The organism is Streptomyces sp. MI02-7b (assembly GCF_033793585.1).
In the GTDB taxonomy this organism is placed as follows: Bacteria; Actinomycetota; Actinomycetes; order Streptomycetales; family Streptomycetaceae; genus Actinacidiphila.
Window position 1 is genome coordinate 457725 of the sequence record NZ_JARAWX010000004.1, and the last position, 50185, is coordinate 507909.

Consider the following 50185-nt stretch of genomic DNA (forward strand, 5'->3'; position numbering starts at 1 on the left):
TGGTGGAGCGCGTCCGCGGGGGGCCGGCCCCGGAGGACGAGGACGGCCATGCCCGACCGCCGCGCCGGCAGGCATCGCAGCCGCAGTCCGGCTGCGGCGCGGCCGACCGCCTGGACGAAGGCGTCGTCGGCCGCCCGGCCCTCCCACTGGACGACGGCCGGATAGTGCGGGCCGTGCAGGTCGTGCCCGATCGCGGCGGCGCGGGCGTACGCGCTCTCGTCGTCGGTCCCCGCGACCAGGTCGTCCACGAGCTCGCGGCGCAGCCGCAGCTCCACCTCGGCGAGGCTGTGCAGGTGGGCCAGTTCCAGGGAGAGCGCGGTGCACGCGTGGTCGAGGGTGAACTCGTCCTGTTCGTCGCGGCGGTCCTCCGCGGCGACCAGGGCCATGGCCCCCAGGACCTCGCCGCGGTGCTGGACCACGGCGATGAGACGGTCGCCGACGCGCAGCGGCCGCAGCCTGCGGGCGGCCTCCTGCAGCAGCAGCTCGCGCCGGGCGGCGTCGGGCTTGGGGTACGGATCGGGGCGGCCAGGACCGGCCCAGGCCCGCAGGTTGCCGAAGCGGTCCTCGATGGCCACGGGGCAGCCGGTGAGCCGGTGGACGGCCGCGGCGATGCCCGCCACGCCGCTGCCGCTCGCCGTCGCCTCGCTGAGCACCTCGTGGACGGTCCGCTGGTAGGTGAGCTCGGCGACGGACGCGGCGAGCTGTGCGTTCACGCTCTCCCGTTCCTCGTTGAGCCGCCGCAGCTCCTCGGCGTGCTCGCGTTCGCGGCGCCGGGCCGCGGCGTTCGCCAGGGCGGCCGAGGTCTGCTGGGCGAGCACGTGGATCAGGAAGCGCTCGTCGTCGGTGGGCGTCGTGGGCGCGCTGACCACGAGGTGCCCGATGCCGCCGCCCCGGGTGTGCAGGGCGAAGGCCCATCCCCAGGCACGCCCGGGCACGAGGACGGGCCCTTCCCTGCCGTCCAGCTGCCGCAGGCGGTCGCCGAGTCCCGGCAGGGCGCGCCGGCCGGCCGAGGGGACGTCGGCGCCGGACCCGTCGGCGGTGAGGTGGCCGGCCTCCGCGCGGCAGGGGCCGAGTGCCGCGACGGACGTCAGGGCCAGCCGCATGATGTCGGCCTCGTCCCGGCCGTCGTTCATGATCATCGAGAGGACGAAGAGACTGTAGAGATTCGCCAGGTGCTCCTGGTCCCAGTTCCTGGCGCGGGCCGTGCGGGCCGTACCGGCCGTGCGGACCCGGTCGGCCTCGCTCATGGAAGCGCTCATGGTGAGCCGGCTCCTCTTCGACGAACCACTCCTCCACGCCCCATCACCGCTCCTGGCCGAGTCATGCACGATTTGCCCATTTCCGTACCTAATCGACACCTTGTGCTGCCAGGACGAGAAACACCGCGGATTTGGTCCCGGCAGGCGCAGGCAGCCGACCGGTTCCGGCCGGGACGCTGGAGCCGATGCCGGCGCCGGGGCCCTCCATCGCGCCGCCTTGTGCCTACAGGTCTCCCGCAGGGCGGCCACCGGCCCCCGGTGCCGGTTCGCAGCGCAGCGCAGCGCGCGGACGGGCGGGAAGCCCTCGACGTGAAGGAGCACCCCATGGCCAAGGCAGTCGGGATCGACCTCGGGACCACCAACTCGGTGATCGCCGCTTGGGAGGGCGGGGAGGCGACGGTGATCCCCAACTCCGAGGGCAACCGCACGACCCCGTCGGTGGTCGCGTTCACCGACACCGGTGAACGCCTGGTCGGCCAGCTCGCCCGGCGGCAGGCGATCCTCAACCCCAAGGGCACCATCTACTCGGCCAAGCGCTTCATCGGCCGCCGCTACGACGAGATCCCGGAGGAGGCGAAGGCCGTCGGCTTCGACGTCGTGCCCGACGAGCACGGCAACGCGCGCTTCAAGATCCGCGACAAGCTCTACGCGCCGGAGGAGATCAGCGCCCTGGTGCTGCGCAAGCTCGCCGACGACGCCGGGAAGCAGTTGGGAGAGCGCGTGACGGAGGCGGTCATCACGGTGCCCGCCTACTTCAACGACGCCCAGCGCACCGCCACCAAGGACGCCGGCCGCATCGCGGGTCTGGAGGTCCTGCGCATCATCAACGAGCCGACCGCGGCGGCGCTCGCCTACGGCCTGGACAAGAAGGAGCACGAGACGGTGCTCGTGTTCGACCTGGGCGGCGGCACCTTCGACGTGAGCCTGCTCGACGTCGGGGACGGCGTGGTCGAGGTGCGGTCCACCGCGGGCGACAGCCATCTGGGCGGCGACGACTTCGACCGCCGCCTGGTGGACTACCTCGCGGACCGGTTCCAGAAGGAGAACGGCATCGACCTGCGCAAGGACCCGCAGGCACTGCAGCGCCTCTTCGAGGCCGCGGAGAAGGCCAAGACGGAGCTGAGCTCGGTGACGCAGACGCAGGTGAGCCTGCCGTTCATCACCGCCGACGCGTCCGGCCCCAAGCACCTGACCGAGACGGTCATGCGCTCCACCTTCGAGCAGATCACCGCGGACCTCGTCGAACGCACCATGGGGCCGGTCAAGCAGGCGATGGCCGACGCCAAGATCGGCGAGAACGACATCGACGAGGTCATCCTCGTCGGCGGCTCCACGCGCATCCCCGCCGTCCAGCAGCTGGTCCGCCGGCTGACCGGCGGCAAGGAACCCAACATGAGCGTCAACCCCGACGAGGTCGTGGCCCTGGGCGCCGCGATCCAGGCCGGCGTGCTCAAGGGCGAGGTCAAGGACGTCCTGCTGCTGGACGTGACCCCGCTCTCGCTCGGCGTGGAGACCCGCGGTGGCGTGATGACCAAGATCATCGACCGGAACACCACGGTCCCGGTGCGCCGCGCCGAGACGTTCTCGACCGCGGAGGACAACCAGCCGGCGGTGGACGTGGTGGTGCTGCAGGGCGAGCGCGAGTCCGCGGCCGACAACCGCGTGCTCGGCCGCTTCCAGCTCAAGGACATCCGGCCCGCACCGCGTGGGGAGCCGCAGGTCGAGGTCACCTTCGACGTCGACGCCAACGGCATCCTGAACGTCACCGCCCGCGACAAGGACACCGGCGCCGAGCAGGGCATCACCATCAGCGAGGGGTCCAACCTCGAACAGGGCGAGATCGAGCGGATGGTGCGGGAGGCCGAGCAGCACCGCGGCGAGGACAAGGCGCTGCGCGAGGGCGTGGACGCCCGCAACGAGCTGGACGCGGTCGCCTACCAGGTGGAGCGCCGGCTCGACGAACTGGGCGAGGCCGCCCCGGCGCACGAGAAGGCGCGGGCGGAGATGCTCGTGGCCGACGCCAGGGAAGCCGTCAAGCAGGAGGCGGCGCTGGACCGCGTCCGGTCGCTGACCTCGGACCTCCAGCAGATCCACGCCTCACTGGCCGCGGCCCGGCCCTCCGCGGGCCCCGGGGCGCAGGAGCCGGCCGCCGGGGCCGGCACGGGGCAGGAGAGCCACGTCGGCGGCGCGGGCGCGGACGACGACGTGATCGACGCCGAGTTCGACAAGGGCTGATGTGCGCTCATGTCCACCGAACAGGAACCGACGACGCCCCGGCCCGAACCCGTCGACGTGCCGGCCGAGGTCCCCGGGCAGGCCCCGCAGGAGGTGACGGGGGCGGCCGCCGCGGGGGCCGCCCCCGGGCCGGACGAACACGCCGCCGCGCTCGAGGAGTTGCAGGACCGCTGGCGTCGTGCCCTCGCCGACCTGGACAACGTCCGCAAGCGCCAGGCCAGGGAGCTGGAGCGCGAACGGCTCACCGAACGCACCCGTACGGCGGCCGCCTGGCTGCCGGTGCTCGACAACCTCGAACTGGCCCTCGTCCACGCCGGGTCGGAGGACGCCTCCGCCGTGCTGGAGGGCGTCAAGGCGGTGCGCGACCAGGCCGTTGAGGTGCTGCGCGGTCTCGGGTATCCCCGCCACGAGGAGACCGCGGTGCCCTTCGACCCGGCCCGCCACGAGGTCGTCGGAGTGGTCGACGACCCGGCGGCGGAGCCGAACTCCGTGGTCCAGGTGGTGCGTCCCGGCTACGGCGAGGACGGGTCGCAACTGCGCCCGGCATCCGTCGTGGTCGCCAGGCGTCAGGAGTGACGTGCGATGGCACGGGACTACTACCAGGTGCTCGGGGTGGCGCGTGACGCGACCTCCGAGGAGATCCAGCAGGCGTTCCGCTCCCAGGCCCGCAAGTTCCACCCCGACATCAACAAGGACCCGGGGGCGGAGGAGCGCTTCAAGGAGCTCAACGACGCGTACGGCGTGCTGTCCGACCCCGCCACGCGGCGCCGCTACGACCGCTTCGGCGAGGATTTCCGCCGCGTTCCCGAGGACTACGACGAACGCGTGGCCGCCGGTGCCGGGGCGCGGGCCCGCGCGGGCGGTGGCCGGCCCGGATGGCCCGGCGGAGGCGGAGGCGGAGGCGGAGTCGACGGCGGCCGGGTCCGCTTCGTCTCGGACTCCGCCGAGGGGTTCGAAGGGGTGGACTTCGAGGACCTGTTCGGCGGGATGTTCGGCCGCGGCGCCACCCGCGGCCCGGTGCCCGGCGCCGACCAGGAGGCCGAGATCCGGCTCAGCGTCGAGGAGGCCTTCCACGGCGGGAAGCGCGGCATCACCCTCGGCGGGCCTGCCGGGCAGCGCACGTACGACGTCACGATCCCCCGCGGGGTGACCGACGGGCAGCGCATCCGGCTGGCCGGCCAGGGCGGTCGCGGCAGCCGCGACGCGCCGCCGGGCGATCTGTACCTGCGCGTGCGGCTCCGGCCCGATCCGCGGTTCCGCCTGGAGGGCCGGGACATCCACGTCGTCCTGCCGGTCACGCCCTCGGAGGCGGCGCTCGGCGCGACGGTGCCGGTCCCCACGCCCGGGGGCACCGCCAAGGTGACCGTCCCGGGCGGCTCGTCCAGCGGGCGCAGGCTCCGTCTGCGCGGCGAGGGCATGCCCAATCCCCGCGGCGCCGCGGGCGATCTGTACGCGGAGGTCCGGGTCATGGTGCCGACCGATGTCACCGACCGGGAGCGCCGGCTCTACGAGGAGCTGGCCGACGTCTCGTCCTTCGACCCGAGGAAGCAAGGATGACCAGCGATCCGCGGCCCCGAGCCGCCGTCCGGCAACCGGCCCCTGGCGTCCGGGAGGGCGCCCCCGCGCACCGGCAGGGCCTGAACGTCGTCGTCCGCGGAACGGCCATGGTGCCGGTCCGCCGGCTCGACCTGGAGCTCGTCGCGCGGCGTTCCGGCCTCCACCCCGATCTCGTGCGCAGGTTCGTCGCTCTCGGGCTGGTCGACGCGGACCGGGACGCAGAGGGCCGGCTGTGGTTCGCGCCGACCGTCCCGGCGAAGCTGGCCCGCGTCCAGCGGCTGCGGGCCGGACTGCCGCTCAACTACGCCTCGTTGGGCGTGGTGCTCGATCTGCTCGACCGGATCGCCGAACTCGAGGCCGCCCTGAGGAGGGCGAACGCCGGCTCCAGGAGTGATGAATCGTGGATATGAACCGGCTCACCCAGAAGTCCCAGGAGGCGCTGCAGGAGGCCCAGACGGTCGCCGGCCGGCTGCACCAGACCGAGGTCGACGGCGAGCACCTGCTGCTCGCCCTCCTCGACCAGCCGGACGGTCTCGTACCCCGGCTGTTCGAGCAGAGCGGTGCGCAGGTCGGGGCGCTGCGCAAGGAGCTGTCCGAGGAACTCGCACGCCGGCCCAAGGTGACCGGCCCGGGCGCCACTCCGGGCCAGGTGTACATCACCCAGCGGCTGGCCGGGCTGCTGGACACCGCGGAGCAGGAGGCAAGGCGGCTCAAGGACGAGTACGTCTCCGTGGAGCACCTGGTGCTGGCGCTGGCCGACGAGGGCTCCCGCACCGCCTCGGGCCGGCTGCTCAAGGAGAACGGCGTCACCAAGGACGGGTTCCTCACGGCGCTGACCCGGATCCGCGGCAACCAGCGGGTCACCTCGGCCACCCCCGAGGCCTCCTACGAGGCGCTGGAGAAGTACGGCCGCGACCTGGTCGCCGAGGCGCGCGGCGGCAGGATGGACCCGGTCATCGGCAGGGACGCGGAGATCCGCAGGGTCATCCAGATCCTCAGCCGCAAGACGAAGAACAACCCCGTCCTGATCGGTGATCCCGGTGTGGGCAAGACGGCCATCGTGGAGGGGCTGGCGCAGCGGATCGTCCGCGGTGACGTCCCCGACGGCCTGCGCGACAAGACGATCTTCTCGCTCGACATGAGCCTGCTGGTGGCGGGCGCCAAGTACCGCGGCGAGTTCGAGGAGCGGCTGCAGGCCGTGCTGAGCGAGGTCAAGGGCGGCGAGGGCCGCATCCTGCTGTTCGTCGACGAACTGCACACGGTGGTGGGCGCGGGCGGCGGGTCCGAGGGCGCCATGGACGCCGGGAACATGCTCAAGCCGATGCTGGCGCGCGGCGAACTGCACATGATCGGCGCCACCACGCTGGAGGAGTACCGCAAGTACGTCGAGTCCGACGCGGCCCTGGAACGCCGGTTCCAGCAGGTGGTCGTGGACGAGCCGAGCGTGGAGGACACCGTGTCCATCCTGCGCGGGCTGCGCGAGCGCCTGGAGGTCTTCCACGGCGTGAAGATCCAGGACACCGCGCTGGTCGCGGCGGCGACGCTGAGCCACCGCTACATCTCCGACCGATTCCTGCCGGACAAGGCCATCGACCTGGTCGACGAGGCGTGCGCGCGGCTGCGGACCGAGATCGACTCCATGCCGGCCGAACTGGACGAGATCACACGGCGGGTGACGCGTCTGGAGATCGAGGACGCGGCCCTCGGCAAGGAGACCGACCCGGCCAGTGCCAAGCGCCTGGAGGAACTGCGCCGCGAACTGTCCGACCTGCGCGCCCAGGCGGACGCGATGCAGGCCCAGTGGGAGGCCGAGCGCCAGGCCATCCGGCGGGTGCAGCAGCTGCGGCAGGAGCTGGAGCAGGTCCGCCAGGAGGCCGAGGAGGCCGAACGCGCCTACGACCTCAACCGCGCGGCGGAACTGCGCTACGGCAGGCTCACCGATCTCGAACGGCGGCTGGCCGCCGAGGAGGAGGCGCTCGCCGCCAAGCAGGGCGAGAACCGGCTGCTGCACGAGGTCGTCACCGAGGACGAGATCGCCGAGATCGTCGCCGCCTGGACCGGCATCCCGGTGGCCCGGCTCCAGGAGGGCGAGCGGGAGAAGCTGCTGCGCCTGGACGAGATCCTCACCGAGCGCGTGATCGGTCAGGACGAGGCCGTCCGGCTGGTCACCGACGCCATCATCCGGGCCCGGTCCGGCATCCGCGACCCGCGGCGCCCCATCGGCTCGTTCATCTTCCTCGGCCCCACGGGCGTCGGGAAGACCGAGCTGGCCAAGGCGCTGGCCGCGACACTCTTCGACACCGAGGAGAACATCGTCCGGCTCGACATGAGCGAGTACCAGGAGCGGCACACCGTCAGCCGGCTGGTCGGCGCCCCTCCGGGGTACGTCGGTTACGAGGAGGGCGGCCAGCTCACCGAGGCCGTGCGCCGCAAGCCGTACTCGGTGGTCCTCTTCGACGAGATCGAGAAGGCCCACCCCGATGTGTTCAACACCCTGCTCCAGGTGCTCGACGACGGCCGGATCACCGACGCGCAGGGCCGCACCGTCGACTTCCGCAACACGATCGTCATCATGACCTCCAACATCGGCTCGGCCCACCTGCTCGACGGCGTCACCCCTGACGGCGAGGTCAAGCCCGATGCCCGGGCCCTGGTGATGGGCGAGCTGCAGAGCCACTTCCGGCCCGAGTTCCTCAACCGCGTCGACGACATCGTGCTGTTCAAGCCGCTCGGCCTGAAGCAGATCGAGCGCATCGTCGAGCTGCAGATCGACGACCTTCGCCGGCGGCTGGCGGAGCGGCAGATCGGCGTCGAACTCAGCGACGCCGCCCGCGAGCTGATCGCCGAGCAGGGCTTCGACCCCGTCTACGGCGCCCGGCCGCTGCGCCGGTACATCTCCCACGAGGTGGAGACGCTGGTGGGCCGGGCCCTGATCCGCGGCGATGTGCAGGACGGCGCGACGATCGGGGTGGACGCCCGCGACGGCGAACTGGTGGTGACCTACGGCGACCGGGCGCGGACGACCGCCCAGGACCGGCTGGCCTCGTGAGCGGGAGGCGGGAGCGACCATGTCCGTGGCGTCCGTGAACCGGAGCACCACCATCGCCTGCGGCACCTGCGGGCGCACGAACCGCGTGCCGGTGGCGGCGCGGGGGCGGCCCCGCTGCGGCGACTGCCGAGCCGCGCTGCCGTGGATCGTCGACGCGGGCGACGACGACTTCGCCGGGATCACCGGGATCACCGGGAGCACCGGGGAGACCGCCCCGGTGGTGCTGGTGGACCTGTGGGCCACCTGGTGCGGTCCCTGCCGCGTGGTGAGCCCCGCGCTGGAACGGGTCGCCCGGCAGCTCGCCGGAAGGCTCAAGCTCGTCAAGGTCGACATCGACCGTGCTCCGGCGATCGCGCAGCGCTTCCAGGTCATGGCGGTGCCGACACTGGTCCTGCTCGGCCAGGGCAAGGAGATCGCCCGGCGGGCGGGCGCGGCACCCGACCACGAACTGCGCCGGTGGGTGGAGGAGAGCATCGCGGACCGCGGCTGACGCCGCCCGTGGGCACCCCTCGGGCGCGGCCCGCTGCTGCTGGAGACGACCCTGCCCGGGGTGTTCGCCGCCGGGGACGTCCGCAGCGGCTCCGTCAAGAGGATGGCCGCCGCGGCCGGCGAGGGGGCGATGGCGATCCGCCTCGCGCACGAGCACCGCGCCCAGGAGGGCAATCTCGTCCGCTCCACGGGCCACGGGGAAGGGCAGCCGGTGCCGGGCCCGCCGGCGTCCTGGCGCTGACACCCCCCGGCTCCGGCCCGCCGGCGACGGGCTCGCGCCCACCTCCCGGACGTCCTGCCATAAGGTGCCGGTCATGAGCCATCCGACCCCGTGGGAACCCAAGAGCCCCTTGGAGCAGCGGGCCTCGCACGAGGACCGCGACCGGATATCCGACGTCCTGCGGGTCGCCGCCGGTGACGGCCGGCTGAGCCTCGAGGAACTGGAGGAGCGGCTGGAGGCCTGCTACGCGGCCCGCACCTACGCCGACCTCGCCCCGCTGGTCGCCGACCTCCCCGGCCAGGACCTGGTGCGGCAGCCGCCGCGGCCGCCCCGGCCGAAGGACGTCGTGCGGACCAGGCGGGTGGGCGGGAACCTCCGCTGCGAGGGGGCCTGGCTGGTGCCGAAGAGGCTGGAGGCGGAGGTGCGCGGCGGCAATGTGGTCCTCGACTTCACCTCCGCCACGGTCACCGAACCGGTCACCGAGGTCGACGTGGCGCTGCGCGGCGGCAATCTGCGGCTGATCGTCCCGGCGGGCCACGAGGTGGATGCCGCCGGGGTCGAGATCCGCGGCGGCTCCGTCGTCCACCGCCGCGCGGGCGACCGGGACCAGGATGCCCCGGTCGTGCACCGGATCATGGTCACCGGCCGCATCGTGGGCGGCAGCGTGGTGATCGTCCCGCCCCGCCCCCCGCGCCGTCCGGGCCGCTTCCGCAGGATGCTGGGCCGCGCCTAGCCAGGAGCCCGCACCGCCGCCCTCTCCGGATCGCCGGCCGCGGCACCCGCCCCTGGCAGCGACGCGGATCTCGTCTGCTGCACGTGCAGCTTCGTCGTTCCGCTCGGGGCGGTGTCTCCCGCGCGCCGCTCGCCGGAACGACCTGGTGAGCGGCCCCTCGCTCCCGGCCACGCCGACAGCGTCCGGGCCCGCGCGACGCCGGCGCTGCGGCCCCGCCCGCGACCCCGCCGTACGGCTGCCCAGGGCCCTGGGCTCCGTCCACCCCGCCGACCTGACCGTCGGCGACGCGGCGGTGCCCGCACGGCCCTCCCCCGCCCGGGAGGCCATGGCAGCCATTCACCGCGAAGCAGGCGCACCGCCCGGTGACAGACGCGCTGCCCCGCCGCGCTGCCGATACCCGGGCGCCTGCCCGAGGCGGATCCCGCCCGACAGCGGTCCGCCCGCCGCGCCGCACCTGTTCGGCCTCCCTCGAAACGCGCCCTGCGCGTGATCCGGGGGTTCCTGACGGGGATGGGGCCCCGGTGACCGCCCGCGATCGTTCCGGCGGCCGGGGAGCGTTCGGGCGTACATTCGACATATGCGACAGCCAACCTCCGGCGCGCGACTGCCGGCCCGAGAAGCGGGGCTCCGGGTCCTCTGACGCCATGGGACCGCGATGAGCAGCACCTTCTGGCGCCGTTTCCGGTGGCACCCGCCGCAGGGGACCTCTTCACCGGGCCCGCCGACCGCGAGGTCCTGGTGGATGATGCTGGCACACGGCCCCGGGCCGCTCGTGGTGGCACTGGTGATGATCGCGGGCATCCTCATAGCCGGTTTCGTCGTCCCGACCTCGCAGCATCTCGCCTCGCTGATGGCCGTCGTCCCCGCGACGACGGCGGCGCTGGCGGGACCCCGGCTGACCACGGTGATCGCGGCACTGTCCTGTGTCGCGGCCTTCGCGCTGGACGCCCACGACGACCTCCTGCACACCTCGATCCCCGCCGTCCACCTTGCGGAGATCGGCCTGATCTCCGCGTTCGTCATCGCCTCGCGCAGCATCCGCGACCGCAGCGTGCGGGAGCTGACCGAGGTGCGGATCGTCTCCGACACCATCCAGCGGGTGCTGCTGCGGCCGCTGCCCCCGCACCTGGGGCATCTGCGGATCCGCGCCACGTACCACGCCTCGCACCCGCACGCGCAGATCGGCGGCGACCTCTACGCGGTGTCCAAGTGCGCGGCCGGGGTGCGCCTCCTCATCGGCGACGTCAGGGGCAAGGGCCTGCCGGCGGTCGAGGACGCGGAGGCGCTGCTGGGCGCCTTCCGTGCCGGCGCCCGCAGGATCCGGTCGCTGCAGGAGCTGATGGCCGAGCTGGAGTTCAGCGTGCGCAGTCACTTCGAGGAGGCGGGCCTGTCGGACGCCGACGCGGTGGAGCGCTTCATCACCGCCCTGATCATGGAGGTGCCGGACGAGGGCGACACGGTCCATGTGGTCAACTGCGGCCATCCGCCGCCCTACCTGGCCCTCGGGCCGGACACCCTGCTGCTGGCGCCCACGGCGCCGTCTCCCCCACTGGGCCTGGGCAGCCTGAGCCCCGGCGACTACCCGGTGGACAGGTTCCCGTTCTCCCGCCGGGCGACGCTGCTGCTCTACACCGACGGCGCGATCGAGGCCCGCAACTCCGACGGCCAGTTCTACGACCTCGGGGCGCATGTCGCCACCTGGCCGCGCTCCCAGCCGGAGGACCTGCTCCGGCACGTACTGGACGGCCTCTCCCGCCACGTCGGCGGCGGCCCCATGGACCTCGACGACGACATCGCGCTGATCGCCGTCCAGTACGGCGACGACCTGCCCGCCCCCGCGGCGGCGCCGGTCGCCGAGGCCCTGTCCGAGGGCCGCGCGTCCTTCAGCCGTCCTGACGCCCGGGCGGTTCCTCGGCGGGGAACAGGACCGGGCTGATCAGGTGCCGGGTCCGGCCCGGGGCCGGGCCGTGTCCCAGGCGCGGGAGGAGGACGGCACGCATCTCCTCGATCATCGCGGCGCGTTCGTCCTCGGTGAGCCAGACGGCGTGCTGGCGGTACCCGACCGCGTCGGCGGCCGGGTCGGCGCCGTTCCGGTCGAGGTAGGCGTTGAACTCGGCGAGCAAAGTCGCCATGGCCACCGCGAAGATCCGCCGGTGGTCGTCACGGCCGACGGACGCGGCCGTTCTCGCGTCCACCACTGCGCGGGCGCGGTGCAGCCGGTAACGGCGCTCGACGGCGCCGCGCACTCGCTGCTCGCCCTCGACCTCCAGCAGGCCGCCGTCGGCCAGGAGGCCCACATGCCGGTAGACGGTGGCCTTGGAGACGTCCGGGAGCAGACCGCACAACTGGGTCGTGGTGAGCGTCCGGCCGCCCGACAGGGCGTGCACGATGCGGAGCCGCACCGGGTGCAGGAGCAGATCGACCGGTTCCATGGACACACGATCTCACGTCCGATACCTTTCTCAAAGTTGAGAATGACGGTGAGGGCAACGGGGAGGGAGACAACCCGCATGGCACAACGAGCGCACGGGACGGCGGCCGGCCCGAAGGAACCGGCCGGTCCTGAGACCGCCGTCGTCCGGCAGCCGCCGCTGGGACGGTTCCACGAGGTCGCCGGACGCCGGCTGCTGCTGCACCGCTCCGGCAGCGGAGGCCCGGCCGTGGTGCTGCTGGCCGGCGCCGGCATGGTCGGCCTGGACTACCTCAACCTCCACGACCGCGTCGCCGAGTCGACCACATGCGTCCTCTACGACCGAGCGGGCACGGGATGGAGCGCGCCCGTCCCCCTGCCCCGCACGGCGACCGAGGTCTCCGGCGAACTGCACGACCTGCTGCGGACGGCGGGGGTGCCGGGCCCCTACCTGCTGGTCGGCCACTCCCTCGGAGCCGCGTACGCACGCCGTTTCGCGCAGCGGTTCCCCGGCGAGACGGCGGGCCTGCTCCTGCTGGACCCGTTCCACGAGGACATGTACGCAAAGGCGCCGCCCGAGGTCCGCGAGAAGCTGGAGCGCATGAAGGGGGCGGAGCTGCCGGAGGCGACGCAGGAACAGATCGACCGCTCGCGCGAGGTACTCGCCCGGCACTTCGCGGCCTGGCCGCCGGGTGTCCGTGGAGCCCTCGCCGAGTACCACCTCACCGCGTGGCGGACCGGGTGGGTGGAGGACGGGAATCTGCACACCGTGGTCGCCGACGAGCTCCGGCGGGCGCAGGAACTCCCCGACGTTCCGCTGACCGTCCTCTCGGCCATGGGCGTCGACCCGACGCAAGCGGCCCTGTGGTCCGAGCAGACGGTGCGGGACATGAACGCCGCCAAGCTCGGCCTGCACGCGGGGCTCGCCGCGTCGGTGCCGCGCGGCACCCATCGTGTCGTCGACGACGCGGGGCACGGATGGCTCCACGAGGAACGCCCGGACGCCGTGCTCGACGCCCTCGGGGAGCTCCTGCGCCACGCCTCCGGCTGAGCCCGCACGGCCGCCCGCGTCACCCTCGGTCGCACGCGGCAGCTGCGGGCGCCCGGGCAGCCGCTCGCCGGGACCGTTCCGGGCGTAGCGCGAACCGTCCTGGCCGGAAGGACGGGCCGCAGCCCCCGGCACGTGCCAGGATGACCGCGTGAGTGCCTTCTCGTCCCTGCGGGCATCGGGGCAGACACCGCGCAGTCCGGGCACGTCCGCGCCGCTGCTGCGGTTCCTGCGGACCGAGACGGCCAGCGCGGCCTATCTGCTCGCCGCCACGATCCTCGCCCTGGTGTGGGCGAACGCGGCGCCCGGGAACTACGCCTCGGTCTGGCACACCCATCTGTCGCTGACCTTGGGGTCCCACGGGGTGTCCCTTGACCTGCGGGAGTGGGTCAACAGCGGCCTGATGACGCTGTTCTTCTTCATCGTGGGCCTGGAGGCCCGGCGCGAGTTCGACCTCGGCGAGTTCCGCGAACGCATGCGGATCACGCTGCCGACGGCGGCGGGGCTGGCCGGGATGCTGGTACCGCTCGCCATCTACCTCGCCTTCACGCACGGCACGTACGGCGCGGGCGGCTGGGGCACCGTGATCTCCACGGACACCGCCTTCGCCCTGGGGATGTACGCCCTGGTGGGACGGCGGCTGCCGGTCGCGACACGGGCCTTCGTGCTGACCACCTCCGTGGTCGACGACTTCGTCGCGCTCGCCGTCATCGCGGTCGCCTACACCAGCGGGGTGTCCTGGCCGGCGCTGTTCGCCGCGATCGGCCTCTTCGTCGCGGGCACCCTGATCGGCAACTACGTGGTGCGCGTCTGCGGCGAGTGGCGCGGCGTCGGATACGCGCTGACCGGCGTCGCCGTCTGGTTCGCGATGCTGGAGTCGGGTGTGGACCCGGTCGTGACCGGCCTGGCGCTCGGCCTCATGGCGTGCGACTACCCGGCCCGCGGCGACGACCTGCGCCGGGCCAGCCTGCTCTACCTGCGCTTCCGCGAGCAGCCGACGCCGGACCTGGAACGCTCGGCGCGCCGCGGTCTGGCGATGTCGGTGTCACTCAACGCGCGGCTTCAGGAGCTCTTCCACCCCTGGACCAGCTACGTGATCGTCCCGGTGTTCGCCCTGGCCAACGCGGGCATCACCGTGAACTCCGCCCAGCTGTCCGCGGCCTTCACCTCCACCATCACCGTGGGCATCGTCGTCGCCTATGTGCTCGGCAAACCGCTCGGCATGGTGGGCGGTTCCGCGCTGACGACGTGGCTGAGCCGGGGACGGCTGCGCCCCCCGGTCGGCTGGGGCGCGGTGACGGTCGGCGGGACCATCTCCGGCATCGGCTTCACGATCGCGCTGCTCATCGCCAACCGGGCCTTCGAAGGTCGGCAGCTGGCCGAGGCAAAGATCGGCATCCTCTGCGCCGTGCTCCTCGCCTTCGTCCTGACCTGGCTCGTCACCCTCGTACTGGCCCGGCTGCCCCGGGCCCGGCGGCGACGGGCGCTGCTCGGCAAGGCGGAGCAGCTGGAGGACCTGGCCGAACCCGTGGACCCCGAGCGGGACCACATCCGCGGTCCCCATGACGCCCTGGTCACCGTCGTCGAGTACGGGGACTTCGAATGCCCCTACTGCGGGGAGGCGGAGCCGGTCATCCGCGACCTGCTCGCGGACTTCGGCGACGTCCGGTACGTCTGGCGCCATCTGCCGCTCTCCGACGTGCACCCGAACGCCGTGCTGGCCGCGCGCGCCACGGAGGCAGCCGCGGTCCAGGAGCGCTTCTGGGAGATGCACGACCAGCTCTTCGCCCACCCCCAGTCCCTGGACGGCCAGGGCCTGGTCCGTCTCGCCGGCGCGATCGAACTCGACATGGAGCGCTTCCGCCGCGACCTGGACGCGCGCGCCGTCGCACTGCGGGTCGCGGAGGACGCCGAGTCAGCCGACCTCAGCAACGTCTCGGGGACGCCCACGTTCTTCATCAACGGCCGCCGCCACTACGGCGCGTACGACATCGAGACGCTGTCGGCCGCGGTGCACACCGCCCTGGAGCGCGCCAAGACGCTCCGGCACTACTGAGGCCGTCCGGGACCGGTCCCCGGGTGGTCCGCCTCGAACGGGTCGGCGGGCGCACCCTTGGGGGCCTCCGCCTCCAGTTCCCGCCTGGCGGCGCGCAGTTCCTCGCGGACCTCGGCGCCGACCGTCGGGTACTGCGGGTCGATCTCCATCAGCGTGTGCGCGAGCACGGCCGCCGCGCAGATCCGCGCGAACCACTTGCGGTCCGCGGGCACGACGTACCAGGGCGCCCAGGTGGTGCTGGTGGCCGACAGCATCTCGGAGAACGCCCCCTGGTACTCGTCCCAGTGGCGCCGCTCCCTGACGTCGGCCGCGGAGAACTTCCAGTTCTTCTCCGGCAGGTCGATCCGCTTCAGGAAACGGGCGCGCTGCTCCTCCTTGGAGAGGTTCAGGAAGACCTTGACCACCTTGAAGCCGTTGTCGGTGAGATAGCGCTCCCAGTCGTTGATCTCCCGGTAGCGGCGCTTCCACAGCGCCTTTCCGTGCGGGGCGCCGGGCAGCCGCTGGCGGTCGAGGACCTGCGGGTGCACCCGGACGACGAGGACCTCCTCGTAGTGCGAGCGGTTGAAGATCGCGATGTCCCCGCGGGCGGGCAGCCTGCGGGCGTAGCGCCACAGGTAGTCGTGGTCCAGTTCCTCGGCGGAGGGCACCTTGAAGCTGCTGACCTTCACCCCCTGCGGATTGACGCCGCTCATGACGTGGCGGATCGTCCCGTCCTTGCCGCCGGCGTCCAGCGCCTGGAGGCACAGCAGGACGCCGTAGGTGTCCTGGGCGGCCAGCCGTGCCTGGTACTCGGCGAGCAGTGCGACGCCCGTCTTCAGCAGTTCCACGCCCTCCGGTTTGGTCAGGTGGGCCTTGTAGCGCGGGTCGAAGTCCTCGGCCAGGTCCACCGCCGACCCCGGCTTCACGCGCAGCGGCTCGATGAACTCCGCAATGCGCCGGGCACTCCTGTCGGCCATCGCGGCCACCCTTCCCTTTCCGCTGTCTTCCGCTCCCTGTCACCCCTGTCACCCTGTCCCGTGTTCCCCCTGTCGACAGGTTGCCCACGGCGGGCGCGGCGGGCGTCACGGGGAGTACCGCCACGCTCCGCCGGTGCACCGGCCGCGTCAACCGCACCACGGCCGTTCGCCTGACCCGCCCGGCTCCGGTCAGACGGCCGGTGCCGGGCGTACGGCAGCGGTCCCGGGCGCGGTGCGGGTCTCCGCCCAGGAGCGCAGCGCGACGCTGCTGGCGTGGTCCCGGTGCCGCAGCCCCGTCAGGTCCAGCTCGACCGGACGGTGCGCGGGCAGTGCCTCCAAGGCGTCGAGCATCTTCGGCAGGCGCAGGAAGGTGGCGTTCCCGGTGAGCCGCACGGTGATGGCGCCCTGGCCGCGATCGGTGACGGCCACGTGCACCTGTGAGATCTCCCACGCCGTCTTGGCGACGGCGAGCCCCAGGCCGATGAGGACGCCCTCGAACATGTTGACCGTCACGATGGCCGTGACCGTCACCGCAAGGACGACGGCCTCGCCCCGGTGCGCGGGCCACAGCGCCCTCAACTGGGCGACCGGCAGCAGCTTGACGCCCGCGTGCACCAGGACACCGGCCAGAGCGGCGAGCGGGATGTACCCCAGGACGGCCGGCAGCAGGGCGGCGAACAGCAGCAGCCACACCCCGTGCAGCACGCGGGAGGCCTTCGTGCGGGCCCCGGCGTGCACATTGGCCGAGCTGCGCACGATGACGGCCGTCATAGGGAGCGCCCCCAGCAGCCCGCACACGGTGTTGCCCGCGCCCTGGGCCATGAGCTCCTTGTTGTAGCGGGTGCGCGGACCGTCGTGCAGCCGGTCCACCGCGGCCGCGCTGAACAGGCTCTCCGCGGAGGCGATCAGCGTGAACGCCACGACGGTGCCGAGCACTTCGAGCGAGGCGAGGCCGCCGAGCGTCTCGGCGCCCGGCAGCCGCAGCGCGTCCAGCACTCCCCGCACCTGGACGGTCTTCAGCGGCAGGTGCAGCAGCGCCCCGGCCGCCGTGGCGCCGGCGACCGCCACGAGCGCCCCCGGCACCACTCGGGCCCTGGCCGGCAGCCGCTGCCACAGCACGATGACCGCGATCGTCCCCACCCCCACGGCCAGGGCCGACAGCGCCCGCGGTTCGGTCACCACGTGGGCGACCAGGCCGGGCAGACCGGTGACCTTGCCGGGGCCGGAGCCGGGCGCCTCGTGGTCGGCCATCGCGTACAGCTGACCGAGGATGATGATCAGGCCGATGCCGCCGAGCATCCCCTCGACCACCGACACCGAGATGGCCCGGAACCACCGGCCCAGGCCCGCCGCGCCCAGGACGAGTTGCAGCACGCCGGTGGCGAGGACGACGACGCCGAGCGCCGCCACGCCGTGCTCCCGCACGGCCTCGTACACGAGCACGGTCAGGCCCGCGGCCGGACCGCTGACCTGGAGGCTGCTGCCCGGCAGCAGGCCGGTCACCAGGCCGCCGACGATGCCGGTGACCAGGCCGAGTTCGGCGGGGACGCCGGAGGCGACGGCGACGCCCACGCACAACGGCAGGGCGACGAGGAAGACGACGAGCGAGGCCGTGAGATCAGTGCGCAGGACGCGGGTGACGGACTGGACTGCAGGAGGCATGGCGGACACCTTCGTTGCGGAAAGCGGACAGGGGGCACCCGGCGCACGGAGGCCGGGCGGACCGGGGACGGGACACGTCCCCCGCGCAGGGGCGAGCGGCCCCTGCCCTGTCAGCAGCGCGGAACGGGCGGCGCCGAGGGGGCGTTCGGCGGTTGGGCGGCGGCAGTGGCAGCACGGCACGCGCCACCCTCCGGCGCGGCGGCCGGGGCACGGTCGTCGTGCGTCAGGGCCGTCGCGAGGTCGCGCACCGCGTGCCCGTACCGGGAGTGCGGGGCGGCGACCCGGCAGGAGTCGGGGCCGCCCCCGTGGTGCCCGCTGTCGGCCGGGACGGCCAGCGGCTGGAGGGGAGCGCACGCGGGCGCGGCGCACCGGCCGGTCCCGGGAGAGGCCGCGTGCGCGCCGGCGGGCGTGAGGGCCGCGTGAACGAGCGCGAGCAGGGCGACCAGGACCGCCGCGCACCACGTGCCACGCCGCGTGGGGCGGCGGGTGCAGGCGTCAGGCCGCATGGGGACCCCCTTGTGTTCTTCCTACGAGGGAACCTCCCGGCCCCGCGAAACCCGGGCCGCCCGGGGCGCGGGTCCGCGCGTTTCACCCGCAATGGTGAACGCCGCGGTCACCGCCCGGCGTCCCCCAGAGGCTGCTCCGCCCAGATCGTCTTGCCGGTGTCCGTGTAGCGGCTCCCCCAGCGGCTGGAGAGCTGCGCGATCAGGAACAGGCCGCGCCCTCCCTCGTCGGACAGCCGCGCCCTGCGCAGCCGCGGCTGGGTCTGGCTGGCGTCGGACACCTCGCAGACCAGGTTCTCGTCACGGATCAGGCGCAGCGCCACGGGGGCGCCGCCGTAGCGGATGGCGTTGGTGACGAGCTCGCTGGTGATCAGCTCGGTGGGGAACGCCAGGTAGGTCAGGTCCCAGTGCTCCAGCTGTGCTTCCACCGCCGTGCGGGCCTCGGCGACCACCGCGGGATCGGCGGGGAACCACCAGGTGGCCACGGCGTCGGGGGGCAGCGGCCGCATGCGGGCGACGAGCAGGGTCACGTCGTCGTCCGGCGGCCCGGGGAGCAGGTCGTCCAGCAGCGTGCGGCCCGTGCGGGTGGGCGTGGCGCCCTCCGCCACGTCGGCGGAGAGAACGGCGCGCATGCGGGTCAGGCGCTCCGCCGGGGTGCCGTCGGGCTGCGACAGCAACGGCAGGTTGTAGAAGGCGAGCATGCTGCCCGGCGGGATCTCGAACCCCACCGGCTCGAAGGGCAGGCTGTCCACCCCGAGTGGCGGCCCGGGCTTGACGTCGACGACCTCGGCGGGGGCTCCTGGGGCGGCGAAGACCGGCGGCGGGTGCCCGGCGCTGGCCATGTCGCAGCGGCCCGCCACGGGGTCGTACACGCAGTACAGGCAGGTCGCCCCGGTCGCCGTGGGCGGGGCGTCCCCGGGGCCGTCCTCGGGCGGCAATTCCACGTCGCCGAGCCGGACCACCAGGTCGTCCAGGTGGGCGAGGAGTTCACCGGGCGGCAGGTCGAGGTCGCCCAGCGTCTGCACCGCGGTGCGGAGCCGGCCCATGGTGGCCGCGGCGTTGAGGCCGTGGCCGGTCACGTCGCCGATGACGAACGCCAGCCGCGAGGAGGACAGCGGGATGACGTCGAACCAGGCGCCGCCGACACCCTCCGTACTGCCGGCCGGGACGTAGCTCCCGGCGGTCCGCGCCGCGCGGGTCTCGGTCACGGCCGGCGGCAGCAGGCTGCGCTGCAGCGCTTCCACGGTGCGGTGCTCACGGGTGTAGCGGCGGGCGTTGTCCAGGCCGAGGGCGGTCCGCGAGGCGATCTCCTCCGCGAGGGCGGCGTCCCCTTGTCCGAAAGGGGCGACGGCGCGCGTGCGCCACAGCATCAGGGTGCCCAGCACCAGGCCGCGGGCGCTCAGCGGCACCACGAGGAACGACTCGGCGGCCTCCGGCAGCAGCACCTGGGCCTCTTCCGAGCGGAGTCCCGGGCCGTCCCGCCACTGGTCCAGGTGCGGCAGGAGTCCGGCCGTGCCCCGGCGGACGTGCTCCGCCGCCACGCCGGGCACCTCGAACGTGGCACCGAGCGGGTGGACGTCGGGCGGCCAGCGCCCGTCGGAGGAGGCCACGGCGACCCGCTGGAATCCGGCCCCCGGCCCCGCCTCGCCGGGTTCCTGGCCGATCAGCACACCCTGTGTGAGGTCCACGGCCGCCAGGCTGGCGAACCCCCGCGAGACCAGGACGTCCGCGAGCTCCCGGGCGACGGTGGGGACGGCCAGGCTGCGGCCGATCCGTTCGGCGGCGGCCTGCAGCAGCGACATGCGCTCACGCGCCGCGTGTTCCTGCGTGACGTCGGTGAAGACCATCGCGACACCGATGGGGCGGCCTGTGGACGCGTGCAGCCGGAAGGCGGAGAACGACAGCGCCCGCTCCCGCTCCGGCGCGCTCCGCAGCCGGGCGCTGTGCACCCAGTCGACCATCGGATCGCCCGTCTCCACCACGCGCCGCAGCTGTGCGCGCACCGCCTCGGCGTCCGGGGGGATCAGTTCGTCCTCGACTCCGTGGGCGAACGCCGCGGTGCCGGCGCCGACCGGCGCATGGCCCAGGGTGTGCGGGGCGAGGTTGAGGCGGGTCGTGGTCAGATCCATGCCGTGGATCGCCAGACCCACCCGCTGCTGCCGGAACAGGGCCCTGACCAGCGCCTGGTCCTCCTGGCGGCGGATGGCGAGCGACAGGGGCGTGATGGCCACCATGAGTCCCCCGCCGCCGGGCGCCCGCATGCGCCGCGTCTCCATGCAGACCATGACCGTCGTACCGTCCGCGCGGCGCAGCTCCACATCGCCGTGCGACCCCGCCAGGGGCCACAGGCCGGCGTCGGCCAGCAGGTCGGCGATCGGGCGGCCGCACACGGCCTCGGGCCTCAGACCGGTGAGTTCGCGCACCGCCTCGCTGCACATGACGACGCTGCCGTGCCCGTCGACCACGAGCACGGCGCCGCTGTCGTGCGGCGTGTCGAGATTGCGGAGGTCGGTGTGCGTGCTCACCCATGCGCCCGCTTTCCTGGACTTCCCTCCCATTCAAACCCCCGGGTGCCGCAGGGCGCAGCGCGGCGAGGTCGGCGGTGCCCGGGGGGGGAGCGGAAGCGTCGTGAGGAGCACGGAGCGCGGCGCGGCCGCCGCACGCTCCCGTGCCCGGCCGCCGGATCCCCGCACCCGTTTTCCACCGCAGCGGATCCGCCGTCGCCACTCCTGCGCTCCGCGGTTTCCGGGGCACTTCGGCCGCGCGGTTCGTACGGAACGTCAACCTCCGGCACCGGGTGTCCCGCGCCGGGGGGCGCGTGGTCGCACGGCAGGGTGCACCAAGGGCGCAGCCGTATGCAGAGAGCGCACGGAGGCCTACTGTGCGCACATGCCAGCAACCCCGCTAGAGCGCGCCGAGTACTTCGTGTGGCTGACCGCACGCGTGCTCGACCAGCGCAGGTTCGCGTACCACTTCAGGAACGGACCGGCGGACGCGGTGGAGTCCGCGCTGACCGCGTACCGCAACGACGACGAGGGATTCGGCCACGCCCTGGAGCCGGACCTGCGCGGCCCGGTGAGCCAGCCGCTGCACGTCGCCCGCGCCCTGCGCGTGCTCGACGAGATCGGCAGGTGCGGCAGCCAGCGCGCCGAGCGGATCTGCCGCTACCTGACCGCCGTCTCCACCCCGGAGGGCGCACTGCCGGCGGTGCACCCCTCCGTGCGCGGCTACCCCGTCGCCCCCTGGCTGCCGGTGGTGGACGACCCGCCGAGCGACCTGCTGACCACCGCCCCGGTGGTCGGGACGCTGCACCGCAACGGGGTGTGGCACGCCTGGCTGTTCCGGGCGACGGACTTCTGCTGGGAGGCCATCGACGCGCTGGACAAGACCCATCCCTACGAGGTCGTCGCGGCCCTGGCGTTCCTCGACCACGCGCCGGACCGGATGCGGGCCCGGGAGGCGGCCGCGCGGCTGGGGCGCCTGGTGCGCGAGCAGCGCCTCGTCGTGCTCGACCCGCGGCGCGCGGGGGACGAGCCCGTCCCGTCCGGCTACGCGCCCGGCGAGCACCACTTCGCGTACGACTACGCGACCGGCCCGGACTCGCTGGCCCGCCAGTGGTTCTCGGACACCGAGACCGACACGGCACTGGACTTCCTCGCGGCGCAGCAGCAGGACGACGGCGGCTGGCCGATCCGGTGGCACGCGTGGGCACCCGGGACCGCGCTCGAGTGGCGGCCGGTCGTCACCGTCGACGCCCTGCGCACGCTGCGGGCCTACGGCCGGTCCCTGGACGGCTGAAGGGTCCCCGGCCCCCTCAGCCCGCCGCGGCGGCGTCGCGCAGCAGGAGCGCGGCCAGCGCCAGGGCCGTGCCGTGGGGCGTGGCGAGGTCGAGGCCGGTGAGCTCGGTGATGCGGGCCAGCCGGTTGTCCACCGTGTTGGGGTGCAGGCCCAACTGCCGGGCCGTGCTCCGGCGCTCCTGCCTGCTGCCCAGGTACGTGCGCAGGGTCTCCACCAGGTCCGGCCGCCCGGTGATCGGGTCGAGCAGCGCCGCGATCCGTTCCCCGCTGCCGTCGCGGTGCGCCAGGTGGTACTCGAGCAGCACGTCGTCGAGCCTGTGCAGTCCCGCCGCGAGTCCGCCGGCCCGGGCCACCCGCAGGATCTCCGAGGCCGTGCGGGCCGCCCCGGCGATCGCGCCGGGATCCGCGGCGGGCACGGCCGCCACCCGTATCTCCGGGGAGCAGGCGTGTCGCAGCCGCGCCAGCAGGTCCGCGTCGGTGCCGTGCGGCACGGCGTGGCCGGGCACGACCGCGTGACCGCCGCCGGTGTCCAGCACAGCGGGCACGTCCGTCCCGTACGTCCGGTCGAGCGCCGCCTGTACGCGGCGCAGATCCCGTCGCACCGCCAGGGGGGCGCGTACCGGGCCGTCGCCGGGCGGCAGCCGCAAGGCCAGCACCAGGGCGCCGTCCGCCAGGCCGAGCCGGGCCGCCGGGAAACGGTCGACGGGGAGGGTGCCGTCGAGCAGCGCCCGCACCAGGGAGCGGTCGCGTTCGCGCTCCTCGGCCGCCAGGGCGGCCCGCTCGTCGACGTACGTCTCGGACACCGCGCCCACCAGGTACTCCTGGGCGGCGAGCAGGAAGCCCGCCAGTTCGATCAGCGCGTCCTCCTCGCCGGGGCGCGCGGCGGCGCGCAGCGACCGCCACAGGGCGTGCGTGCCCTGCAACTGGCCGCGGAGCAGCAGGTGCAGGGGCAGCCCGTCGTCGGCGTGCTGGGCGGCGCGTTCCCGCAACAGGCGCGTGTCGCCCCGGTCACCCCGCACGGCACGCCGGATCAGCCAGCGCAGCCCGTGCCGCGCGGCTGCCGCGATGCGGGGGTCCTTCGCCTCCGGTGTGAGGTCCGCGAGCGCCGGAGGGCCGGTCAGGGCGGCGTCGGTGATCCGGGCGAGATCGCCCGCCTTGGACTCGCAGCGCGCGGCGAGAGCACGGGCCGCGTCGGAGAGGACCGGCAGGGCGTCGGCCGCCATCGTCCCTACCCCCACTTCCGCAACGATTGTGACGGGTCACCCTAACGGGTCACCCCGTGACGGCCCGCAGCGATCCCGTCACCACGACCGCCACCGCCACGACCACGAGGAACGGCGCGCGGAGCACCAGCGCCACCGCGGCCGCCGCCAGTCCGGCACCGCGAGCGTCCAGCACCAGGGTGCGGCCCTCGCCGAAGGTCTGCAGTGCCGTCAGCGCCGCCAGCAGCGCGATGGGCAGCAGTGCGGCCAGCCGCCGCACCAGGGGGCGTTCCAGGAAGCCGGCCGGGACGGACAGACCGAGCAGCTTCACGGCGTAGCAGCCGAACGCGGTGGCCGCGATGGCGATCCAGGTGCTCAACGCGCGTTCTCCTCACGGCGGGTGGTGACCAGGACGAGGGGCGCGGCAAGCGCCGCGACCAGGATCGGCACACCGGCCGGCAGCAACGGCATGCCGACCAGCGCGAGCAGAACGGCGACGGCCGCCGTGGCCCGCTCGCGGCGGCCCCGCAGCATGGGCGCGAGGAGCGCCAGGAAGACCGCGGGGCCGGCCGCGTCCAGGCCCCAGTCGGCAGGGTCGCCGAGCGCGGCGGCGCCCAGGGCACCGCCGAGCGTCGTCAGGTTCCACAACGCGTAGAGGCAGGCCCCGGTGACGGTGAATCCGAGACGGGCGCTCGCCCGGTCGGGCTGGGCGAGCGCCACGGCCGAGGTCTCGTCGATCACCCACTGTGCCGCCAACGGGCGCAGTGCGCGCGGGAGCCCGAGCAGTCCGGACAGGCGAAGCCCGTAGAAGGCGTTGCGTATGCCGAGGAAGAACGCCCCCGCCGCGGCTGCGTAGGCCCCGCTGCCCGCGCCCAGCGCGCCGACGAGCGCGAACTGCGAGGCGCCGGTGAAGACCAGCAGGCTGAGCGCACAGGTCTGCAGCAGGCTCAGCCCGGCTCCTGCCGAGGTCACGCCGAAGGCGAACCCGGAGAGCCCCACCGCGACGCCCACTGCCAGGGCGTCGCGGACCACGGCCGGACGCGGCCGGCCGGGGCGCGCCCCCTCGGCGGCGTGGTCCGCCTGCTCGGCGTTGTCCGTGTTCTCGGGGCTGTCTGTGTTCTCGGCGTTCTCGGCGTTCTCGGCGTCCATGGGTGCTGCGGTCACCCGGACGACGTTAGGCGGCGCCCTGGGAGCCGTCTTGTACGTTATTGCGCTCCCGCCGGTAGGCGCCGGGCGGTACACCGACGATGCGCGTGAAATGCCGGTTCAGGTGGGACTGGTCGGTGAAGCCGACGGCCACGGCCGCCGCCGCGGGTGCCGTTCCGGCGTCCAGGAGACGGCGTGCCCTGCGCACCCGTGCGTCGGTCAGCCAGGCGTGCGGGGGCATCCCGTACAGGTCGCGGAAGGCGCGCAGCAGGGAGAAGGGGCTCGTGTCCAGGGCCGCCGCGAGCTCCGCCAGGGGCGGCGGATCGGCCAGCCGCTCCTGCAGCAGCTCACGAGCGCGCTGGGCATTGCGCGCCCCGGCCGTCAGCGGCGTCCGCGCCGCCATCGTGCCGCCGTGGTCCCGCAGCAGGCGCGCGATCACCAGCCGCATCATGGTGTCGGCGGCGAGGGCGTTGTGCGCCTCGGCCGCCCGCAGCACCTCCGTGACCAGGCGCACCGCCTCGGGATCATCGGCCACCGCCGTCGCGAAACGCGGCGCCCCGCGGATCGCCGTCGTCTCCGCGGCCACATCGGCGACCACGTCCGCCCCGGGGTAGATCACGCTGTACGCCCAGCCCTCCGGCACCCCGGCGTGGCCGGTGTGCACCACGTCCGGGTTGATCAGCGCCAGCGCCCCAGGGCCGGCCCGCTCGACCGTGCCGTGGTGCTGGAAGGCCTCGACGCCCTTGGTGATGCCCGCGATCACGAACGACTCGTGCGTGTGCCGCACGAACGTCTTGCGCACGTACCGCGCCCGCAGCAGATCGACGCCCGGCAACCCCGGATGCCGCCAGTGCCGCGCCCGCTCCTCCCCTGCCATGCCCCCATTCTGCGCCGCCCGGCCCCGGGTCCGGCCGGCAGCCGTCCCCGCGGCCACCTGCGTCGCGCACACCACATCCGTCACAGACGCAGCGCGCACGGGTTGGGCCGGACGAGCGCGCGTTGTCAGTGGTCCGAGGCAGGATGGAAGGCATGTCGCGACGGAACAGCGGGGGCGCACCGGAGGAGGCGGACTCGGCCGGGGCGCTCGACGGATTCTCACCGGCCACGCGGGCGTGGTTCACGGGTGCCTTCCACGCGCCCACAGCCGCGCAGGCGGGGGCGTGGAAGGCCATCGCCGGGGGCTCCGACGTCCTCGTGGTGGCCCCGACGGGTTCCGGGAAGACCCTCGCGGCGTTCCTCGCCGCCCTCGACGGCCTGGCGTCGACACCGCCGCCCGCCGACCCCAAGCGCCGTTGCCGCGTGCTGTACGTCTCGCCGCTGAAGGCCCTCGCCGTCGACGTCGAGCGCAATCTGCGCAGCCCCCTGACCGGCCTGCGGCACGAGGCGGTCCGCCTGGGGCTGCCGGAGCCCGAGGTGCGGGTGGGCATCCGGTCGGGCGACACTCCGGCCGCCGAGCGGCGGGCGCTGGCGACGCGGCCGCCGGACATCCTCATCACCACGCCCGAATCGCTGTTCTTGATGGTGACCTCCTCGACGCGGGACGCGCTGCGCGGTGTGGAGACCGTGATCCTCGACGAGGTGCACGCCGTGGCGGGCACGAAGCGCGGCGCGCATCTGGCGCTGTCCCTGGAGCGGCTGGACGAACTGCTGGAGCGCCCCGCCCGGCGCATCGGCCTGTCCGCGACCGTGCGCCCCGTGGACGAGGTGGCGCGCTTCCTGTCGCCGCAGCGCAAGGTGACGGTCGTACAGCCCCCCTCGCAGAAGGAGTTCGACCTCTCCGTGGTCGTCCCGGTCGAGGACCTGGGCGAACTGGGCGGCTCCCCGGCCTCGGAGACCGACGACCCGCGCCCGTCGATCTGGCCGCACGTGGAGGAGCGCATCGCCGACCTGGTGCAGAGCCACCGGTCCACCATCGTCTTCGCCAACTCCAGGCGCCTGGCGGAGCGTCTGTGCAACCGCCTGAACGAGATCGCGTACGAGCGCGCCACGGGCGAGCCGCTGCCCGAGGGCGCGCCGCCGGCGGAGATCATGGCGCAGTCCGGCGCCGCGCACGGGGCACCGCCGGTACTGGCGCGGGCACACCACGGCTCGGTCTCCAAGGAGCAGCGCGCCCTGGTCGAGGAGGACCTCAAGGCGGGCCGGCTCCCCGCCGTCGTGGCGACGTCCAGCCTGGAGCTGGGCATCGACATGGGCGCGGTCGACCTGGTCGTCCAGGTGGAGTCGCCGCCCTCGGTGGCCTCCGGGCTGCAGCGCGTCGGCCGTGCCGGTCACCAGGTGGGGGCGGTCTCCACGGGCGTGGTGTTCCCCAAGTACCGCGGCGACCTGGTGCAGTCGGCCGTCGTCACCGAGCGCATGCGGGAGGGCGCGATCGAGGCGCTGCGCGTCCCGGCCAATCCACTGGACGTCCTCGCGCAGCAGTTGGTCGCGATGACGGCGCTGGACACATGGGACGTGGACGAGCTGCTGGCGGTGGTGCGCCGGGCCGCGCCCTTCGCGGCGCTGCCGCACTCGGCGTACACCGCCGTGCTGGACATGCTGGCCGGCCGCTACCCCTCGGACGCCTTCGCCGAGCTGCGGCCGCGCCTGGTGTGGGACCGGGTGGCGAACACGGTGAGCGGCCGCCCCGGCGCGCAGCGCCTGGCGGTGACCTCGGGCGGCACGATCCCGGACCGCGGCCTGTTCGGGGTGTTCCTCGCGGGCGCCGACCCGAAGAAGGGCGGCGGCCGCGTCGGGGAGCTCGACGAGGAGATGGTCTACGAATCCCGGGTCGGGGACGTCTTCACCCTGGGCACGACCTCCTGGCGCATCGAGGACATCACCCGTGACCGGGTCCTGGTCTCCCCCGCGCCCGGCGTGCCCGGGCGGCTGCCGTTCTGGAAGGGCGACCAGCTGGGCCGCCCGCTGGAACTGGGCCGGGCGGTGGGCGCGTTCCTGCGCGAGGTCGGCAGGCTGGACCCCGCCAAGGGGCGTGAACGGCTGTCCGCCGCCGGCCTGGACCCCTGGGCCGTCGACAATGTGCTGGCCTACCTGGACGAGCAGCGGCGCGCCTGCGGCCATGTGCCGGACGACCGCACCATCGTGGTCGAGCGCTTCCGCGACGAGCTCGGCGACTGGCGCGTCGTGATCCACTCGCCGTTCGGCGCGCAGGTGCACGCGCCCTGGGCGCTGGCCCTGGGCGCCCGCCTGGGCGAGCGGTACGGCTTCGACGCGCAGGTGATGCACGCCGACGACGGCATCGTGCTGCGCCTGCCCGACGCCGACCTGATGGGCCTCGACCTGATGGACGTGGACCCGGCCCGCCAGGGTGCCGAGTTCGACACCGAGCAGTCCCCGGTGGGCGCCGGCGACGTGGCGTTCGACAAGGGCGAGGTCGAGCAGCTGGTCACCGACCAGGTCGGCGGATCCGCGCTGTTCGCCTCCCGCTTCCGCGAGTGCGCCGCCCGCGCCCTGCTCCTGCCGCGCCGCGACCCGGGCAAACGCACCCCCTTGTGGCAGCAGCGGCAGCGCGCCGCGCAACTGCTCCAGGTCGCCTCGGAGTTCGGCTCGTTCCCGATCGTCCTGGAGGCGGTCCGCGAATGCCTGCAGGACGTCTTCGACGTCCCCGGCCTGGTCGAGCTGATGGGCGACATCGAGTCCCGCAAGGTCAGGCTGGTAGAGGTCACCACCCCCGAGCCGTCGCCCTTCGCCAAGTCGCTCCTCTTCGGCTACGTCGCGCAGTTCCTGTACGAGGGCGACTCCCCGCTCGCCGAGCGGCGCGCCGCGGCGCTGTCCCTGGACTCCCACCTGCTGGCGGAGCTGCTGGGCCAGGCCGAGCTGCGCGAACTGCTCGACGCCGACGTGATGGCGGAGCTGGAGCGGGAGTTGCAGTGGCTCACCGAGGAGCGCCGGGTCAAGGACGCCGAAGGCGTCGCCGACCTCCTGCGCGTGCTCGGGCCGCTCGACGACGCCGAGCTGGCGGCCCGCGGCGCCGACCCGGGCTGGGCGGGCGACCTGGAGACCGCGCGCCGCGCCATCCGCGTGCGCGTCGCGGGCGCGGACCGCTGGGCGGCCGTGGAGGACGCCGGGCGCCTGAGGGACGCGCTGGGCACCGCGCTCCCGGTCGGGGTGCCGGAGGCCTTCACCGAGCCCGTCAAGGACCCGCTGGCGGATCTGCTGGCCCGCCACGCCCGTACCCACGGCCCCTTCACCTCCGCGGAGGCGGCGTACCGCTTCGGCCTGGGCACGGCCGTCGCGGACGGCACGCTGCACCGTCTGGCCGCGTCCGGGCGCGTGGTCCAGGGCGAGTTCCGCCCCGGAGGCGCCGGGCACGAGTGGTGCGACGCGGGCGTGCTGCGCCGGCTGCGCCGCCGGTCCCTGGCCGCGCTGCGCCACGAGTTGGAGCCGGTGCCGCCGGCCACCCTGGCCTCCTTCCTGCCGCAGTGGCAGCACGTGGGCACCCACGGCCTGCGCGGCCTGGACGGGCTGGTCCGGGCGGTGGAGCAGCTCCAGGGCGCGGCCGTGCCCGCGTCGGCCCTGGAGAAGCTGGTGCTCCCGGCCCGTGTCACCGGCTACACCCCGGCGATGCTGGACGAACTGACCTCGGCCGGCGAGGTGGTGTGGTCCGGGGCCGGCGCCCTGCCGGGCAAGGACGGCTGGGTGTCGCTGTATCTCGCGGAGACCGCGCCGCTGTTGCTCCCCGAGCCGCAGCCCCTGGAGCTCTCCCCGCTCCACCACGCCGTCCTTGACGCGCTGTCGGCGGGCTACGGCCTGTTCTTCCGGCAGATCGCCGAGCAGGTGCGGGCGGCCGGGCACGAGCCGAGCGACCCCGAACTGGCCGAAGTGGTCTGGGAGCTGGCCTGGTCGGGCCGGCTCACCAACGACACCCTCTCGCCGTTGCGCGCGCTGCTGGGCTCGGGCCGCACCGCGGGCTCGACCGCCCACCGGGCGCCCCGCGCCGTCCCGCGCGGCCGTTACGGGGGCCTCACCGGGCGCACGGGTGGCGTGCCACGCGCCACGGCGTCCCGCGGCGGCCCGCCGACCACGGCCGGCCGCTGGTCCCTCGTACCGGCCCTGGAGACCGACCCCACCCACCGGGCGCACGCCCTCACCCACACCCTGCTGGACCGGCACGGCGTCGTCACCCGCGGCGCGGTGGCCGCCGAGGGCGTCGAGGGCGGCTTCTCAGCCGCCTACCGCGTGCTGGCGGCCTTCGAGGAGACCGGTCAGGCCCGCCGCGGCTACGTCGTGGAGGGCCTGGGCGCCGCCCAGTTCGCCATGGACGGCGCCGTGGACCGGCTGCGCGCCATCAGCAACGCCCGCGACCGCGAGGAGGGCCGCCGCGAGAAGGCCCGTACGGTCGTCCTCGCTGCCGCCGATCCCGCCAATGCCTATGGCGCCGCCTTGCCGTGGCCCGAGCAGCCCACCGGGGTGACCCACCGGCCGGGCCGCAAGGCGGGCGCACTCGTCGTGCTGGTCGACGGCGAACTCGTGCTCTACGTGGAGCGCGGCGGGAAGACGCTGCTGGCCTGGGCCCAGGACGAGGAACGCCTCCAGGCGGCCGCCGACGCCCTGGCGCTCGCGGTACGGGACGGGGCGCTGGGCCGCCTGACGGTGGAGCGCACCAATGGCGAGCCGGCCCTCACCTCCACGCTCGGCAGCGCCTTGGAGGCGGCGGGATTCCACGCCACGCCCCGCGGCCTGCGGCTGCGGGCCTGACGACGAGGGGGGACGCCGTGCCCGAGGGAGACACGATTTGGCGCGCCGCGCACCGCCTGCACCTCGCGCTGGCCGGAAGGGTGCTGCTCCGAAGCGACCTGCGGGTGCCGCGCCTGGCGACCGCCGATCTGTCCGGCCGGCAGGTCGAGGAGGTGGTCGCGCGCGGCAAGCATCTGCTCACCCGGGTCGAGGGCGGGCTGACCCTCCACTCGCACCTGCGCATGGAGGGCTCCTGGCAGGTGTACGGGCCGGACGAGCGCTGGCGGGGCGGCCCCGACCACCAGGTCCGGGCTGTGCTGGCCAACGCCGAACAGGTCGTGGTGGGCTACCGGTTGCCGGTGCTGGAGTTGCTGCGGACCGCCGAGGAGGACAAGGCGGTCGGCCATCTCGGCCCCGATCTGCTCGGCCCGGACTGGGATCCCGTCGAGGCCGCCTACCGGCTGGGGGCGAACCCGGACCGCTCCGTGGGCGAGGCGCTGCTGGACCAGCGCAACCTCGCGGGCATCGGCAATGTCTACAAGTGCGAGTTGTGCTTCCTGCGCGGTGTCACACCGTGGACGCCGGTCCGTGACGTCCCGGCGCCCGAGCGGGTCGTCGACCTGGCCCAGCGGTTGCTGGAGGCCAACAAGACCCGGCACGGCCACATCACCACCGGGGACACCCGCCGTGGCCGCACCCACTGGGTCTACGGCCGGGCCCACCAACCCTGCCTGCGCTGCGGCACCATGATCCGCGTCGCCGACCAAGGCCCGCGCGGCCAGGCGCGGGTGACCTATTGGTGCCCCCGCTGCCAGATCGGTCCGGCCCCCCAGGCGGCGGCCCGTTCCGGGTCCCGCAACTACTGACGTAACGTCAGCTCCCGCGTGGGAAGGTCACACGGCACCCAGTGGGCCACCGCACGCGCCGCGCCCCCGGGCCGCCTCGGCGACCCGGGGGACGTGACGCACACTGTGCTCCTCCCGGCTTTTCCCGGTTCCCCGGCCTGTGACGGCTCAGCCTTCACGACGGGCGAGATTCACTCGCCCGACGGCGGAGTCGTCGTGCCCTGGCAGGGAGTGGCTGCGCGGCCCCGGCACTCTCCCCCATGGCCATCTGCCCATGGAGGCGCCGTCCTCGCGAACGGGCGCCACCGCGCCGTCCGGTCCCCGTGACCACCTCGCCGAATGCATCGGGATGATGCTCAGGCCCCAGCCGCCGGCTGCAACGAGACCTTCGAAGGGACCTGCCTGGGCGGGCTGGACGGTGAGCCGGACCATGGCCCACCACCACAAGGCGCCCGCGACGAAAGCGATGACCCAGCGGACGGGCCGCCGGGCCCACAGCTCCTGAAACAGCCGAATGACGCACATGGCCGCCTCCTTCGGAGCCCCGAGGTTGCGGCGGGAATCACCAGGGACGAACGCCCGGGCTTTCCCCGTACAGAAGTGCGATCCCCGCCCGTCAAGATCCCTAGACCTCAGCCGTCCCACCCCACACGACGTTCACTCCACTGGCGTACACAAACGGCTACCGTCCGCAACGATCCCGGGGGGCAGGCGCACCGTGGGCGACCGTCACCGAGCGCGACCCTCAGGCGTTCTCGGCCTGGAACATCCAGTGGTGCTTCTCCAGCTCGGCGGCCAGGCCGATCAGGACGTCCTGGCTGACGGGGTCGGCCTTCCCGGTCGATTCGATGCCGGCCCGGACCCGCCGGATCACCGACCCCAGAGCCGCGACCATGACGTCCACGGCCTCGCCGTCCTTGATCCAGCCCTCGTGCACTTCGTGGACGAGGCTGGTCTTGGCCACCGTTCCCGCCCGGCCGTCCGGCGACACGCCGATCGCCGCGCACCGCTCCGCCACGGTGTCCGCGTAGGTCCGGGCGGTGGTCACCACATCGTCGAGCTGGAGGTGGACGGAGCGGAAGCGGGGGCCCTGGACATTCCAGTGCACCTGCTTGGCGACCAGCGACAGGTCGATCAGATCCGCCACGGTGTGCTGCAGTGCGTCGCCCACGGTCGTGCGGGCTTCCTCGGACAGGGTGCTCTTCACAGCGACGCTCGTCATCCGTCCTCCAAGGTCGGTCGGGTCGGGCAGGGAAGATCGCCTCGGCGGCGACTCCCGTACGCCTTCCCCGGCCCCGCGCGCACACGCACCCCCCGCACGAGGACGCAGGGGGCACGGGAACGTTCGCCAACACCCGTGGGAGGAACGGCAGTCCGCCCCGCGTACGCGCACAAGAGCGAGGCCCCGGCCGGTGATCCACCGGCCGGGGCCTCGTCCCGGAACTGCTTGTGTCGCTCCTCAGGCCGCGACGACGTCCACGGCCTCGGTGGGCGCCTTCGGCGCCTTGATGGTGACCCGCTCATCCGGGCGACCGGACGGAACGGACGGAACCGCGCCCAGCAGCGGCCGCATAGGCGCGGCTGCCGATCCGACAGCAGCCGACTCGGAGAGCTCGGCAAGTGCCAAATCGTCGCTGACCTCCCGCATCACCTCGGACATCGGGACGTCCAAGGCGTCACAGATCGCGGAGAGCAGTTCGGAGGAAGCCTCCTTCTGCCCTCTCTCGACCTCCGACAGGTAGCCCAGGGAGACCCGGGCGGATGAGGAGACCTCACGCAGGGTGCGGCCCTGGCGCTGGCGCTGCCGACGCAGCACGTCACCGAGCAGGCGACGGAGCAGAATCATCGGTGGCTCCCTCCTCGGACCGCGAATTCGCAACCTTCTTGCCCCACCGTACCGCCTCCGGCGTCGGCCGTGCGGGGAGCGATGACGTGTTCACTCAGGGCTGCAAACATCCCTTCCCCCCACTCTCTTCCCTACCCTTGGCCGCCGCGGATTCGTCAGGTGTTCTCCCGATCGCCACCAGGCTCTGGTGCAACAAGGTGAGCACGGCGTCCACGGTGGAGATACGGATGGCGGTGCGGTCGCCGTTCAGCTGCAGTTTCTCGCCGACCGTCCTCCCGGGCCCGGCGACCGCCACGTACACCGTGCCGACCGGTTGGCCGTCCTGCGGATCGGGGCCGGCGACCCCGGTCGTCGCCACCCCCCAGTCGGCGCGCAGCACGCGCCGCACGCCCTCCGCCATGCCTCGCGCGACCCCCGCGTCGACCGCGCCGCGTTCGGCCAGCAGCGTCCCGTCCACGCCCAGCACGTCCCGCTTGAGCTCCGTGGCGTACGCGGTGACCGAGCCCCGGAAGGCCCGGGAGGCGCCCGGCACCGAGGTCAGCTCGGCGGCGACCAGCCCGCCCGTGAGCGATTCGGCGACCGCCAGGGTCGCGGAGCGGCCTACCAGCAGCTCCAGGACCTCGGCGGCGACGTTCACGCGTCCCGCCCCGGCTCTCCGGCCGGCCCGGCCTCGCCTGCCTGCCCCTGCTGACCGCCGGCGACCGCCGCCACGGCCGCCCGGGCGATCGCCGCCCGCCGCGCCGCCAGCCCGGCCCTGCGCATCACCACGGCCTGCCGCACGTAGTCGATGCCGGTGACGACGGTGAGGAACACCGCGGCGCCCATGAGCACCGCCCGGATCGTGGCCAGCGGTCCGGTCAGCACCAGGATGTACATGCCGACGGCGACGCCCTGGGTGAGTGTCTTGAGCTTGCCGCCGCGGCTGGCCGGGATGACGCCCCAGCGGATGACCCAGAAGCGCATGAGCGTGATGCCCAGCTCGCGGAAGAGGATCACCACCGTGACCCACCACGGCAGGTCCCCCAGCGCCGACAGCCCGACCAGCGCGGCGCCCATGATCGCCTTGTCGGCGATCGGGTCGGCGATCTTGCCGAAGTCGGTGACCAGGCCGTAGCGGCGGGCCAGCTCACCGTCGAAGAGGTCGGTGATCATCGCGATGGCGAACGCGGCCCACGCGAAGGAGCGCCAGGCCGGGTCGTGTCCGTCGCCGTGCAGGAGCAGCACGACGAAGCCCGGCACCAGCACCAGCCGCACCATCGTCAGGACGTTGGCGATGTTCCACACGCTGGGCTTGGCCGCGACGGGCGACGCGGGCGCCGGAGCCGGCGCCGCGGGACGGTGGTTTCCGGCGGCGGACGCCGGGACTCCGGTCATCTGCCCGTCTCCTCCGTGCACAGCGGCTCGGCGACCAGGTCGACGCCCTCGGTGTCCACCACCTTCGCCGCGACGAACGAACCGGCCACCAGGCCCCGCGACGAGGTCAGGATGATCTGGCCGTCGGTCTCGGGCGCCTGGTGCGCGGCGCGGCCCACCGCGCCGTCCTCCTCGTCGACGGACTCGACCAGCACGTTCACGGTCGAGCCCAGGCGCTCCTCGGCGCGCTGCGCGGTCAGCTCCTCGGCGAGCCGGGAGACCCGCGCCAGCCGCTCGGCGACGACGTCCTCCGGAAGTTTGCCCTCGTAGCCGGCCGCCTCGGTGCCCTCCTCGTCGGAGTAGCCGAACACGCCGATGGCATCGAGCCGCGCGCCGCTCAGGAAGCGCTCCAGCTCCTCCAGGTCCGCCTCGGTCTCGCCCGGGAAGCCGACGATGAAGTTCGAGCGGACACCGGCTTCGGGCGCCTTGGAGCGGATGGTGTCCAGCAGCTCCAGGAAGCGGTCGGTGTCGCCGAAGCGGCGCATGGCCCGCAGCACGGTGGGCGCCGAGTGCTGGAAGGACAGGTCGAAGTAGGGCGCCACCTTGGGCGTGGAGGTGAGCACGTCGATCAGGCCGGGCCGCATCTCGGCGGGCTGCAGGTAGCTGACCCGGACCCGCTCGATGCCCTCGACGTCCGCCAGCTCCGGCAGCAGCGTCTCCAGCAGCCGGATGTCGCCGAGGTCCTTGCCGTACGAGGTGTTGTTCTCGCTGACCAGCATGATCTCCTTGACGCCCTGACCGGCCAGCCACCGCGTCTCGCCCAGCACGTCCGAGGGCCGGCGCGAGACGAAGGAACCCCGGAAGGACGGGATCGCGCAGAACGAGCAGCGTCGGTCGCAGCCCGAGGCCAGTTTGACCGAGGCGACCGGGCTGGTGTCCAGACGGCGGCGGAGCGGGGCGCGCGGCCCGGAGGCGGGCGCCAGGCCGTCGGGGAGGTCCGCGGGGGCGGAGGCGGCCGCCTCGGCGTCCTCGGCGGCCTGGGAGTGCCCTGGCAGCGCGACGGTGGTGACCGCCTGCCGTTCGGCCGGGCTGATCGGGAGCAGCTTGCGCCGGTCCCGGGGGGTGTGCGAGGCGTGCACACCGCCGGAGAGGATGGTCTGCAGCCGGTCGGAGATGTTGCTGTAGTCGTCGAAGCCGAGCACGCCGTCGGCTTCGGGCAGCGCGTCGGCGAGTTCCTTGCCGTACCGCTCGGCCATGCAGCCGACCGCGACGACGGCCTGCGTGCGGCCGTGGGCCTTGAGGTCGTTCGCCTCCAGCAGGGCGTCGACGGAGTCCTTCTTGGCGGCCTCGACGAAGCCGCAGGTGTTCACTACGGCGACATCGGCTTCGGCGGCGTCCTCGACGAGCTGCCAGCCGTCCGCCGCCAGCCGGCCGGCGAGTTCCTCGGAATCCACCTCGTTGCGGGCGCAGCCGAGCGTGACAAGGGCGACGGTACGGGGTTCGGACATAGGCTCAGCCTACTTTGTCCCTGACGGGGCTCTGACGCGCTGCGGCGCCCGGCCCGGGGTCAGGTGCCCCGGGCCGGGCGCCGCAGTGTGCTCGCGCGCCCGTGGTGGCGGACGTCACCCGGCTTCCGGGTCGCCGGGGGTGAAGGCCAGCCGCTGGACCTGACCGGGGTCGCCCGCGGGGCCCAGGTCCTTGCCGTTGACGAAGAGGTCGACGGCACCGGCGTTGCCGATGATGAGTTTGACCTTCTTCTTGTCGGTGAAGGTCTTGGCGTCGCCCTGCTCCAGGCTGCCCTGGTACAGCTGCTTGCCGTTGCTGTCGACGGCCTGGATCCAGCTCTTGCCGTTGTCGGCGGTGAGCTTGACCGTGACCTTGTCACCGGGGGCGGCGGCGATGGCGCTGTCGGTCGCCTCCGGGGTGGGGCTGGTCTTGTGGCTCGCGGAGGGCTTGGCGGCGGGGCTCTGCGCGGACGGCTTGCCGGCGACGGGCTGCTTGCCGCTGTCGTCGCCGCCGTTGAACAGAGTGAAGCCGACGAAACCCACGACCGCGACGATGGCGGCCACCATGGCGGCGGTCCAGTTGGGGCGGCGCGGCTCGGGCCGCATCCGCTCCGCCTCGTACAGCGGTGCCACGGGGGTGGGGGACGGGGAACTGCCGTGCTCGGCGGAGAACTGCGCCACCAGGACCTCGGGATCGAGGCCCACGGCGCGCGCCAGCGCCCGGATGTGACCCCGGGCGTAGACGTCACCGCCGCAGCGGGAGAAGTCGTCCTGTTCGATCGCATGGACAATGGGCGGCCGCACACGGGTGGTGGAACTGACCTCGTCGACGGTGAGCCCGGCGTCGAGACGGGCTCGGGCGAGGGCACGACCGACCGAGGGACGGTCGTCGGGGGGCGGGTTGCCGATGGACACGGGTGCGCCTTTCGAGCGTGTAGCCACCTGCTGGAGACTCAGTCTAGGGGGGGTTGCAAAAGGTCGGGCAAGCGGGCGGGCGTTGTTTGTCCGCCATCAGGATTGCCGTCGTGACCGGCGCCGATGACAGTCGGCCATACGCCTTCCCCTTGCTCTAACTTGACGTACGGGCAGGAGAAACGGTTGCTCTGTGCCCACTTACGAGTGAGCTACGGATGGGCTACGAACGGGCTACGCGCCGGTCTCGCCACGCAGGACCGCGAGCACCCCGTCCATCTCGTCCGGTTTGACCAGCACGTCGCGGGCCTTCGACCCCTCGCTGGGGCCGACGATCCCGCGGGATTCCATCAGGTCCATGAGCCTGCCCGCTTTCGCGAAACCGACACGCAGTTTGCGCTGGAGCATCGACGTCGAGCCGAACTGGGTGGAGACCACGAGCTCCGCGGCCTGGCAGAGCAGGTCGAGGTCGTCGCCGATCTCCTCGTCGATCTCCTTCTTCGGACCCGTCCCCACCACGACGTCGTCGCGGTAGGAGGGCGTCAACTGCGCCTTGCAGTGCTCGACGACGGCGTGGATCTCCTGCTCGGTGACGAACGCGCCCTGCATGCGGATCGGCTTGTTCGCACCCATCGGCAGGAACAGCCCGTCACCCTTTCCGATCAGCTTCTCGGCGCCGGCCTGGTCCAGGATGACCCGGCTGTCGGCGAGCGAGGACGTCGCGAACGCCAGTCTCGAGGGCACGTTGGCCTTGATGAGGCCGGTCACCACGTCGACCGAGGGCCGCTGGGTGGCCAGCACGAGGTGGATGCCGGCCGCGCGGGCGAGCTGCGTGATGCGGACGATCGCGTCCTCCACGTCGCGCGGTGCGACCATCATCAGGTCGGCGAGCTCGTCCACGATCACCAGCAGGTAGGGGTACGGGGACAGCTCGCGCTCGCTGCCCTCGGGCGGCTTCGCCTTGCCGCTGCGCACCGCCGCGTTGAAGTCGTCGATGTGCCGGAAGCCGTAGGCGGCCAGGTCGTCGTAGCGCAGGTCCATCTCGCGCACGACCCACTGCAGGGCCTCGGCGGCCCGCTTGGGGTTGGTGATGATCGGCGTGATGAGGTGCGGGACGCCCTCGTACGCGGTGAGCTCCACACGCTTGGGGTCGACCAGCACCATGCGCACCTCGTCGGGGGTGGACCGGGCCAGCACCGAGGTGATGAGGCAGTTGATGCAGGAGGACTTGCCGGAGCCGGTGGCACCCGCGACGAGGATGTGCGGCATCTTCGCCAGATTGGCCATCACATAGCCGCCCTCGACGTCCTTGCCGAGGGCCACCGTCATCGGGTGCTCCTCGCCGGCGGCGTCCGCCGACCGCAGCACGTCGCCGAGGTTGACCATCTCCCGGTCGCTGTTGGGGATCTCGATGCCGACCGCGGACTTGCCGGGGATCGGGCTGATGATCCGCACGTCGGGACTGGCGACGGCGTACGCGATGTTCTTGGCGAGCGCGGTGATCCGCTCGACCTTGACGGCCTGGCCGAGTTCGACCTCGTACCGGGTGACCGTCGGGCCGCGGGTGAACCCGGTGACCGCCGCGTCGACCTTGAACTGCGAGAAGACGCTTTTCAGCGACTCCACCACCGCGTCGTTGGCGGCGCTGCGGGTACGGCCGGGGCCGCCGCGCTCCATCAGGTCCAGGGAGGGCAGGGAGTACGTGATGTCGCCGGACAGCTGCAACTGCTCGGCGCGCGGCGGCAGTGGCTGCCCGGCACCGGGTCCCGACTTCTTGGTGAGGTCCGGCACGGAGGGCCCGGACGTGGCCTCGGGCGCCTCGGCGGTCGCGTTGTCCCGGGCCTGCGGCACCGACTGGTGCACCAGGTCCGCCACGACCGACGAGCCGGGGACGCCGTAGGTCAGCGCGCCGTCGAGGTCCGCGGCGACCCCGTAGGCCAGATCGACCGTGCCGAGGCCGCCGGGCGTCAGGTCCGGCAACGGCGGTTGCTCCGGGCGGCGCCGGCCGCGCCGCCGCGGCGCCGTCTCCTCGCCGCCGGGGCCGCCGGCGGGCTCGTCGTCGAACAGGTCGCCGAACGGGACCGCGTCCTCGTCGGGCTCCTCCTCCGGCTGCACCTCGACCAGCCCGAGCCGCATTCCGGCCTCCCGCAGCCGGCGCGGGATCGCGTTGACCGGGGTCGCGGTCGTGACCAGCAGCCCGAAGAAGGACAGCAGCGCCAGCAGGGCGACCGCCAGCGGGGCCCCCACGGTGTAGCGCAGCGGCGCGGAGGCCGCCCAGCCGATGAGTCCCCCCGCGTCACGGATGGCGTCGGCGCCCTGGCCCCGGCCCGGGGAGCCGCAGCCGATGTGCACCAGGCCCAGTACACCCACGGCGAGCGTGGACAGGCCGATCACGATCCGCCCGTTGGCGTCCGCCTGCTGGGGGTGGCGCATCAGGCGCCATACGACGGCCCCGAGGAGGACCGGCACCAGCAGGTCCAGCCGGCCGAACAGCCCGGTGATCAGTATCTCGACCAGGTCGCCCACCGGACCGCGCAGATCGGACCAGGTGCCCGTGGCGACGACCAGGGCGAGGCCGAACAGCAGCAGTGCCAGCCCGTCCTTGCGGTGCGCCGGGTCGAGACCGCGCGCGCCCCGGCCCACGCCCCGGAAGAGCGCGCCGACGGCGTGCGCGAGGCCGAGCCACAGCGCCCGGGTGAGCCGGTAGACGCCCCCAGTCGGCGAGGGCGCCGGCTTGGGCGCGGGCTTGGCGGGTGCCGCCTTCTTGGCCGGGGCCTTCTTGGCGGGTGCCTTCTTCGCCGCCGGCTGCTTGGTGGCGGCCTTCTTCGCCGCGGGCCTGGCCGCAGGTTTGGCGGCAGCCTTCTTCGCGGTGCCGGACGTACGTGGGGCCATGGTGCGAGGTTACCGTTCCGTCCCGTGCGCGACACCTGTGGCCACAGATACGCCCGTTCGTGTCGCGCCCCGGGCGCACCAAGGATGACGAGGCGTCAAGCGGCCAACGCTGGTCACTCTTGCGAGGGGATCTTCTTGTCGCCGGAGCCCGTGCCCGGCTCCAGGGCGTCCAGCGCCCGGCGCAGTCCGGTCAGCTTGCGCTCCAGATGGGCCGCGGTCGCCACCGCCGCCGCGTCCGCCGACTCGTCCAACTGCTTGGAGAGCGCCTCCGCCTGCTCCTCCACCGCCGCCAGCCGCGCGGACAGCTCGGCGAGCAGGCCCACCGGCTCCTTGGCGCCGTTGGCACCCTGCCGCGCGCCCTGCTCCAGCTGCAGGCGCAGCAGGGCGGCCTGCTCACGCAGCTGGCAGTTCTTCATGTAGAGCTCGACGAAGACCGAGACCTTGGCCCGCAGCACCCACGGGTCGAAGGGCTTGGAGATGTAGTCGACCGCGCCGGCCGCGTAGCCGCGGAAGGTGTGGTGCGGACCGTGGTTGATCGCCGTGAGGAAGATGATCGGGATGTCCCGGGTGCGCTCCCGGCGCTTGATGTGCGCCGCGGTCTCGAACCCGTCCATGCCCGGCATCTGGACATCGAGCAGGATCACCGCGAAGTCGTCGGTGAGCAGCGCCTTGAGCGCTTCCTCCCCGGACGATGCCCGCACCAGTGTCTGATCGAGCGCGGAGAGGATGGCCTCCAGCGCCAGCAGATTCTCCGGCCGGTCATCGACCAGGAGGATCTTGGCCTTCTGCACCATGGCCCGTCCTCCTCGTCCCGGCACTGCACCGGGTGCCGCCCCCATGGACGGCTCCTGGCCGCCGTCCGTCCTTGTGCCGGTCATGGTAGCCGCACCCCGCTGTCCGCCACACCCTGTCACCGCCATGTCACTGTGCACGTAGCAGAAACGCAAGCGGGGACCAGAAGGTTCCCTGTTTCCCGCACCCTCACACCTCCGCGAGCACTCCGTGTCATGACCCCGGCCGGTCGCCCCGCCGCGGTGGCCGCCGCGGCGGCGGTCACCGCGTCCGTCGTCCGACGCCCCGTCACCGGGCGTGCATCCACTGCTCCATCACCGCGAGGAGGTGGTCGGTGTCCACCGGCTTGGCGACGTAGTCGGACGCACCGGACTCGATGCTCTTCTCCCGGTCGCCCTTCATCGCCTTGGCCGTGAGGGCGATGATCGGCAGCCCCGCGAACTGCGGCATCCTGCGGATCGCCGCGGTCGTGGCGTACCCGTCCATCTCCGGCATCATGATGTCCATCAGGACGACCGCGACGTCGTCGTGCTGCTCCAGCACCTCGATGCCCTCCCGGCCGTTCTCGGCGTACAGTACGGTGAGCCCGTGCTGCTCCAGCACGCTGGTGAGGGCGAAGACATTGCGGATGTCGTCGTCGACGATGAGCACCTTCTCACCGCTGAAGCCGCCCGCGAAACCGGTGTACGCGTCGCTGTGCGCCCCGTCCACCCACGACTCGGCCGGCGGCGGCTGCCGGTCCGGCTGACCCGCGGCCGCCATGGGCCGCTCGGTGAGGGCCGAGCGGCGGCGCAGCCGCGCCAGGCTGCTGCCCGCGCCGCCGCGGCGCCCGCCGGTGTGCGTGGGGGCGGTGCCGCGCAGCGGCTCGGCGTACCCGTCCGGCTCGGCGAAGGCCTCGCCAGGCGGGAGTTGGGCATAGCCGTGCGGCGGCAGCTCACCGCTGTTGAGCGGCAGGTAGAGGGTGAAGGTCGAGCCGCGGCCGGGCTGGCTGTCGGCGTGGATCTCGCCGCCGAGCAGCCGCGCGATCTCCCGGCTGATGGACAGGCCCAGGCCCGTGCCGCCGTACTTGCGGCTGGTGGTGCCGTCCGCCTGCTTGAACGCCTCGAAGATGACACGCATCTTGCTGGCCGCGATGCCGATGCCGGTGTCGGTGACCGAGAACGCGATCAGCGGCTCGTCCGGAGCCCGCAGCGAACCGGACTCCAGCAGCTGCTCCCGGATCGCCTGCGGCGCCTCCGGACCGGCCGGGCGGATCACCAGCTCCACCGAGCCGCTGTCGGTGAACTTCACCGCGTTGGACAGCAGGTTGCGCAGCACCTGCAGCAGCCGCTGCTCGTCGGTGTGCAGCGTCGCGGGCAGTTCCGGGGAGACCCGGACGGAGAAGTCCAGGCCCTTCTCCGCGGTCAGCGGCCGGAAGGTCGCCTCCACGTAGTCCACCAGCTGCACCAGCGCGATGCGGGTCGGGCTGACGTCCATCTTGCCCGCCTCGACCTTGGACAGGTCGAGGATGTCGTTGATCAGCTGGAGCAGGTCGGAGCCCGCTCCGTGGATCGTCTCGGCGAACTCGACCTGCTTGGGCGACAGATTGCCCTCGGCGTTGTCCGCCAGCAGCTTGGCCAGGATGAGCAGCGAGTTGAGCGGGGTGCGCAGCTCGTGCGACATGTTGGCCAGGAACTCGGACTTGTAGCGCATGGAGACCGCGAGCTGCTCCGCGCGCTCCTCCAGCACCTGGCGGGCGTCCTCGATCTCGGTGTTCTTCACCTCGATGTCGCGGTTCTGACGGGCCAGCAGCTCGGCCTTCTCCTCCAGCTCGGTGTTGGAGATCTGCAGCTGCTTCTGCCGGTTCTCCAGCTCCGCGGAGCGCTCCCGCAGCTGTTCGGTCAGCTCCTGGGACTGCTTGAGCAGGTACTCGGTCTTGGTGTTGACGCTGATGGTGTTGACGCTCACCGCGATCATGTCGGTGATCTGGCCGAGGAAGTCCTTCTGGATCTGCGTGAACGGCTGGAACGAGGCCAGCTCGATCACCCCGAGCACCCGGTCCTCGAACAGCACCGGCAGCACGATGACGTGCGCCGGAGGTGCCTCGCCGAGCCCGGAGGAGATCCGCAGGTAGCCCGGCGGCACGTTCTCCACCAGGATGCTGCGCTTCTCCACCGCGGCCGTGCCGATCAGGCCCTCACCGGGCAGGAAGACGGTGGGCATGGTCCGCGGGGAGAAGCCGTAGCTGCCGATCAGGCGCAGCTCGTACTCCTCGACCATGTCCTCGCTGGACGGCTCCTCCGCGAGGAAGAACGCGCCGTGCTGGGCCGAGACGACCGGCGTCAGCTCACTCATGATGAGGCCGCCGACGTCGTTGAGGTCGCGGCGGCCCTGCATCAGACCGGAGATGCGGGCGAGGTTGCCCTTCAGCCAGTCCTGCTCCTTGTTGGCGAGCGTGGTCTCGCGGAGCCGGACGATCATGGTGTTGATGTAGTCCTGGAGCTCCAGGATCTCGCCCGCCGCGTCCACGTCCGTGCGGATGTTGAGGTCGCCGCGGGTCACCGCGGTGGCGACCTGGGCGATGTTGCGCACCTGGCGGGTCAGGTTGTTGGCCATCAGGTTGACGGACTCGGTGAGGTCCTTCCAGATGCCCGAGACGCCCGGCACGCGCGCCTGGCCGCCGAGGCGGCCCTCGGTGCCCACCTCGCGGGCCACCCGGGTGACCTCGTCACCGAAGGCGGAGAGCTGGTCGACCATCGTGTTGATGGTGGTCTTGAGCTCCAGGATCTCGCCGTGCGCGTCGACGTCGATCTTCTTGGACAGGTCGCCGCGGGCCACCGCGGTGGTGACCATCGCGATGTTGCGGACCTGGCCAGTCAGGTTGGACGCCATGTTGTTCACGGACTCGGTGAGGTCCTTCCACGAGCCGGAGACTCCCGGCACGCGGGCCTGACCGCCGAGGATGCCGTCGGTGCCCACCTCGCGGGCCACGCGGGTGACCTCGTCACCGAAGGCCGACAGCGTGTCGACCATCGTGTTGATCGTCTCGGCCAGCTGGGCGACCTCGCCGCGCGCCTCGACGGTGATCTTCTTGGTCAGGTCGCCGTTGGCGACCGCCGTGGCGACGGAGGAGATCGAACGCACCTGGCCGGTCAGGTTGTTGGCCATGAGGTTGACGTTGTCGGTGAGGTCCTTCCAGATGCCCGAGACGTCCCTCACCCGGGCCTGACCGCCCAGGATGCCGTCGGTGCCCACCTCACGGGCCACCCGGGTCACCTCGTCGGCGAAGGCGGACAGCGTGTCGACCATGGTGTTGACGGTCGTCACCAGGGCGAGGATCTCGCCCTTGGCGTCGACGGTGATCTTCTTGGACAGGTCGCCCTGCGCGACCGCCGTGGTGACCTCGGCGATGTTGCGGACCTGCATGGTCAGGTTGTTCGCCATGAAGTTGACGGACTGGGTCAGGTCCTTCCAGGTACCCGACACGCCCTTGACCTCGGCCTGGCCGCCCAGGATGCCGTCGGTGCCCACCTCACGGGCCACCCGGGTCACCTGCTCGGCGAACGCCGACAGCTGGTCGACCATGGTGTTGAGGACGTTCTTCAGCTCCAGGATCTCGCCGCGCGCGTCGACGTCGATCTTCTGCGACAGGTCACCGCGGGCCACGGCGGTGGCGACCTGGGCGATGTTGCGCACCTGGGCGGTGAGGTTGCCGGCCATGCCGTTCACCGAGTCCGTCAGGTCGCGCCACACACCGGCCACGCCGGGCACCTGCGCCTGACCGCCGAGCCGGCCCTCGGTGCCCACCTCGCGGGCCACCCGGGTCACCTGCTCGGCGAACGCCGACAGCTGGTCCACCATCGTGTTGATGGTGTTCTTCAGCTCCAGGATCTCGCCGCGCGCGTCGACGTCGACCTTCTGCGACAGGTCGCCGCGCGCCACGGCCGTCGTCACCTGGGCGATCTGGCGGACCTGCGAGGTCAGGTTGCCCGCCATGAAGTTGACGGAGTCCGTCAGCTCCTTCCACACGCCGCTGACGCCGTCGACGCGGGCCTGACCGCCGAGCCGCCCCTCGGTGCCCACGTCGCGCGCCATGCGGGTGACCTGGTTGGCGAAGGACGACAGCTGGTCGACCATCCGGTTCACGGTGTTCTTCAGCTCCAGCATCTCGCCGGAGACGTCCACCGTGACCTTCTGCGACAGGTCGCCGTTGGCGACCGCCGTGGTCACCTGCGCGATGTTGCGCACCTGGCCGGTCAGGTTGCGGAAAGCGGTGTTCACCGAATCCGTCAGGTCCTTCCACAGACCCGCCGCACCGGGCACCTGCGCCTGGCCGCCCAGCTCACCCTCGACACCGACCTCCCGGGCCACCCGGGTCACCTCGGCGCCGAAGGCCGACAGCTGGTCGACCATCGTGTTGACGGTGTTCTTCAGCTCCAGCATCTCGCCGGAGACGACCACGGTGACCTTCTGCGACAGGTCGCCGTTGGCGACCGCCGTGGTCACCTGCGCGATGTCGCGCACCTGGCCGGTCAGGTTGCGGAAGGCCATGTTCACCGAGTCGGTGAGGTCCTTCCAGATGCCCGCGGCGCCCGGCACCTGCGCCTGACCGCCGAGCCGGCCCTGCGCGCCGACCTCGCCGGCGACGCGGGTCACCTCGTCGGCGAAGGTGCGCAGTGTCTCGGTCATCGCGTTCACGGTCTCGGCGAGCTGCGCGACCTCGCCGCGCGCGCCGATGGTGATCTTCTGCGACAGGTCGCCGTTGGCGACCGCTGTCGTGACCTGCGCGATGTCACGCACCTGGGCCGTCAGGTTGCCGGCCATCAGGTTGACGGAGTCGGTCAGGTCCTTCCACACGCCGTCGACGCCGGCCACCTTGGCCTGGCCGCCCAGCTGGCCCTCGGTGCCCACCTCACGGGCCACCCGGGTCACCTCGGACGCGAAGGACGACAGCTGGTCCACCATCGTGTTGACGGTGTTCTTCAGCTCCAGCATCTCGCCGGCCACGTGAACGGTGACCTTGCGCGACAGGTCGCCCTTGGCGACCGCCGTGGTCACCAGCGCGATGTCGCGCACCTGCGCCGTCAGCCGGGAGGCCATGGTGTTGACCGAGTCGGTGAGGTCCTTCCAGGAGCCGGCCATGCCGCGCACCCGGGCCTGCCCGCCGAGCTTGCCCTCGGTGCCGACCTCGCTGGCCACCCGGGTCACCTCGTCGGTGAACGTGGACAGCTGGTCGACCAGCCCGTTGACCGTGCGGCCGACCTTGAGGAACTCGCCGCGCAGCGGGTGCGCGGAACCGTCCGGCCCCTGCGAGCGCAGTTCCATGCGCTGCTCCAGGTCGCCCTCGGCGACCGCCGACAGCACGCGGCCGACCTCGGACATGGGGCGCACGAGATCGTCCACCAGCGCGTTGGAGGCGTCGATGGCGGCCGCCCACGACCCCTCGCACGCCCCCGTCTCCAGGCGCTCCGCGAGCTTGCCCTCCCGGCCGACCACCCGGCGGACCCGGGCGAGCTCACCGGTGAGGTGCTGGTTGCGGTCGGCGACCTCGTTGAAGACGGCGGCGATCTCCGCCATGTCTCCGTCGCCGGTGACCGTGAGCCGCTTGCGGAAGTTGCCGTCCCGCATCGACTCCAGTGCGGACAGCAATCTGTGCAGTGCGGCCGAGTCCACCTCGACGGTCCCATTGGTGCGCGAGCGCGCATGCTTCACCCGCGCGGAACCACCCCGCTTCGCCGCGGGTGCCGCGCCGCCTCGCGCCGATGCGCCAGACTCCACCGTGTCCCTCCCGGAGGGTCGACCGAACTGCATGTGCCTGGTTCAGGCATGCCCAGTGTTTCACCATGCCCGCACCCGGCCATAACAGTTCGGCAGCATCGCATATGACCGTCGCCACGATCGGGGCAGGAACACCCCCAACCGGCACACGCGTGGTCGCCGGGGGTAAGTAACCTGGCATGCGGTTGCCCACCTTGGGCCGGGCGTACACCTCGAAGTGGGGGCCGGTGGTGACAGTACAGCGGACGACGAATGGTGACGTCCCCGGACAAACAAGGAGATCTGTGATCACGGCGCGCGCAGCGGCCACCTTCGAACCGGTGGGGCGCTCGGTCGCCACCGCACGCGCCTTCGTCCGGGACACCCTCCAGGGCTGGGGCTTCGCCGAGGTCGTCGACGACGCCGTCGTGCTGACCAGTGAGCTGGTCACGAACGCCGTGGTCCACGCGGGGACCGCCGCGGACGTCCAGTGCCTGCGCTACGAGTCCGCCGTGCGCATCGAGGTCGCCGACCGCTACCCCGAACGCGAGCTGCCGCTGCACGACGCCAAGAGGCAGATCCACCCCGACCACGAGGGCGGCCGCGGCCTGCTCCTGTGCTCCGCCCTGGCCACTCGCTGGGGCGTGGAGTACACACCGGCCAACAAACACGTCTGGTTCCACCTGGACCTGCCCCAGCGCCCCGCGGGCACCCGCTCCGCAGGACCGGCCCTGCCCGTCGCCTCGCTGCCGCTGGCCGACGAGCAGGTCCGTGTCGCCGTCGTCCAGGTCGACCGCAGCGGCATCATCACGCGCTGGAACCAGGACGCCGCCCAGCTCTTCGGCCACCCCGACGACCAGATCGTGGGCAAGCCGCTGGGCGATCTCGCCGCCTGGCCGCAGACCCCCGGCACCGGCCACGGCATCGCCGAGGCCCTGCTGCTCTCCCGCTGGGAGGGCAGTTACGGCGTCCGCGGCGCCGACGGCCGCATCATGCCGGTGTACGGCACCCACTTGCGGGTCCGCGACACCTCCGGCGAACCCTCCACCGTCTGCCTTCTGGTGCGCGAGGACGCCCGCGCCGTGCTGCAGAACCCCGGACGCAGCGTGGTCTCCGCCGACGGCGGCGTGGACCGCGGCAAGGCCGCCGACCCCTTCGAGTCCTTCATCGGCTCCCCCGCGCCCGACGACCTCGACGGGCTGCTCCAGCGCACGGTGGAACGCGCCCGCGACATGCTCGACGGCGACGCCGCCTACCTGCTGCTCGCCACGGACGACGAGACCGAGCTCGAGGTCCGCGCCTCCACCGGCCTCCCCTCGGCCCGCCAGCGCTTCGCCCGGGTCCCCGTCGAGGCCGGCACCGGCCGCTACGGCAGCGCCCGCATGCCGGCCGTCCACGAGGACCTGACGGCCGTTCCGGGCGCCGTCCCGCTGCTCGCCGGCACCGGCATGCGGTCGGTCGTCACCGTGCCCCTGAAGGTCGAGGGACGCCTCACCGGGTCCCTCGGCGTCGCCGCCGAGACCCCCGGCCGCTACAGCAACGAGGAAGCACTGCGGCTGCAGTTCGCCGCCGACCGCATCGCCCTCGCTGTCGAGAGCGCCCGGCTCACCGAGCTGGAACGCCTGCGCCGGGGCTCGCTGTCCTTCCTCGTCGAGGCCTCCGACCTGCTGGCCGGCACCCTGGAACGCGACCAGACCCTCGCGCTCATGGCCCAGATGACCGTGCCCACGCTGGCCAGTTGGTGCGCCGTCTACACCATCGGCGACCAGTCCTCCGAGCCCGAACTCGCCTTCGTCCTGCACGAGGACGAGGACCGCATCGACGGCATCAAGGCCCTGCTCTCCCGCGTCGCCCCTCCCCAGCCCGACCCCACCCCCGGCGCCCGCACCTGGACCGCGCCCGCCGACGCGGCCCACTCCACGGCCCTGCGCGCCTCCCTGCGCAGCCTCGGCCTCGGCGAGGCGGGACGCCCCGCAACGGGCCCCGGAACGGCCCTGGCAACCGCCGCCGCGGTCGGCGGAGAGACCGTCGTGCTGCCTCTGGTCGCCCGCAACCGCGTCATCGGGATGCTCACCCTCGGCAAGGCCGCCGACGAACGCTTCCGCCAGGAGATCCTGGAACTCGCCGAGGACCTGTCCCGCCGGGCCGCCCTCGCCCTGGACAATGCCCGCCTCTACAGCGAGCGCACCGCCATCAGCCAGTCCCTCCAGCGCAGCCTGCTGCCGCCCGGCCTGCCCGTCATCCCGGGCGTCGAGGTCGAGGTGGTCTACCGCGCCGCCGGCGAGGGCAACGAGGTCGGCGGCGACTTCTACGACGTCTTCCCGATCCGCGACGGCTGCTGGGGCTTCGCCATCGGCGACGTCTGCGGGACCGGCCCGGAGGCCGCGGCCGTCACCGGCCTCGCCCGGCACGCGCTGCGCCTGCTCGCCCGCGAGGGTTTCAGCGGCCCGTCCGTCCTGGAACGCCTCAACGCGGCCATCCTCGACGAGGGCTCCCGCAGCCGCTTCCTGACCCTGCTGTACGGCGAGTTGTGGCCCCAGGCAGACGGCAGCGCCGAACTGAAGGTCGTCTGCGCCGGCCACCCCCTGCCGCTGCGTCTGCGCCAGACCGGCGTCGTCGAGCCCGCCGCGGAGCCGCAGCCGCTGCTCGGTGTCATCGAGGACCTCGAACTCGTCGAGCAGAACGTCACCCTGGCCCCCGGGGATGTCCTGCTCTGCGTCACCGACGGCGTCACCGAACGCCGCGAGGGCACCCGCATGCTCGGCGACGACGGTCTCGCCGACGTGCTGGCCACCTGCACCGGCCTCACCGCCGGCGCCGTCGCCGCCCGTATCCAGCGCGCGGTGGAACGCTTCGCCTCCGACGCGCCCTCCGACGACATGGCCATTCTCGCCATGCGCGTCCCGGAACTCTCCGCGTAGCGGGAGCCCTGATCCGCGCATGAAAAAGGCCCCCGCCGATCGGCGGGGGCCTTTTCTCGGAGCCCCAATACGGAATCGAACCGTAGACCTTCTCCTTACCATGGAGACGCTCTGCCGACTGAGCTATTGGGGCGCGTCGACGTGAAGGATCTTAACCCATGAAGCGCCGGGTTCGGAAATCCGCTCGACGCATGCTCAGAGCAGTCCGCCGAGGGTGTTGCACGCCTCGACCATCCGCCTCAACTCCTTCTCCGTGAGGCCGGGGTGGACCGGCAGGGACAGCGTCTCGCCGGACGCCGCCTCGGTCCGCGGCAGGAAGGAACGCGACCGGTACTTCGGCAGCCGGTGCAGCGGGGTCGGGATGCTCACGTCCGCCCGCACACCGCGGGACGCCAGCGCCATCGCGAACGCGTCCCGGTCGGGGCGGCCGTTGCCCGGTATGCGCACCGTGTAGCGGTGGTAGACGTGATGCGCGCCCGGCTCGACGTACGGCACCAGCACGCCGGTCAGGGCAGAGTCCAGGTACCGGCAGTGGGCCCGCTGACGCGCGACCGAACCCTCCAGCGCGCGCAAAGCCGCACGACCGCCGGCCGCCCTGTTGTCGGCCAGCCGGGCCGCCGTGTGGGCGCCGTCCCTCAGGCGCTTCACGCAGGAGGCCAGTTCGGGGTGCTCGGTGGTGACCACGGCCCCGTCGGCCAGTGCGAAGACGCTCAGCGCGCCGTACGTGCCGACACGGCGGCCCGCCAGCGTCGCCGCCTGCGCCTGGGTGGCGTCCTCGACGATCGCCAGGCCGTGCCGCGCCGCCAGATCGGCGAGCTGGTCGACGGCGGCGGGGTGCCCGAAGAGGTGCACCGGCAGTATCGCCACGGTCAGCGGCGTGATCGCCGCGGCGACGGCCTCCGGATCCAGGCAGAACGTCAGCGGGTCGATGTCCGCGAAGACCGGCACCGCGCCGACCAGCCGGACCGCGTCCGCGGTCTCCACCGGGGCGAAGGACGGGAGGATCACTTCCTCGCCGGCACCGATGCCGAGCGACAACAGCGCGAGCCGAAGAGCGGAGGTCGCGGAGTCGACCGCGACGGCATGGCGATCGTCCACCGCCGAGGAGAACTCGTCCTCCAGCGCCGCAACTTCAGCACCCTGTTCCAGGAACTGCTGCATCAGGCCCACCTCCACTTGCCCGTCATGGTCAGGATTGCCGTGACCGGTGATGAGCTGCTGAGCTGAACATGAACAACGGGTGTTGCCCACACAAATAGCCGTGGCCCCGGACAGAAGTCCGGGGCCACGGCTGAAGAATTGTTCGGCGGCGTCCTACTCTCCCACAGGGTCCCCCCTGCAGTACCATCGGCGCTGAAAGGCTTAGCTTCCGGGTTCGAAATGTAACC

The 50185-nt window shown here is 72.9% G+C and carries 34 protein-coding genes, 1 tRNA gene, 1 rRNA gene and 1 pseudogene (1 of these 37 running past the window's edge); 15 read left to right on the top strand and 22 right to left on the bottom strand.

The genetic code is table 11. The features are described from left to right. Positions 1–1259, bottom strand: the 5' portion of a protein-coding gene (locus tag PV364_RS08925; RefSeq protein WP_319659203.1) for a PucR family transcriptional regulator. The gene continues 481 nt to the left of window position 1, outside the view; the window shows 1259 of its 1740 coding nt (coding positions 1–1259); its start codon is at positions 1257–1259; its stop codon lies beyond the left edge, outside the window. Between the two features lie 324 nt (positions 1260–1583). Between PV364_RS08925 and dnaK the strand changes: the two genes are divergently transcribed. The 9 genes and pseudogenes from dnaK to PV364_RS08970 all read left to right on the top strand — a co-directional run bounded on the left by dnaK (position 1584) and on the right by PV364_RS08970 (position 11478). After that, entirely contained in the window at positions 1584–3494 is a 1911-nt protein-coding gene (gene dnaK, locus PV364_RS08930) for a molecular chaperone DnaK (RefSeq protein WP_319659204.1), read from the top strand. Between the two features lie 9 nt (positions 3495–3503). Beyond that, positions 3504–4070 (top strand): nucleotide exchange factor GrpE, encoded by a 567-nt coding sequence (locus PV364_RS08935; protein WP_319659205.1) that lies wholly within the window; start codon positions 3504–3506, stop codon positions 4068–4070. A 6-nt stretch (positions 4071–4076) separates the two neighbouring features. Continuing rightward, positions 4077–5051, top strand: coding sequence for a J domain-containing protein (locus PV364_RS08940; RefSeq protein WP_319659206.1), 975 nt, complete (start codon positions 4077–4079; stop codon positions 5049–5051). Beyond that, positions 5048–5461 carry a chaperone modulator CbpM gene (locus PV364_RS08945; RefSeq protein WP_319659207.1) on the top strand — a complete coding sequence of 138 codons (414 nt, stop codon included), beginning with the start codon at positions 5048–5050 and terminating at the stop codon, positions 5459–5461. Before PV364_RS08940 ends, PV364_RS08945 begins: the two co-directional genes overlap by 4 nt. Then, positions 5452–8100 (top strand): ATP-dependent chaperone ClpB, encoded by a 2649-nt coding sequence (gene clpB / locus PV364_RS08950; protein WP_319659208.1) that lies wholly within the window; start codon positions 5452–5454, stop codon positions 8098–8100. The genes PV364_RS08945 and clpB overlap by 10 nt, the downstream gene beginning before the upstream one ends. 19 nt (positions 8101–8119) lie before the next feature. Continuing rightward, entirely contained in the window at positions 8120–8590 is a 471-nt protein-coding gene (gene trxA, locus PV364_RS08955) for a thioredoxin (protein WP_319659209.1), read from the top strand. Between the two features lie 9 nt (positions 8591–8599). Then, positions 8600–8830: pseudogene (locus PV364_RS08960) on the top strand (cyclic nucleotide-binding protein); the annotation flags it as partial. A gap of 73 nt (positions 8831–8903) precedes the next feature. Next, entirely contained in the window at positions 8904–9542 is a 639-nt protein-coding gene (locus PV364_RS08965) for a DUF1707 domain-containing protein (RefSeq protein ID WP_319659210.1), read from the top strand. Positions 9543–10284: 742 nt separating this feature from the next. Then, the gene (locus PV364_RS08970) at positions 10285–11478 is read left to right on the top strand and encodes a PP2C family protein-serine/threonine phosphatase (RefSeq protein WP_319659211.1); all 1194 of its coding nucleotides are present in this window, start codon (positions 10285–10287) and stop codon (positions 11476–11478) included. Here PV364_RS08970 and PV364_RS08975 read toward each other — a convergent pair. After that, entirely contained in the window at positions 11426–11974 is a 549-nt protein-coding gene (locus PV364_RS08975; protein ID WP_319659212.1) for a helix-turn-helix domain-containing protein, read from the bottom strand. The genes PV364_RS08970 and PV364_RS08975 overlap by 53 nt on opposite strands. 78 nt (positions 11975–12052) lie before the next feature. Between PV364_RS08975 and PV364_RS08980 the strand changes: the two genes are divergently transcribed. Both PV364_RS08980 and PV364_RS08985 read left to right on the top strand, forming a co-directional pair. Further along, on the top strand, positions 12053–13003 hold the full coding sequence (locus PV364_RS08980) for an alpha/beta hydrolase (RefSeq protein ID WP_319659213.1): 951 nt from the start codon (positions 12053–12055) through the stop codon (positions 13001–13003). A gap of 148 nt (positions 13004–13151) precedes the next feature. Further along, entirely contained in the window at positions 13152–15056 is a 1905-nt protein-coding gene (locus PV364_RS08985; RefSeq protein ID WP_401974857.1) for a Na+/H+ antiporter NhaA, read from the top strand. On the opposite strand, the gene PV364_RS08990 is transcribed toward PV364_RS08985, so the two are convergent. The 4 genes from PV364_RS08990 to PV364_RS09005 form a co-directional block, all read right to left on the bottom strand. After that, positions 15050–16012 carry a polyphosphate kinase 2 family protein gene (locus tag PV364_RS08990; RefSeq protein ID WP_319659214.1) on the bottom strand — a complete coding sequence of 321 codons (963 nt, stop codon included), beginning with the start codon at positions 16010–16012 and terminating at the stop codon, positions 15050–15052. The genes PV364_RS08985 and PV364_RS08990 overlap by 7 nt on opposite strands. Before the next feature lie 189 nt (positions 16013–16201). Next, positions 16202–17674 (bottom strand): SulP family inorganic anion transporter, encoded by a 1473-nt coding sequence (locus PV364_RS08995; RefSeq protein WP_319659215.1) that lies wholly within the window; start codon positions 17672–17674, stop codon positions 16202–16204. A 110-nt stretch (positions 17675–17784) separates the two neighbouring features. Then, positions 17785–18180, bottom strand: a complete 396-nt coding sequence (locus PV364_RS09000) for a hypothetical protein (RefSeq protein ID WP_319659216.1) — start codon at positions 18178–18180, stop codon at positions 17785–17787. Positions 18181–18287: 107 nt separating this feature from the next. Further along, positions 18288–20702, bottom strand: a complete 2415-nt coding sequence (locus tag PV364_RS09005) for a SpoIIE family protein phosphatase (protein WP_319659217.1) — start codon at positions 20700–20702, stop codon at positions 18288–18290. A gap of 364 nt (positions 20703–21066) precedes the next feature. Between PV364_RS09005 and PV364_RS09010 the strand changes: the two genes are divergently transcribed. After that, a complete protein-coding gene (locus PV364_RS09010) occupies positions 21067–21975 on the top strand; it encodes a hypothetical protein (protein WP_319659218.1) in 909 nt (302 codons plus the stop codon). A 16-nt stretch (positions 21976–21991) separates the two neighbouring features. Here the strand turns inward: PV364_RS09010 and PV364_RS09015 are convergent, their stop codons facing one another. The 4 genes from PV364_RS09015 to PV364_RS09030 are packed head-to-tail and all read right to left on the bottom strand — an operon-like array spanning position 21992 to position 25199. Continuing rightward, positions 21992–23197 carry a PucR family transcriptional regulator gene (locus PV364_RS09015; RefSeq protein ID WP_319659219.1) on the bottom strand — a complete coding sequence of 402 codons (1206 nt, stop codon included), beginning with the start codon at positions 23195–23197 and terminating at the stop codon, positions 21992–21994. Positions 23198–23246: 49 nt separating this feature from the next. Next, complete coding sequence (locus PV364_RS09020) at positions 23247–23555, bottom strand: AzlD domain-containing protein (RefSeq protein WP_319659220.1); 309 nt, start codon at positions 23553–23555, stop codon at positions 23247–23249. After that, positions 23552–24325, bottom strand: coding sequence for an AzlC family ABC transporter permease (locus PV364_RS09025; RefSeq protein WP_401981137.1), 774 nt, complete (start codon positions 24323–24325; stop codon positions 23552–23554). The genes PV364_RS09020 and PV364_RS09025 overlap by 4 nt, the downstream gene beginning before the upstream one ends. Positions 24326–24350: 25 nt before the next feature. After that, complete coding sequence (locus tag PV364_RS09030; protein ID WP_319659222.1) at positions 24351–25199, bottom strand: AraC family transcriptional regulator; 849 nt, start codon at positions 25197–25199, stop codon at positions 24351–24353. Positions 25200–25351: 152 nt separating this feature from the next. Between PV364_RS09030 and PV364_RS09035 the strand changes: the two genes are divergently transcribed. Next, positions 25352–30016, top strand: coding sequence for an ATP-dependent helicase (locus PV364_RS09035; protein WP_319659223.1), 4665 nt, complete (start codon positions 25352–25354; stop codon positions 30014–30016). A 17-nt stretch (positions 30017–30033) separates the two neighbouring features. Then, positions 30034–30861: an Fpg/Nei family DNA glycosylase gene (locus PV364_RS09040; protein WP_319659224.1), complete on the top strand. Its 828-nt coding sequence runs from the start codon at positions 30034–30036 to the stop codon at positions 30859–30861. A 724-nt stretch (positions 30862–31585) separates the two neighbouring features. Here PV364_RS09040 and PV364_RS09045 read toward each other — a convergent pair. The 9 genes from PV364_RS09045 to PV364_RS09085 all read right to left on the bottom strand — a co-directional run bounded on the left by PV364_RS09045 (position 31586) and on the right by PV364_RS09085 (position 45897). Beyond that, positions 31586–32062, bottom strand: a complete 477-nt coding sequence (locus tag PV364_RS09045) for a DNA starvation/stationary phase protection protein (protein WP_319659225.1) — start codon at positions 32060–32062, stop codon at positions 31586–31588. Positions 32063–32299: 237 nt separating this feature from the next. Then, on the bottom strand, positions 32300–32686 hold the full coding sequence (locus tag PV364_RS09050; RefSeq protein ID WP_319659226.1) for a helix-turn-helix domain-containing protein: 387 nt from the start codon (positions 32684–32686) through the stop codon (positions 32300–32302). A 94-nt stretch (positions 32687–32780) separates the two neighbouring features. Then, positions 32781–33323, bottom strand: coding sequence for a CinA family protein (locus tag PV364_RS09055; RefSeq protein ID WP_319659227.1), 543 nt, complete (start codon positions 33321–33323; stop codon positions 32781–32783). Continuing rightward, positions 33320–34060, bottom strand: coding sequence for a CDP-diacylglycerol--glycerol-3-phosphate 3-phosphatidyltransferase (gene pgsA / locus PV364_RS09060; protein WP_319659228.1), 741 nt, complete (start codon positions 34058–34060; stop codon positions 33320–33322). The genes PV364_RS09055 and pgsA overlap by 4 nt, the downstream gene beginning before the upstream one ends. Beyond that, positions 34057–35547, bottom strand: a complete 1491-nt coding sequence (gene rimO / locus PV364_RS09065; RefSeq protein WP_319659229.1) for a 30S ribosomal protein S12 methylthiotransferase RimO — start codon at positions 35545–35547, stop codon at positions 34057–34059. The genes pgsA and rimO overlap by 4 nt, the downstream gene beginning before the upstream one ends. A 114-nt stretch (positions 35548–35661) precedes the next feature. Further along, positions 35662–36459 (bottom strand): helix-turn-helix domain-containing protein, encoded by a 798-nt coding sequence (locus PV364_RS09070; protein WP_319659230.1) that lies wholly within the window; start codon positions 36457–36459, stop codon positions 35662–35664. A 231-nt stretch (positions 36460–36690) separates the two neighbouring features. Further along, positions 36691–39348, bottom strand: coding sequence for a DNA translocase FtsK (locus tag PV364_RS09075; RefSeq protein ID WP_319659231.1), 2658 nt, complete (start codon positions 39346–39348; stop codon positions 36691–36693). A gap of 113 nt (positions 39349–39461) precedes the next feature. Beyond that, positions 39462–40142, bottom strand: a complete 681-nt coding sequence (locus tag PV364_RS09080; RefSeq protein ID WP_319659232.1) for a two-component system response regulator — start codon at positions 40140–40142, stop codon at positions 39462–39464. A 286-nt stretch (positions 40143–40428) separates the two neighbouring features. Next, positions 40429–45897, bottom strand: coding sequence for a HAMP domain-containing protein (locus PV364_RS09085; RefSeq protein ID WP_401981133.1), 5469 nt, complete (start codon positions 45895–45897; stop codon positions 40429–40431). Between the two features lie 284 nt (positions 45898–46181). Between PV364_RS09085 and PV364_RS09090 the strand changes: the two genes are divergently transcribed. After that, on the top strand, positions 46182–48797 hold the full coding sequence (locus PV364_RS09090; RefSeq protein ID WP_319659233.1) for a SpoIIE family protein phosphatase: 2616 nt from the start codon (positions 46182–46184) through the stop codon (positions 48795–48797). A gap of 60 nt (positions 48798–48857) precedes the next feature. Here the strand turns inward: PV364_RS09090 and PV364_RS09095 are convergent. The 3 genes from PV364_RS09095 to rrf all read right to left on the bottom strand — a co-directional run. Then, positions 48858–48930: transfer RNA gene (locus PV364_RS09095), tRNA-Thr, on the bottom strand. A 62-nt stretch (positions 48931–48992) separates the two neighbouring features. Continuing rightward, positions 48993–49958, bottom strand: a complete 966-nt coding sequence (locus tag PV364_RS09100) for a DegT/DnrJ/EryC1/StrS family aminotransferase (RefSeq protein WP_319659234.1) — start codon at positions 49956–49958, stop codon at positions 48993–48995. 140 nt (positions 49959–50098) lie between these two features. Then, positions 50099–50185, bottom strand: a 5S ribosomal RNA gene (gene rrf / locus PV364_RS09105); the annotation flags it as partial.

Coding starts and splice junctions, on each gene's coding strand:
- PV364_RS09025 (WP_401981137.1), bottom strand. CDS start 24,325: ATGGACGCCGAGAACGCCGAGAACGCCGAGAACACAGACAGCCCCGAG.
- PV364_RS08990 (WP_319659214.1), bottom strand. CDS start 16,012: ATGGCCGACAGGAGTGCCCGGCGCATTGCGGAGTTCATCGAGCCGCTG.
- PV364_RS08980 (WP_319659213.1), top strand. CDS start 12,053: ATGGCACAACGAGCGCACGGGACGGCGGCCGGCCCGAAGGAACCGGCC.
- PV364_RS08975 (WP_319659212.1), bottom strand. CDS start 11,974: ATGGAACCGGTCGATCTGCTCCTGCACCCGGTGCGGCTCCGCATCGTG.
- trxA (WP_319659209.1), top strand. CDS start 8,120: ATGTCCGTGGCGTCCGTGAACCGGAGCACCACCATCGCCTGCGGCACC.
- PV364_RS09050 (WP_319659226.1), bottom strand. CDS start 32,686: ATGATTCTGCTCCGTCGCCTGCTCGGTGACGTGCTGCGTCGGCAGCGC.
- PV364_RS08935 (WP_319659205.1), top strand. CDS start 3,504: ATGTCCACCGAACAGGAACCGACGACGCCCCGGCCCGAACCCGTCGAC.
- PV364_RS09015 (WP_319659219.1), bottom strand. CDS start 23,197: ATGGCGGCCGACGCCCTGCCGGTCCTCTCCGACGCGGCCCGTGCTCTC.
- PV364_RS08965 (WP_319659210.1), top strand. CDS start 8,904: ATGAGCCATCCGACCCCGTGGGAACCCAAGAGCCCCTTGGAGCAGCGG.
- PV364_RS09080 (WP_319659232.1), bottom strand. CDS start 40,142: ATGGTGCAGAAGGCCAAGATCCTCCTGGTCGATGACCGGCCGGAGAAT.
- PV364_RS09100 (WP_319659234.1), bottom strand. CDS start 49,958: ATGCAGCAGTTCCTGGAACAGGGTGCTGAAGTTGCGGCGCTGGAGGAC.
- PV364_RS08970 (WP_319659211.1), top strand. CDS start 10,285: ATGATGCTGGCACACGGCCCCGGGCCGCTCGTGGTGGCACTGGTGATG.
- pgsA (WP_319659228.1), bottom strand. CDS start 34,060: ATGACCGGAGTCCCGGCGTCCGCCGCCGGAAACCACCGTCCCGCGGCG.
- PV364_RS09045 (WP_319659225.1), bottom strand. CDS start 32,062: ATGACGAGCGTCGCTGTGAAGAGCACCCTGTCCGAGGAAGCCCGCACG.
- PV364_RS09035 (WP_319659223.1), top strand. CDS start 25,352: ATGTCGCGACGGAACAGCGGGGGCGCACCGGAGGAGGCGGACTCGGCC.
- dnaK (WP_319659204.1), top strand. CDS start 1,584: ATGGCCAAGGCAGTCGGGATCGACCTCGGGACCACCAACTCGGTGATC.
- PV364_RS08940 (WP_319659206.1), top strand. CDS start 4,077: ATGGCACGGGACTACTACCAGGTGCTCGGGGTGGCGCGTGACGCGACC.
- PV364_RS09010 (WP_319659218.1), top strand. CDS start 21,067: ATGCCAGCAACCCCGCTAGAGCGCGCCGAGTACTTCGTGTGGCTGACC.
- PV364_RS09030 (WP_319659222.1), bottom strand. CDS start 25,199: ATGGCAGGGGAGGAGCGGGCGCGGCACTGGCGGCATCCGGGGTTGCCG.
- PV364_RS09075 (WP_319659231.1), bottom strand. CDS start 39,348: ATGGCCCCACGTACGTCCGGCACCGCGAAGAAGGCTGCCGCCAAACCT.
- PV364_RS08945 (WP_319659207.1), top strand. CDS start 5,048: ATGACCAGCGATCCGCGGCCCCGAGCCGCCGTCCGGCAACCGGCCCCT.
- PV364_RS09000 (WP_319659216.1), bottom strand. CDS start 18,180: ATGCGGCCTGACGCCTGCACCCGCCGCCCCACGCGGCGTGGCACGTGG.
- PV364_RS08995 (WP_319659215.1), bottom strand. CDS start 17,674: ATGCCTCCTGCAGTCCAGTCCGTCACCCGCGTCCTGCGCACTGATCTC.
- rimO (WP_319659229.1), bottom strand. CDS start 35,547: ATGTCCGAACCCCGTACCGTCGCCCTTGTCACGCTCGGCTGCGCCCGC.